The 55,567-nt window shown below is 63.6% G+C and carries 55 protein-coding genes, 1 tRNA gene and 2 pseudogenes (1 of these 58 cut by a window edge); 31 read left to right on the top strand and 27 right to left on the bottom strand.

What is annotated here, in order from left to right:
• From KBY85_RS05720 to KBY85_RS05730, 3 genes and pseudogenes are all read left to right on the top strand, one after another.
• Positions 1-522 (top strand): annotated as a pseudogene (locus tag KBY85_RS05720) (ATP-dependent Clp protease ATP-binding subunit ClpX); the annotation flags it as partial.
• Between the two features lie 14 nt (positions 523-536).
• A complete protein-coding gene (locus KBY85_RS05725; RefSeq protein WP_254960542.1) occupies positions 537-1,148 on the top strand; it encodes a lecithin retinol acyltransferase family protein in 612 nt (203 codons plus the stop codon).
• Between the two features lie 17 nt (positions 1,149-1,165).
• Positions 1,166-2,929 carry a DNA polymerase III subunit gamma/tau gene (locus tag KBY85_RS05730; protein WP_254960543.1) on the top strand — a complete coding sequence of 588 codons (1,764 nt, stop codon included), beginning with the start codon at positions 1,166-1,168 and terminating at the stop codon, positions 2,927-2,929.
• 30 nt (positions 2,930-2,959) lie between these two features.
• Here KBY85_RS05730 and KBY85_RS05735 read toward each other — a convergent pair whose 3' ends face one another.
• Positions 2,960-4,312, bottom strand: a complete 1,353-nt coding sequence (locus tag KBY85_RS05735) for a glycosyltransferase family 2 protein (RefSeq protein WP_254960544.1) — start codon at positions 4,310-4,312, stop codon at positions 2,960-2,962.
• 24 nt (positions 4,313-4,336) lie between these two features.
• Complete coding sequence (locus KBY85_RS05740; RefSeq protein ID WP_315859512.1) at positions 4,337-5,794, bottom strand: SpoIID/LytB domain-containing protein; 1,458 nt, start codon at positions 5,792-5,794, stop codon at positions 4,337-4,339.
• Between the two features lie 221 nt (positions 5,795-6,015).
• Between KBY85_RS05740 and rpmI the strand changes: the two genes are divergently transcribed.
• From rpmI to KBY85_RS05755, 3 genes are read left to right on the top strand one after another with little or no spacing between them, the layout of a single operon-like run.
• Entirely contained in the window at positions 6,016-6,213 is a 198-nt protein-coding gene (gene rpmI / locus KBY85_RS05745) for a 50S ribosomal protein L35 (RefSeq protein WP_254960546.1), read from the top strand.
• 46 nt (positions 6,214-6,259) lie between these two features.
• Complete coding sequence (gene rplT / locus KBY85_RS05750; protein ID WP_254960547.1) at positions 6,260-6,607, top strand: 50S ribosomal protein L20; 348 nt, start codon at positions 6,260-6,262, stop codon at positions 6,605-6,607.
• 19 nt (positions 6,608-6,626) lie between these two features.
• Positions 6,627-7,169, top strand: a complete 543-nt coding sequence (locus tag KBY85_RS05755) for a tetratricopeptide repeat protein (protein ID WP_254960548.1) — start codon at positions 6,627-6,629, stop codon at positions 7,167-7,169.
• Between the two features lie 19 nt (positions 7,170-7,188).
• Here KBY85_RS05755 and KBY85_RS05760 read toward each other — a convergent pair whose 3' ends face one another.
• The gene (locus tag KBY85_RS05760) at positions 7,189-7,785 is read right to left on the bottom strand and encodes a hypothetical protein (RefSeq protein ID WP_254960549.1); all 597 of its coding nucleotides are present in this window, start codon (positions 7,783-7,785) and stop codon (positions 7,189-7,191) included.
• A 57-nt stretch (positions 7,786-7,842) separates the two neighbouring features.
• Between KBY85_RS05760 and KBY85_RS05765 the strand changes: the two genes are divergently transcribed.
• The 3 genes from KBY85_RS05765 (at position 7,843) to KBY85_RS05775 (ending at position 11,102) form a co-directional block, all read left to right on the top strand.
• A complete protein-coding gene (locus KBY85_RS05765; RefSeq protein WP_254960550.1) occupies positions 7,843-8,673 on the top strand; it encodes a thiazole synthase in 831 nt (276 codons plus the stop codon).
• 81 nt (positions 8,674-8,754) lie between these two features.
• Positions 8,755-9,948, top strand: a complete 1,194-nt coding sequence (locus KBY85_RS05770; protein ID WP_254960551.1) for an NAD-dependent epimerase/dehydratase family protein — start codon at positions 8,755-8,757, stop codon at positions 9,946-9,948.
• A gap of 17 nt (positions 9,949-9,965) precedes the next feature.
• A complete protein-coding gene (locus KBY85_RS05775) occupies positions 9,966-11,102 on the top strand; it encodes a glycosyltransferase family 1 protein (protein ID WP_254960552.1) in 1,137 nt (378 codons plus the stop codon).
• Position 11,103: 1 nt separating this feature from the next.
• On the opposite strand, the gene mrdA is transcribed toward KBY85_RS05775, so the two are convergent.
• The 5 genes from mrdA to cbiD all read right to left on the bottom strand — a co-directional run bounded on the left by mrdA (position 11,104) and on the right by cbiD (position 16,802).
• Positions 11,104-12,861: a penicillin-binding protein 2 gene (mrdA, locus tag KBY85_RS05780; RefSeq protein WP_254960553.1), complete on the bottom strand. Its 1,758-nt coding sequence runs from the start codon at positions 12,859-12,861 to the stop codon at positions 11,104-11,106.
• Between the two features lie 2 nt (positions 12,862-12,863).
• Complete coding sequence (locus KBY85_RS05785; protein ID WP_254960554.1) at positions 12,864-13,247, bottom strand: hypothetical protein; 384 nt, start codon at positions 13,245-13,247, stop codon at positions 12,864-12,866.
• A gap of 52 nt (positions 13,248-13,299) precedes the next feature.
• The gene (locus KBY85_RS05790) at positions 13,300-13,881 is read right to left on the bottom strand and encodes a hypothetical protein (protein WP_254960597.1); all 582 of its coding nucleotides are present in this window, start codon (positions 13,879-13,881) and stop codon (positions 13,300-13,302) included.
• Positions 13,882-13,990: 109 nt separating this feature from the next.
• Complete coding sequence (gene guaA / locus KBY85_RS05795) at positions 13,991-15,610, bottom strand: glutamine-hydrolyzing GMP synthase (protein WP_254960555.1); 1,620 nt, start codon at positions 15,608-15,610, stop codon at positions 13,991-13,993.
• A 34-nt stretch (positions 15,611-15,644) separates the two neighbouring features.
• Entirely contained in the window at positions 15,645-16,802 is a 1,158-nt protein-coding gene (gene cbiD, locus KBY85_RS05800) for a cobalt-precorrin-5B (C(1))-methyltransferase CbiD (RefSeq protein ID WP_254960599.1), read from the bottom strand.
• 89 nt (positions 16,803-16,891) lie between these two features.
• On the opposite strand from cbiD, the gene KBY85_RS05805 reads away from it, so the two are divergent.
• The 6 genes and pseudogenes from KBY85_RS05805 to KBY85_RS05830 all read left to right on the top strand — a co-directional run bounded on the left by KBY85_RS05805 (position 16,892) and on the right by KBY85_RS05830 (position 21,576).
• Positions 16,892-18,046, top strand: coding sequence for an alanine--glyoxylate aminotransferase family protein (locus KBY85_RS05805; RefSeq protein ID WP_254960556.1), 1,155 nt, complete (start codon positions 16,892-16,894; stop codon positions 18,044-18,046).
• A gap of 70 nt (positions 18,047-18,116) precedes the next feature.
• Positions 18,117-18,188: transfer RNA gene (locus KBY85_RS05810), tRNA-Gly, on the top strand.
• A 465-nt stretch (positions 18,189-18,653) separates the two neighbouring features.
• On the top strand, positions 18,654-18,908 hold the full coding sequence (locus KBY85_RS05815; RefSeq protein WP_254992958.1) for a type II toxin-antitoxin system Phd/YefM family antitoxin: 255 nt from the start codon (positions 18,654-18,656) through the stop codon (positions 18,906-18,908).
• On the top strand, positions 18,898-19,179 hold the full coding sequence (locus KBY85_RS05820; RefSeq protein WP_254959190.1) for a type II toxin-antitoxin system RelE/ParE family toxin: 282 nt from the start codon (positions 18,898-18,900) through the stop codon (positions 19,177-19,179). Before KBY85_RS05815 ends, KBY85_RS05820 begins: the two co-directional genes overlap by 11 nt.
• Before the next feature lie 12 nt (positions 19,180-19,191).
• Positions 19,192-20,034: pseudogene (locus tag KBY85_RS05825) on the top strand (TOTE conflict system archaeo-eukaryotic primase domain-containing protein); the annotation flags it as partial.
• 396 nt (positions 20,035-20,430) lie between these two features.
• Positions 20,431-21,576, top strand: coding sequence for a DEAD/DEAH box helicase family protein (locus KBY85_RS05830; RefSeq protein WP_396121818.1), 1,146 nt, complete (start codon positions 20,431-20,433; stop codon positions 21,574-21,576).
• Positions 21,577-21,794: 218 nt separating this feature from the next.
• On the opposite strand, the gene KBY85_RS05835 is transcribed toward KBY85_RS05830, so the two are convergent.
• Entirely contained in the window at positions 21,795-21,989 is a 195-nt protein-coding gene (locus KBY85_RS05835) for a hypothetical protein (protein WP_254935286.1), read from the bottom strand.
• Between the two features lie 503 nt (positions 21,990-22,492).
• The gene (locus KBY85_RS05840; RefSeq protein ID WP_254960560.1) at positions 22,493-22,780 is read right to left on the bottom strand and encodes a hypothetical protein; all 288 of its coding nucleotides are present in this window, start codon (positions 22,778-22,780) and stop codon (positions 22,493-22,495) included.
• A gap of 150 nt (positions 22,781-22,930) precedes the next feature.
• On the opposite strand from KBY85_RS05840, the gene KBY85_RS05845 reads away from it, so the two are divergent.
• Positions 22,931-23,356, top strand: coding sequence for a DUF6554 family protein (locus KBY85_RS05845; protein ID WP_254960561.1), 426 nt, complete (start codon positions 22,931-22,933; stop codon positions 23,354-23,356).
• Between the two features lie 58 nt (positions 23,357-23,414).
• The gene (locus KBY85_RS05850) at positions 23,415-23,813 is read left to right on the top strand and encodes a hypothetical protein (protein WP_254960562.1); all 399 of its coding nucleotides are present in this window, start codon (positions 23,415-23,417) and stop codon (positions 23,811-23,813) included.
• Between the two features lie 6 nt (positions 23,814-23,819).
• On the opposite strand, the gene KBY85_RS05855 is transcribed toward KBY85_RS05850, so the two are convergent.
• Entirely contained in the window at positions 23,820-25,409 is a 1,590-nt protein-coding gene (locus KBY85_RS05855) for a DEAD/DEAH box helicase (protein ID WP_254960563.1), read from the bottom strand.
• A 74-nt stretch (positions 25,410-25,483) separates the two neighbouring features.
• On the opposite strand from KBY85_RS05855, the gene KBY85_RS05860 reads away from it, so the two are divergent.
• On the top strand, positions 25,484-25,906 hold the full coding sequence (locus KBY85_RS05860; RefSeq protein ID WP_254960564.1) for an HNH endonuclease: 423 nt from the start codon (positions 25,484-25,486) through the stop codon (positions 25,904-25,906).
• Here KBY85_RS05860 and KBY85_RS05865 read toward each other — a convergent pair.
• Entirely contained in the window at positions 25,852-26,139 is a 288-nt protein-coding gene (locus KBY85_RS05865; protein ID WP_254960565.1) for a hypothetical protein, read from the bottom strand. The two genes, KBY85_RS05860 and KBY85_RS05865, sit on opposite strands and share 55 nt — an antisense overlap.
• Before the next feature lie 33 nt (positions 26,140-26,172).
• Between KBY85_RS05865 and KBY85_RS05870 the strand changes: the two genes are divergently transcribed.
• Both KBY85_RS05870 and pdxA read left to right on the top strand, forming a co-directional pair.
• Positions 26,173-27,099: an SDR family oxidoreductase gene (locus KBY85_RS05870; RefSeq protein WP_254960566.1), complete on the top strand. Its 927-nt coding sequence runs from the start codon at positions 26,173-26,175 to the stop codon at positions 27,097-27,099.
• 108 nt (positions 27,100-27,207) lie between these two features.
• Positions 27,208-28,233, top strand: a complete 1,026-nt coding sequence (pdxA, locus tag KBY85_RS05875) for a 4-hydroxythreonine-4-phosphate dehydrogenase PdxA (protein WP_254960601.1) — start codon at positions 27,208-27,210, stop codon at positions 28,231-28,233.
• Between the two features lie 4 nt (positions 28,234-28,237).
• Here the strand turns inward: pdxA and accB are convergent, their stop codons facing one another.
• Together accB and efp are read right to left on the bottom strand one after the other, a co-directional pair.
• Positions 28,238-28,717, bottom strand: coding sequence for an acetyl-CoA carboxylase biotin carboxyl carrier protein (accB, locus tag KBY85_RS05880; RefSeq protein WP_254960567.1), 480 nt, complete (start codon positions 28,715-28,717; stop codon positions 28,238-28,240).
• Positions 28,718-28,722: 5 nt separating this feature from the next.
• Positions 28,723-29,283 carry an elongation factor P gene (gene efp, locus KBY85_RS05885; protein WP_254960568.1) on the bottom strand — a complete coding sequence of 187 codons (561 nt, stop codon included), beginning with the start codon at positions 29,281-29,283 and terminating at the stop codon, positions 28,723-28,725.
• Positions 29,284-29,469: 186 nt separating this feature from the next.
• Between efp and KBY85_RS05890 the strand changes: the two genes are divergently transcribed.
• Positions 29,470-30,501, top strand: coding sequence for a peptidylprolyl isomerase (locus KBY85_RS05890; RefSeq protein ID WP_254960569.1), 1,032 nt, complete (start codon positions 29,470-29,472; stop codon positions 30,499-30,501).
• Positions 30,502-30,565: 64 nt separating this feature from the next.
• Here the strand turns inward: KBY85_RS05890 and gap are convergent, their stop codons facing one another.
• A complete protein-coding gene (gap, locus tag KBY85_RS05895) occupies positions 30,566-31,588 on the bottom strand; it encodes a type I glyceraldehyde-3-phosphate dehydrogenase (RefSeq protein ID WP_254960570.1) in 1,023 nt (340 codons plus the stop codon).
• Positions 31,589-31,779: 191 nt separating this feature from the next.
• Between gap and murC the strand changes: the two genes are divergently transcribed.
• The 3 genes from murC to KBY85_RS05910 are packed head-to-tail and all read left to right on the top strand — an operon-like array spanning position 31,780 to position 34,534.
• On the top strand, positions 31,780-33,240 hold the full coding sequence (gene murC, locus KBY85_RS05900) for a UDP-N-acetylmuramate--L-alanine ligase (RefSeq protein WP_254960602.1): 1,461 nt from the start codon (positions 31,780-31,782) through the stop codon (positions 33,238-33,240).
• Entirely contained in the window at positions 33,237-34,157 is a 921-nt protein-coding gene (gene murB / locus KBY85_RS05905; RefSeq protein WP_396121817.1) for a UDP-N-acetylmuramate dehydrogenase, read from the top strand. The genes murC and murB overlap by 4 nt, the downstream gene beginning before the upstream one ends.
• A gap of 35 nt (positions 34,158-34,192) precedes the next feature.
• Positions 34,193-34,534: a YbaB/EbfC family nucleoid-associated protein gene (locus KBY85_RS05910; RefSeq protein ID WP_254960571.1), complete on the top strand. Its 342-nt coding sequence runs from the start codon at positions 34,193-34,195 to the stop codon at positions 34,532-34,534.
• Here KBY85_RS05910 and rsgA read toward each other — a convergent pair.
• The 4 genes from rsgA to grpE are packed head-to-tail and all read right to left on the bottom strand — an operon-like array spanning position 34,509 to position 37,642.
• Complete coding sequence (rsgA, locus tag KBY85_RS05915; protein ID WP_254960572.1) at positions 34,509-35,606, bottom strand: ribosome small subunit-dependent GTPase A; 1,098 nt, start codon at positions 35,604-35,606, stop codon at positions 34,509-34,511. The genes KBY85_RS05910 and rsgA overlap by 26 nt on opposite strands.
• Positions 35,596-35,856 (bottom strand): sulfurtransferase TusA family protein, encoded by a 261-nt coding sequence (locus KBY85_RS05920; RefSeq protein ID WP_106632510.1) that lies wholly within the window; start codon positions 35,854-35,856, stop codon positions 35,596-35,598. The genes rsgA and KBY85_RS05920 overlap by 11 nt, the downstream gene beginning before the upstream one ends.
• A complete protein-coding gene (gene dnaJ, locus KBY85_RS05925) occupies positions 35,853-36,968 on the bottom strand; it encodes a molecular chaperone DnaJ (protein ID WP_254960573.1) in 1,116 nt (371 codons plus the stop codon). Before dnaJ ends, KBY85_RS05920 begins: the two co-directional genes overlap by 4 nt.
• On the bottom strand, positions 36,968-37,642 hold the full coding sequence (grpE, locus tag KBY85_RS05930) for a nucleotide exchange factor GrpE (protein ID WP_254960575.1): 675 nt from the start codon (positions 37,640-37,642) through the stop codon (positions 36,968-36,970). Before grpE ends, dnaJ begins: the two co-directional genes overlap by 1 nt.
• Before the next feature lie 88 nt (positions 37,643-37,730).
• Here grpE and KBY85_RS05935 point away from each other — a divergent pair, with 88 nt between their 5' ends.
• Genes KBY85_RS05935 through KBY85_RS05945 form a run of 3 tightly spaced genes read left to right on the top strand, consistent with a single transcriptional unit; the run spans position 37,731 to position 41,928 of the window.
• The gene (locus KBY85_RS05935) at positions 37,731-39,557 is read left to right on the top strand and encodes a GspE/PulE family protein (protein ID WP_254960576.1); all 1,827 of its coding nucleotides are present in this window, start codon (positions 37,731-37,733) and stop codon (positions 39,555-39,557) included.
• Positions 39,558-39,564: 7 nt separating this feature from the next.
• Positions 39,565-40,644 (top strand): type IV pilus twitching motility protein PilT, encoded by a 1,080-nt coding sequence (locus KBY85_RS05940; protein WP_254960577.1) that lies wholly within the window; start codon positions 39,565-39,567, stop codon positions 40,642-40,644.
• A gap of 24 nt (positions 40,645-40,668) precedes the next feature.
• A complete protein-coding gene (locus tag KBY85_RS05945) occupies positions 40,669-41,928 on the top strand; it encodes a type II secretion system F family protein (RefSeq protein ID WP_254960578.1) in 1,260 nt (419 codons plus the stop codon).
• Here KBY85_RS05945 and KBY85_RS05950 read toward each other — a convergent pair.
• On the bottom strand, positions 41,916-43,184 hold the full coding sequence (locus KBY85_RS05950) for an NAD(P)/FAD-dependent oxidoreductase (protein WP_254960579.1): 1,269 nt from the start codon (positions 43,182-43,184) through the stop codon (positions 41,916-41,918). The two genes, KBY85_RS05945 and KBY85_RS05950, sit on opposite strands and share 13 nt — an antisense overlap.
• Between KBY85_RS05950 and dusA the strand changes: the two genes are divergently transcribed.
• Entirely contained in the window at positions 43,170-44,216 is a 1,047-nt protein-coding gene (gene dusA, locus KBY85_RS05955; protein ID WP_254960580.1) for a tRNA dihydrouridine(20/20a) synthase DusA, read from the top strand. The two genes, KBY85_RS05950 and dusA, sit on opposite strands and share 15 nt — an antisense overlap.
• On the opposite strand, the gene KBY85_RS05960 is transcribed toward dusA, so the two are convergent.
• The 7 genes from KBY85_RS05960 to KBY85_RS05990 all read right to left on the bottom strand — a co-directional run bounded on the left by KBY85_RS05960 (position 44,213) and on the right by KBY85_RS05990 (position 51,327).
• On the bottom strand, positions 44,213-44,737 hold the full coding sequence (locus KBY85_RS05960; protein WP_254960581.1) for an RNA-binding protein: 525 nt from the start codon (positions 44,735-44,737) through the stop codon (positions 44,213-44,215). The two genes, dusA and KBY85_RS05960, sit on opposite strands and share 4 nt — an antisense overlap.
• Positions 44,738-44,827: 90 nt before the next feature.
• Positions 44,828-46,222, bottom strand: coding sequence for an argininosuccinate lyase (argH, locus tag KBY85_RS05965; RefSeq protein ID WP_254941695.1), 1,395 nt, complete (start codon positions 46,220-46,222; stop codon positions 44,828-44,830).
• Between the two features lie 32 nt (positions 46,223-46,254).
• Positions 46,255-47,646, bottom strand: coding sequence for a GAF domain-containing SpoIIE family protein phosphatase (locus tag KBY85_RS05970; protein ID WP_254960582.1), 1,392 nt, complete (start codon positions 47,644-47,646; stop codon positions 46,255-46,257).
• An 84-nt stretch (positions 47,647-47,730) separates the two neighbouring features.
• The gene (gene ftsY, locus KBY85_RS05975) at positions 47,731-49,212 is read right to left on the bottom strand and encodes a signal recognition particle-docking protein FtsY (RefSeq protein WP_254960584.1); all 1,482 of its coding nucleotides are present in this window, start codon (positions 49,210-49,212) and stop codon (positions 47,731-47,733) included.
• Between the two features lie 7 nt (positions 49,213-49,219).
• The gene (gene nusB, locus KBY85_RS05980) at positions 49,220-49,858 is read right to left on the bottom strand and encodes a transcription antitermination factor NusB (RefSeq protein WP_254941698.1); all 639 of its coding nucleotides are present in this window, start codon (positions 49,856-49,858) and stop codon (positions 49,220-49,222) included.
• Positions 49,859-49,873: 15 nt separating this feature from the next.
• Positions 49,874-50,599 (bottom strand): DUF502 domain-containing protein, encoded by a 726-nt coding sequence (locus tag KBY85_RS05985; RefSeq protein WP_254960585.1) that lies wholly within the window; start codon positions 50,597-50,599, stop codon positions 49,874-49,876.
• A 56-nt stretch (positions 50,600-50,655) separates the two neighbouring features.
• On the bottom strand, positions 50,656-51,327 hold the full coding sequence (locus KBY85_RS05990) for an HpsJ family protein (protein ID WP_254960586.1): 672 nt from the start codon (positions 51,325-51,327) through the stop codon (positions 50,656-50,658).
• Between the two features lie 47 nt (positions 51,328-51,374).
• Here KBY85_RS05990 and queG point away from each other — a divergent pair, with 47 nt between their 5' ends.
• The 3 genes from queG to KBY85_RS06005 form a co-directional block, all read left to right on the top strand.
• Positions 51,375-52,322, top strand: coding sequence for a tRNA epoxyqueuosine(34) reductase QueG (queG, locus tag KBY85_RS05995; protein ID WP_254960587.1), 948 nt, complete (start codon positions 51,375-51,377; stop codon positions 52,320-52,322).
• Positions 52,323-52,346: 24 nt separating this feature from the next.
• The gene (locus KBY85_RS06000) at positions 52,347-53,255 is read left to right on the top strand and encodes a tetratricopeptide repeat protein (RefSeq protein ID WP_254960588.1); all 909 of its coding nucleotides are present in this window, start codon (positions 52,347-52,349) and stop codon (positions 53,253-53,255) included.
• Between the two features lie 65 nt (positions 53,256-53,320).
• A protein-coding gene (locus KBY85_RS06005) for a DNA topoisomerase (ATP-hydrolyzing) subunit A (protein ID WP_254960589.1) crosses the window boundary here: on the top strand, positions 53,321-55,567 show its 5' portion. It continues 282 nt past the right edge of the window; 2,247 of the gene's 2,529 nt are visible here — the first part of the coding sequence; its start codon is at positions 53,321-53,323; its stop codon lies off the right edge, out of view.

A 55,567-nucleotide genomic window follows, 5' to 3' on the forward strand; every position in this document is an offset into this window, starting at 1 on the left:
GTGCAGAAGCGGCTGGGCCGCAACTCCATAGGTTTCCTCAGTGCCGATGGCAGCAGCCGGCCCCGCAGCGGCAAGGATCGCCATGGGGCCGAGGTGCTGCGCCATCTAGAGCCCCAAGACCTAGTGCGCTACGGCCTGATCCCTGAATTCATTGGTCGGCTGCCGGTTAGTGCGGTGCTTGAGCCCCTCGATACGCCGGCCCTGCAAGCCATTCTCACCGAGCCCCGGGATGCCCTGATCAAGCAGTTCCAAACCCTGCTGAGCATGGACAACGTGCAGCTCGATTTCGAAGCCGGCGCTGTTGAAGCGATTGCCATCGAGGCCCATCGCCGCAAGACCGGCGCCCGGGCCCTGCGCGGCATCGTCGAAGAGCTGATGCTCGACCTGATGTACGACCTGCCCTCCCGCAACGACGTCAAGAGCTTCACCGTGACCCGGGAGCTGGTGGAGCAGCGCAGCAAGGGCAAGGTGGTGCCCCTCGGCAGCGCCAGCCTGGATTCGCCACAGCAGGCCAGCGCCTGATCGGGCGCGAAACGATGGCCGCAGCTGACCACCTGCAGGTGCCGCGCCAGCACGGTCTGTTCCTGCACCACGGCATCGATCTAGGCGACGGCAGCGTGGCCCACTACCTGGAAGGGCGCGAAATCCTGCGCAGCCCCCTGGCCGATTTCAGCCGCGGCGAACCTGTAGCGGTGGTTCCCTATGCCGCGGGCGACTGCTCCCCGGCCGGCGTGACCCTGCGGCGGGCCATGGGGCGCCTAGGCGAACAGAATTACAACCTGCTGTTCAACAACTGCGAACACTTCGCCCATTGGTGCAAGACCGGCCGGCATCGCAGCGCCCAGGTCGAGGATTTGCTGCACACCGGCAGCCTCGGGGCCCTGGCCATCGGTCAGTGGGTGCCAGCGGCCATGCTCAGTGCTGCCCGAATGCTTCTGCGCCAGGGCAACCTGGCCGAACTCGACAAGCTGCGCCAAGGCCTGCAGCAGAAATTGGAGCAGGAGCTAGGCCGAGCTGAAGCGCGCTGGGGCCAGGACCGCTTCGAAAGCCTGAGGCTGGCGGCCCAGAAACTGGCCGACCAACTCACGGCCGTGGAAGAACTGGAAGAGCGGCTAAGGCGCCAGCTCGAACCGGACCAGGGCCACTAATCTCAAGCCTCAGCTTCATGAGCCCAACGGCGATCTCCAGCTACCAACCCCTCCACCACAAATACCGTCCCCAGCGCTTCGACCAGCTGGTGGGGCAGGAGGCGATCGCCGCCACCCTGAGCAATGCCCTGCGCACCGGCCGGATTGCGCCGGCCTATCTGTTTTGTGGCCCGCGCGGCACGGGTAAAACCTCCAGCGCCCGCATCCTGGCCCGCTCCCTCAACTGCATCGGCAGCGATGGGCCCACCCCCGAGCCCTGTGGCGTCTGCGAGCTCTGCACCTCCATCGCCGCCGGCAATGCCCTCGATGTAATCGAGATCGACGCCGCCTCCAACACCGGTGTCGACAACATCCGCGAGCTGATCGAGCGCTCCCGCTTCGCTCCAGTGCAGGCCCGCTGGAAGGTGTATGTGGTGGACGAGTGCCACATGCTCTCGACCGCCGCCTTCAACGCCCTGCTCAAAACCTTGGAGGAGCCCCCGCCGCGGGTGGTGTTTGTGCTGGCCACCACCGACCCCCAGCGGGTACTCGCCACAATCCTGAGCCGCTGTCAACGCTTCGATTTCCGCCGCATCCCCCTGCAGGCCCTCGAGCAACACCTCAGCTGGATCGCCGAGCAGGAGCGGATCGGCATCACTCCAGAAGCCCTGCACGTGGTGGCCCAGCGAGCCCAGGGGGGCCTGCGGGATGCGGAGAGCCTGCTTGATCAGCTAAGTCTGCTGCCGGCGCCGATCGAGGCCACAGCGGTATGGGAGCTGCTGGGGGCTGTACCGGAGCAGGAACTACTGGCCCTAGCCGGTGCCCTGGCCAGTTGCGATCCCCTCGCCCTGCTGGAGGGTTGCCGCGAGCTGCTGGAGCGGGGCCGGGAGCCCGCCGCCGTGCTGCAGGGGCTCGTCAGCCTGCTGCGGGATCTAGTGCTGGCTGGCACGGCGCCCGACCGCCTAGAGCTCACCAGCGTGTCGCCCCAGTTCCGCCAAGCCCTTCCCGATCTGGCCCGCTCCCTCGGCAAAGCCCGCCTGCTTCAGTGGCAGGCCCAGCTAAGGGGCAGCGAGCAGCAGCTGCGCCACAGCGTCAACCCGCGCCTGTGGCTAGAGGTGCTGCTATTAGGCCTGCTGGCCGAGCCGGTAGCTGCCGCCCAGCCAATCGCTGCCGCAGCGCCTGCCGCAGCCTCCACAGCAGCTGCACCGGCGGTCGCGGCAGTTGCCCCCCCAGCCGCCGCCCCAATCCCAGCTCCAGCGCCGGCTCCAGCTGCAACTCCAGTCAGCGTCGAGCCCACCAGCTCCGCCAACCTGCCGGAGCTCTGGCAGCAAATCCTGGCGGGCCTGGAGCTGCCTTCTACGCGAATGTTGCTTTCCCAACAAGCCCGGCTGGTGCGCCTCGATGAGCGCCGTGCCGTGGTGCAGGTTGCCGGCAACTGGATGGCCATGGTGCAGAGCCGCCTGCCCCTGCTGGAAGCAGCGGTAGCTAAGGCCCTAGGCAGCCCGCGCCAGCTCACATTGGAAGGGGGTGGGGAGAGCTCCGCACCAACGATCACCGCCCCCAGTGCCGCCACCCCCAGACCGGCACCACCACCGCCAACGCCAACGCCAGCCCCAGCCCCAGCACCCCTACCAACACCAGCAGCCCCAGCCGCAACTGCGCCCCCCTTAGCCGCGCCCCTCGATGACAAGGCCAAAAGACTGGCGGAGTTCTTCAATGGCGAAGTAGTTGAACTTGATGGGCCGCTCGATGAATTGACTGGCGATGCATTGACTGGCGATGCAGAGGAGGCGGCTGCCTGAGCGGGGCCAGCACAATTGTGGAACGGGTAATCAGGCGGTGGCCGGATCTTCGATTTGGGACTCTTCCTCCTCGCCGAGGTGCATGGTTTTGGCCCAAACCAGGCTCTTGGGAAGCAGGGCCATGCGCAGAGTGGTCCAGGGAATCACCACAAACCAGTGGCTCAAATAGGCAATACCCAGGAGCAGGTTCCAGACGTTCATGGCCGGCAGGGCCGGGCCCTCGCTAGGGCGACGACAACCGGCCAAGATCGCCCCTCCAGAGAGCCCAAAGGCAACAAAGGAAAGGGGCCAGATGGTTGGGCGGGTGCCCGTAATCACGGCGCCGATCAAATCGGCAATCGCCACCACCGGCAAAAAGTATTGGAGCAGGAAGAAGCTGGTTAAATCAAGCTTCTGACTTGCGCTTAGACGCTCCGAAATCAGGCCGGGCCAGTAATCGAAGAAGCGCTGCAAACCGCCTTCAGCCCAACGCTGACGCTGACGCCAGAGGGCAGCCACACTCAGCACCGCCTCTTCCTGTACCGGCGGATCCCAGAGGATGCCAATCGGCTGGCCGTCGAGCAGCAGCCTGAAACTGAGGTCTAGGTCGTCGGTGACCGTGCCCTCGTTGAAACCACCGCTACTGAGCAGGGCGTCCCGGCGCAGCAGCTGGCCATTGCCGCGCAATTCGGCTACTCCTCCCACAGCTAAGCGACCCTGCTGGATCACGGCGTCGAGGGCCATCTCCATGGCTTGGGCTCGGGTCAGCCAATTGGCGGTGGCATTCACCTCAGCTTTGCGCAACTGCACGGCCGACCAGCCACCAGCTTCTGCGTAGGGAATCAGCCGCTCCAGAGTATCGATCTGAAGGTCTGCATCAGCGTCGAGCACGAACATCCAGCGGCCCTGAAGCTGCTGCAGCACCAGATTTAGAGCTCCCGATTTGCCGCCGCCGGCATCTGGCTCACGCCGCAATACCTGCAGAAAAGGATGACGCTCCTGCAGCTCAGCCAAAACCTGGGGAGTCCGATCGCTGCTGGCGTCGTCAATTACCCAGAGCCGCATCTGCCCCTGCGGGTAGCTCAACTGAGCAATGCGCTCCACCAGGCGGCCAATAACTGCCTGCTCATCGCGGGCCGCCACCACCACGTCCACTGCGGGCAGGGGTTCAGCCCCTTGAGCGGCGGAGGCTTGAGCTGATTCTAGGCTGCCTACCGAACCAAAAACCTGGCGCAACACGGTGCGCAGGCTGTAGCCCCCAAGCAGCACGGCCAGGGTGAGAGCCGGGATCAGGCGCAGCGACTCATGGAGCCAATGGGGAGCCATTCCCGCCCAGCCGCAGCCGATCAGGAACAGGGCCGACTTGCCGCGACGGTGATCGGTGGTACGGCCACCCACAACCATGGCGATCCCGAAAGTCGCCGAACTCTAGGGGGAACTGGCAGCCGAGCCGGGCTCGGACAGGGGGCTGATGCCTGGCAACGCCCTGAGGGACTGGAGCCTGGTACCCGGATAGTAGTGATCGAGGATGCGAGCCAGGCTCCAGCCACGCCGGGCTAAGTCGATAGCTCCTGCTTGAGACAGGCCGGCACCGTGGCCAAACCCTCCCCCCTCGAAAATCCAGCGACCCGGGCCGTCCGGCCGCAACACAAAGAGGGTGCTGGGCAACTGCCGCAAGGTGCGGCGAATCGCATCACGGCGCAGCACCACGCTCTGCCGCACTCCGCTGGCTGCCTGCGCCTGTATTTCCAGCGCCAATACCCGTCCACTGGGGCCCCGCTCCAGCACCGCCAGGCGTGTGGGCGGCAGGCCCAAGGGCAGGGCAGCGCGGCTCAAGGCCTGCTGAATCTGGGCCGAATCGAGCTGGCGAGACCAGCGGAAGCGGGGGTGGTCGAAGCCATAGGCGCGGGCGGTAGCCGCCAGGGCCGCTCCTAGCCGGGCCGGCTGCAACGGCAAAACCACGGCGGCTGCAACGGCCGGCGGACCATCCACCCGCGGCCTCAGGTAGGGCAGGGCGTCCCCAATCCACACCTCCTCAAACCCGGCCGCAATCCCCCCATTTGTGGCGTGATACACGCCATGAATCGGCGCACCCTGCCAGCTCAAGACTTGATATTGGGTGGCGGCAATCGCCTGGCGTACAGCTGCTCCGGCCTGGCGGGGGTCTGCGTACACCTGGCATTGGGTATCGGCGCATAGGTGGTAGCCATCCACCACGAATCTCCCCTGGTTGCGCAGGGCCCAGGTGCGGGCCAGCACCGCCTGGGCAGCCAGGGCCGCCGCGGGGGAGCCTGCACCGATCTCATGGGGAACAACCCCAAGTAGGTAGCGCTCTAAGGGCACCTCCTCCACCAATGACCAGCTGCCGTAGGCATCTCCCTGGAGCCGGAACGGACCTGCAAACACCCCCCCCTGCCAGCGCAGCCCCCCCGGGGCCTCCAAGCGCAAGGGGCCCTCGAGGCGAATCGGGCCATCCGGGCGCCGCAGCTCCAAAACCAGGCGATCGCGCTGCAGCTGCTCCACCAGCCGCGGCCTAACTCCAGCGGGCGCATGGGCATCGGGCGCGGCCCACACTTCCCACTCGGCCGGGTGGGCAATCACTGGCGTAGCACCGGCCAGTTGCCAACGGCCAGCAGCCTCCTGGGCGCTCTCGTAGCTGGCAAAGGGCCCCCACACCTGACGGCGCAGCGCTAAGGGCTCGGCCAACGGCAGCCTGCGCCAGTGCAACTGCAACCGGGGCGCCTGAAACCGCTGGCCCGTCGCACTCAGCAGGGTGAGGTTTCCAGCCGCGCTGCGTAGCTCCAAGGGAGTAGGCGGACCCAAATGGGCTGCCAGGGCCACCCAGAGCACCGGCACTGTGGCCGCCACTGCCGGCGGAGGCTGCACGGGCCAATGCAGCGCGGAACCAGGGCCGGATCCAGGTGAAATGGGAGGTGCGGCGGCCCGACATCCCCCCGCGAGCAGCAGCGTGCTGGCCCAAACGGCTAACGGCAACAACGATTGGGCCGAAGAGGACCGGACTGAAAACATTGCTTAAAAAGAGGGGTCTTGGAGGAGGGCACTGCCACGTCGTACTCTGCTTGTTTGTGCCCGCCGCAACCCGAGAAATGCCGAAGCTCAAGACCCGCAAAGCAGCCGCCAAGCGGTTCAAGGCCACCGGCACCGGCAAGTTTCTGCGGCGCCGGGCCTTCCTCAACCACCTGCTCGATCACAAGAGCCCGAAGCGCAAGCGTCATCTGGGCACAATGGCTCTTGTTGATGAGCGCGATGCGGACAACGTGAGGGCGATGCTCCCCTACGCCTGAGCGCGACCTCGGCCGATTTTCACTTCTATCTTCCTGATCTACTGCTATGTCACGCGTCAAGAGGGGCAATGTTGCCCGCAAACGCCGTAACAAGATTCTTCGCCTAGCCCGTGGCTTCCGCGGCGGCAATGGCTCCCTCTTCCGCACCGCCAACCAGCGGGTGATGAAGGCGCTTTGCAATGCCTACCGGGACCGCCGTCGTCGCAAGCGCGACTTCCGCCGTCTCTGGATCGCCCGGATCAACGCAGCAGCTCGGCTCAATGGCCTGAGCTATAGCCGCTTTATGGGTGGCCTAAAGAAAGCAGACGTGCGCATCAACCGCAAAATGCTGGCCCAGCTTGCCGTGGTCGACCCCGGCAGCTTCACCAGCGTCGTGGGTGCTGCTTCAAACTGAGTTCCACTGGTAGGTCTTTTTGGACGCCCTCCTTCCCCAGGCCTACCTAATTGGGCTGATCGTTCTGCTGGGGGTCGCTGCTGTTGTAGTGGCCCGTCAAATCTGGCGAGTGCGCTCAGATGAAGTCACCCTGGCCAAGCTTGAGCGTAGCGAGGGCCCTAAACCCTCAAACGCGGCCACGTTGTACGAGCTTGGCTCAGTGCAATTACGTAAGCGCTTGTACGGCCAAGCCGCCGAATCACTCAAGCAAGCTCTAAAGAAAGCCGAAGCCGCTAAAGAACCGGCTGAAGCCCAAGCAGTGATTCAAAACGCCCTGGGCTTTGCCTTGGCCGCTCAAAACAACTACAAAACGGCAATTCGCCATTACCGGCTGGCATTGGAAGCCAAGCCCGCCTACCCGGTAGCGCTCAATAATCTTGCCTTCGCCCTAGAAAAGCAGCTGAAGCTGGAAGAGGCCAAGCAGACCTATGAGCAGGTGATTGCCCTTGACGCCAACAACAAAACCGCCCGCAAACGTCTAAAACTTCTCGATCGCAAGGCCGGCCTGAATCGGGCGGCCTAAGCGATTATCTAGTCAACCTTCACCAAAGCCCGCGCACTGCAGCACCGCGGGTTGGTGCAACGACGCGGCTAGCACTTGCACTTGATAGGGGGCGCAGATCCAGGCGGCCGCCACGGCTGGTGAGACGGGGGGCTTGCCAGCCTGACAACTGCAGGCCCTGCAGACCCGTAAATACCCCTCCCATCTCCAGGCCCGACACCTCGCACTGGCAGAGCATCAGCAGGTCAAGCTGGTCTGATTCGGCATTGAGGTTGCCCTGCACGGGAGTGGTAACCCCACCCACCGTAAGTTCGCCGCGCAGGTCGATCATCTGGCCCATCGGATTAACCGAGGCAAGCCGCAGCTCAGCACTCACAATCTGGGAATTATCAAAGGATTGATAAGTACCACTCCATACGAGCGGCATCTCCCCGGCCAGCAGCTGGGCCCGGCCAACTGGATCAAAGGTCTCCGCACCTCCCAGACCACTGAGCGACTCACCACCAACGCTGGCAGCCGCGGGAGCAGTAAAAGGCACAAAGGCCTCACTGGCCAGGGGTGTAGCAGCCTGCGCCGGGAACAAACCCATTGGCAACAGCGCCAGAGGCAGGGCAGCACGAAGAACGGCGAAAGACACAACAACAAAACCGACTAGTGGGAGGCTAGGACCGTTGCCGAGATCTGGCCCTGCCCCGTGGTCACCACCGCTCCCACCAGCGAACCGCACACCCACCAAGATCCACTTGTGATCGGTGGGCGCAGCTTCCGCAGCCGCCTGATGACCGGCACCGGTAAATATCCGAGCCTGGCGGCCATGCAGGCCAGCCTGAGCGCCAGCGACTGCGAAATCGTGACCGTTGCCGTGCGTCGGGTGCAGAGCCAGGCTGCCGGCCATGCAGGCCTGCTGGAGGCCATCGACTGGCAGCGCATCTGGATGCTGCCCAACACGGCCGGCTGCGCCACCGCCGAGGAGGCGATCCGGGTGGCCCGCCTGGGACGGGAGCTGGCAAAGCTGGCAGGCCAGGAGGACAACTGCTTCGTGAAGCTGGAGGTGATTCCAGACACTCGTCATTTGCTGCCCGATCCATTCGGCACCCTGGCAGCTGCTGAGCAACTGGTGAAGGAGGGCTTCACGGTGCTGCCTTACATCAATGCCGATCCACTCCTGGCCAAGCGACTCGAAGAGGCTGGCTGCGCCACCGTGATGCCCCTGGGCTCGCCGATCGGCTCGGGCCAGGGCATCCGCAACGCCGCCAACATCGCCCTGATCATCGAAAACGCCAAGGTGCCCGTGGTGGTAGACGCCGGTATCGGCGTGCCCAGCGAGGCCGCCCAGGCCATGGAAATGGGCGCAGACGCCCTGCTGATCAACAGCGCCATTGCCCTGGCAGGAGACCCCCCGGCGATGGCGCGGGCCATGGCCATGGCCTGTGAGGCCGGCCGCAGCGCCTTCCACGCCGGTCGGCTGCCCATACGGGCAAACGCCAATCCCAGCTCACCCGAGGTTGGCCGGGTAGGGAGCTGAAGCTGAACGCCTGTAGTAGCTTGCGAAGCGGAGCATCCGCTCGTCCTGCAGGGGTCTGGGGTTTTCGGAATGGGCGTTGCAATGAAGGTCTTCGTTCTCGGTGGCGACGGCTTCTGCGGTTGGCCCTGCGCGGTGAACCTGGCAGATGCGGGCCATGAGGTGGTGGTCATTGACAACCTCAGCCGGCGCAAGATCGACGTCGACCTGGAGGTGGAGTCGCTGACGCCGATCGCCACCATGGGCGACCGTCTCAAGGCTTGGGAACAGGTGGGCGGCAAGCCAATGCGGTTTGTCCATCTGGACATCGCCAGGGAATACGACCGGCTTCTGGAGCTGCTACGCCACGAGCGACCCGATTCGGTGGTTCATTTCGCCGAGCAGCGCGCAGCTCCCTACTCGATGAAAAGCAGCGCCACCAAGCGCTACACCGTCGACAACAACGTCAACGGCACCCACAACCTGCTAGCCGCGATCGTGGAGAGCGGCCTCGACATCCACATCGTGCATCTAGGCACGATGGGTGTGTACGGCTACGGCTCCCACCGCGGCGCCACCATCCCCGAGGGCTACCTCAAGGTGGAAGTGCCCCAGCCCGACGGCAGCCGCTTCGAGGAGGAGATCCTGCACCCGGCCAGCCCGGGCAGCGTTTACCACATGACCAAGACGCTGGACCAGCTGCTCTTCCTCTACTACAACAAAAACGATCAGATCCGCATCACCGACCTGCACCAGGGGATCGTCTGGGGCACCAACACCGAGGCCACCGAGCGCGACCCACGCCTCACCAACCGCTTCGACTACGACGGCGACTACGGCACCGTGCTCAATCGCTTTTTGATGCAGGCAGCGATCGGCTATCCGCTCACTGTGCACGGCACCGGCGGCCAGACCCGCGCCTTCATCCACATCCGCGATTCGGTGAAGTGCGTGCAGCTGGCCCTGGAAAATCCGCCGGCCATGGGCGAGCGGGTGAAGATCTTCAACCAGATGACCGAAAGCCACCAGGTTGGTGAACTAGCCCGCAAAGTGGCGGCTCTCACGGACGCCCAGATCAATTACCTGCCCAATCCGCGCAACGAAGCCGTCGAAAACGATCTAATCGTCGACAACCGCTGCTTCATCGAGCTGGGCCTCAACCCCACCACCCTCGATGACGGCCTGCTGGCTGAAGTGGTGGATGTGGCGCGCCGGTGGGCTGATCGCTGCGACCGCAGTCGCATTCCCTGCCAATCCGCCTGGACCCAAACCCAGGCTCAGGCCATCCAGACGACCTAAGGCACAACTCCAAACCCTTGAAGATCGCCTTTTTCACCGAAACCTTTCTGCCCAAGGTGGACGGCATCGTCACCAGGCTCACCAAGACGGTGCAGCATCTGGTCGCGGCTGGCGATGAGGTCCTTATCTTCTGCCCGGAAGGCGCCCCCGAGACCTACATGGGAGCCCAAGTGGTGGGGGTGCCCGCAATGCCCCTACCCCTCTACCCCGAGCTCAAGCTGGCCCTGCCTCGGCCAGCGGTGGCAGAAGCCCTGGATCGCTTCAAGCCTGATCTTGTCCACGTTGTCAATCCCGCCGTCCTGGGGCTCGGCGGCATCTGGCTGGCCAAAACCAAGGCCTATCCCCTGGTAGCCAGCTACCACACCCATCTGCCCAAATACCTGGAGCACTACGGCATGGGCATGCTCGAGCCACTGCTGTGGGAACTGCTCAAAGCTGCCCACAACCAAGCCAGGCTCAACCTCTGCACCTCCACCGCCATGGTGCAAGAGCTAAGTGAGAAAGGAATCCAGCACACCGATTTGTGGCAGCGCGGCGTAGACACTGAGCTTTTCCAGCCGGCGCTGCGCTCCGATGCCATGCGACAGCGGCTGCTAAATGGCCAGAGCGACACCGGCAAGCTGCTGCTCTATATCGGCCGCCTATCTGCGGAAAAACAGATCGAACGGATCCGGCCCGTACTTGAAACAATGCCCGATGCCCGGCTGGCCCTAGTTGGAGATGGTCCCTACCGGCTGCAACTCGAGAAGATCTTTGCGGGCACACCTACCCACTTCTTGGGCTACCTAGCCGGGCAAGAGCTGGCGGCGGCCTACGCCAGCGGCGACGCTTTTCTATTCCCCTCCAGCACCGAAACCCTGGGCCTGGTGCTGCTGGAGGCCATGGCGGCCGGCTGCCCGGTGGTGGGCGCCAACCGCGGTGGCATCCCGGACATCGTCAGCGATGGGGTCAATGGCTGCCTTTACGAACCAGACCAGGAAGGCAGCCTGGCTGCTGCGGTGGAGCGCCTCCTTGGCGATGCCAGTCAACGGGCCGAGCTGCGCACCAACGCCCGCGAGGAAGCCGAGCGCTGGGGTTGGGCTGGAGCTACCGAACAACTGCGCGGCTACTACCAGCGCCTGTTGGCCAAGCCCGACCTGCAACTAGTGGCCTGAATCAGGACTGGGGCGCCTGCCCCGGCAGGCTGCCCCGGAACCAGGTGTTCATCAAAGCCTTCACCATCGGAGCTGCCACCGTGCCGCCATAGCCGCCGGAGTTTTCCCCGAAGGCGATGATCACCAAGGTGGGCTTATCCGCTGGGGCATAGCCGCCAAACCAGGCGTGATCAGGCCGGGGTGGATCTTCGCCAGTGCCGGTTTTGCCCGCCACCGGAGGCAGGTTGGGATCATTGAGAAGCTTGGCGGTGCCGATGGTCACCACCTGGCGCAGCCCATCCCGCAACACCCGCAGGGTGGCCGGCTTAAGGCCGATCCAGGTGCGTTTCGTGGGGCGCTCCACCAGGTGGGGTGTCACCAGCCAACCACCGTTGGCCACGGCGGCATATAGCCGCGCCATCTGGATCGGGGTCACCTGCAAGGCCCCCTGGCCAATGGCCGAGGTGATGGTGTCCACGGGTGTCCAGCCCTCACCCAGCACCTCCTGTTTCCAGGCCTGATCGCCCAGCAAGCCCGGGGTCTCCTCCTCCACCAGCTCAATGCCCGTGACCTGGCCATAGCCCATGCGCCGGGCAGCTTTGAACAGCTCATCGGGGCCCACCTTCAGCCCCACCTGGTAATAAAAGGTATTGCTGCTCACGGCCAGGGCGAAAGGAAAACCGATGGCCCCATGGGCGCCATGGTCGCCATAGCAAAGGCCCGCATAACAGAACGAATTCATCGTCATCACCTTCGAGTCGGCCGTGAAGCGGCCCGACTCCAGACCCGCCACAGAGGTGACAATCTTGAAGGTGCTGGCCGGTGGAAAGCCCTGGAAGGCGCGATTCAGCAGGGGCGCATCGGGGGAATTGAGGCTGCTCCACTGGCTGGAACTCGGCGCCGGCGAAAAAACATTGGGGTCAAAGGTTGGCCGGCTGGCCAGGGCCCGAATTGCTCCGGTTTGGGGGTCGAGCGCCACGATCGCCCCCTTGCGCACCCCGTCGAGGGCGCGCTCTGCAGCCTGCTGCAGCGCCAGGTCCAGGGTGAGCCGCAGGTCCTGACCAGCCTTAGCAGACTTCTCCCCGATGATGCGCTGCACCTCGCCGGCGGCGTTCACCTCCACCTGCTGGCCGCCCCACTCGCCGCGCAGGTGCCCCTCAAACTGCTTCTCGACCCCACTGCGGCCCACCCGATCCTGGATCCGGTAGCCCTTGGGCTGGAGCTGGGTGTATTCCTCTTCCGTGATCCCGCTGGTGTAACCGAGCACGTGGGCAGCCAGCCGGCCGTGGGGATAGCTGCGCAGGATGTCCACATCCACCTCGGCGCCCTGGAGCCCGGCAGCCTGCTCCCGGAAGCGCAGCACCTGCTCAGACTTGAGGCCACTGGCCAGAGCTATCCGAAATCCCTCCGCATTGGCACCACTGCGTCGGCGCGCCTCCAGCTGGGACGCAGGTAACCCAACCACCGTCGCCAAGCGATCTCGCAGGGCCGGCCACTGGGCGTCACCCACCTCCCGCGGCTGGATGTAGAGGTTGTAGGTGAGCCGGCTAGTGGCAAGCACCTGGCCATGACGATCCAAAAGGCGACCCCGGATCGGGTTGCGGGGCAGCAGCCGAATTCGGTTTTCATCGGCCCTGGCGCGGTTCTCAGCGCCGTGCAGCAACTGCAACCAGGCCAAGCGCGCCACCATGGCACCGCTGAACAGCAACACCACAGCCAGCAGCAGGGCCGACTGACGGCCCATGCCGGTGTGACGGGAGGCAGCTGGACCAAAGGGCATGGTCAGGCGTTGGGCTCGAGTCGCTGCTCCAGCTGCTCCAGTCGAGCAGCTATGCGGGCCAGACCCTGCTGCAGCTCCAAGGCGTCCTGGGGATCGGCTTGGTGTGCTCCCTCAGCCCCTACCTCTGTGGCCACATCGTGGACCTCCACCTTCATCACCGGGTTGCCCAGGCCGGGGCTGACCCGATCCAGGCCCTGGCGCAGCTGACTAGCGGCAGGCTCGCCCTCCTCCCGCAAACTGCCGAGGGGATCAGCCTCCTGGCCGTCAAAAGCTGCCATCACCTGGCGAGCCCCGCCCTTACGAGCCCGCTCCACCACCGCCAAACCCACGGGCAGGACGTCCTGCATCAAGGTGAGCCGGAGGGCATCAAAGGGGTCGGTGGCCATGGCGGCGTTCCTGGCTCAGGAACAACAGTCTGACCTGCCTGCAACCCGGTGCTCAGGGAGCCAACCGCTGGATCCCTGGATTAACAATCACCTGGCGGCAGTTCTGCTGACTACCCCACCACCAACCCGCCGCCACGGCGATCACCAGGAGCGAGGCCAGCGGCACCAGTGCCTGGCGGGTGACGTCAAGGGCCAGCCATTCTCCCCAGGCCCGCAGGCTGCGCTCCCGGTCAAAGCGTCGCCGGGCCTTCTCTTCCTCCTGCTGGCGCCGGCGCAGGGAGCGGGTCACCCAGCGCTCAAATGATTTCTTCTTGGTGACCGCCATCTTGCGCTCAACCTCGAGCAGATGACCGGCCGAGAGCTCAGGGTTGAAGGTGCTGATCAGCTCCAGACTCTTGAGGAACATCTCCACGGCGCCATCTTTGGCGGCCCGCTCACCCTCTTCAAGCAGCTCCCAGTCCACCTCGGGATAAAAGCGGAGCCGGTTGCTGGCGATCTGGTCTTCCATCAACTGGCCTGGCTCCCGCAGCCAGCGGTCCGTATTGGCATCGAAACGACGCCAATACAGAAAGGGATTGAGATATATGGTTTTGCCGGCCAGGACGATGCTGTCCTGCTGCAGCCGTCGCTGCATGTCGGGATCGGGGGGTGTCGAGCTGGGGGGCGCGGAGGCGGCAGTCACGACGTATGGGCTGGGAGCCGATGGTATCGAAGGTCGGCGTCTCGGGCTACTCCCGCAACACCTACTCCCACTCGATGGTGCCAGGCGGTTTGCTGGTGATGTCGAGCACCACCCGGTTCACGCCCTTGACCTCATTGACGATGCGGTTGGAGATTTTCTCGAGTAGGTCGTAGGGAAGGCGAGACCAATCGGCCGTCATGCCGTCTTCCGAGGAGACGCAGCGCAGCACGATCGGGAAGGCATAGGTGCGTTTATCGCCCATCACCCCCACGCTGCGCACCGGCAGCAGCACGGCAAAAGCCTGCCAGATCTCGTTGTATAGGCCTGCCTCCTTCACCTCCTCGCGCACAACCAGGTCGGCGTCACGAAGGATGTTGAGCTTCTCGCTGGTGACCTCACCGAGGATGCGAATCGCCAGACCAGGACCGGGGAAGGGGTGCCGGCCAACGATTTCCTGGGGCAGACCCAGGCTGCGGCCCACCTTGCGCACCTCGTCTTTAAACAAACGACGCAGGGGTTCCACCAGCTTGAACTGCAGATCCTTGGGCAGGCCACCAACGTTGTGGTGACTTTTGATCTTCACTGCCACCCGCTCACCTGTTTTGGGGTCAATACCCGTGCCGGCGCTCTCGATCACATCGGGATAGAGGGTGCCTTGGGCCAGGTAGTCGAAGGGGCCGAGGCGCTTGCTTTCCTCTTCAAACACCCGGATAAATTCCGTGCCGATCAGCTTGCGCTTCTCCTCCGGGTCGGTGATGCCATCGAGCTTGCTGATGAAGCGCTCGCGGGCATTGATGTATTCCACGTTGATGTGGAAGCGCTTGTCGAAAAACTCCACCAGAAACTCAGGCTCGCCTTTGCGCATGAAGCCTTGATCGATGAACATGCAGGTGAGCTGATCGCCAATCGCCTTGTGCAGCAAAAAGGCGAGGGTGGAGGAATCAACGCCTCCCGAGAGAGCCAGCAAAACCCGCTTATCGCCGACTTGGGCGCGCACATCAGCCACCGCTTCGTCAATGAAAGCTGCTGTGGTCCAATCGGCCTCACAACCACAAATGTGGTACACAAAATTGCGCAGCATTGCCATGCCGCCGGTGGAGTGGACCACCTCAGGATGAAACTGCACGCCGTATAAGCGCCGCTGGTGATCAGCGACGGCGGCCTCTGGGGTGTTGTCGGTGTGAGCCAGCCGCAAGAAGCCCTCGGGTAGCCGTTCCACCGAGTCGCCGTGGCTCATCCACATCGTCGAGCCGTCTTCGACGTTGGTCAGCAAATCGATCGGGTCGTCAACGTGCAGCGGAGCCTTGCCGTATTCCGCCCGACCGGCGGCCACCACCGAGCCCCCCAGCTGCTGCACCATCAGCTGCATGCCGTAGCAAACGCCAAGCACCGGAATTCCCAGCTCCCAGATAGCCGGGTCGCACACAGGAGCCCCCGGCTCATACACCGAACTGGGCCCGCCGCTGAGAATGATGCCCCGGGGGGCAATCGCCCGCAGCTCCTCGGCCGTGGTGGTGTAGCCCATCACAAGGGAGAAGACTTCGGTTTCCCTAACCCGCCTGGCGATCAGCTCCGAATACTGGGAGCCGAAATCAAGAATCACAATCGCCGGATAGCGCGTCGATTGGGAGGTGGGGTCAAGCTGGGGCACTGGGGCGGTAGGGGAAGCGGTGGAAGACATCGACAACGCTGGGCCCTGGAGCATTCGAACCAGCCTAGGTGTCGCTCCGGGCAGGGCTGCGTAAAGCCGTGAGCAACTCCAAGCCAACCGGTCCCTGGCCGCAGATCTGGCGAGAGCGATCAAACAGCACGGCCCCCACCGCCATCGACTCCTGGCCATAGCGGGCCAGATAGCGCAGGCTGCGCTGCTCCACCGCCGCAGCAATGGACTGACGCAGGCGCTCGGCTCGCGGCCCGTCCCGCTGGGCCAGTTCTCCCAGGGCCGCCTCCACGGTGGGGGCGTCGTGGAGGACTTGCAGGGCCTCCCCGCCCAGCCCGGCAAGGGCCGCCAGGGCCGTGAGCACCTCGGCGCGGCCATCGGCTAGGTGGTGGTGGGTGTGGAAGATGCCGCCCGCCAGCTTGATCAATTTGCCCTGATAACCCAGCAGCAGCAGGCGGCGCACCCCGGCCTCGGCCGCCGCCACGAGCAGCGGTCCGAGCCAGTTGCCCGCCTTGAGCAACAGATCAGGTGGCAAACCCAGCCTGGGCGCCAGATCGAGCCCGTTCTCACCGATCACCAGTACCAGATCACCGCAGAAAGCAGGCGCTGCGGCGCGTTCGCGCAGAGCCGCAAGGGCCTGGGCCAGCTGGTCGGGGCCCGCGCTGCGCTGCACCTCAGCCTGGGTGCCGATCAAGGCCAGGCCATCCACCACCCCAAAAGCCGCATTGCTGGTGCGCTCGGCCAGACGCCTGCCCTCTGGAATCACCACCTGCAGCTCCAAACGTCTTCCCGGCGGCACCAGGGGCCGCAGGTTGCACTCGAGCAGCTGTTCGGCATAGGCCGACACGCACGCCTCACCACTGGCCTGCAGCACCCCCACCCCCTCGCCGGCCCGCAACTCAAGCCACTTGCCTGGCCCCTCCAGCCAGCGCAATTGCACCCATAGCTGCAAGCCACGGGTGAGGTCGAGCACCTCCGGCCCCGGATCACAGCAAGCCATGGCCAGCACCCAGCCATCGGCCAAGGGCGCGGCCGCTAGCACCGGCACCCGGGCGGGCAGCTCGCCGGCTGCCGCAGCGTCGGAATGGAGCCACAGGGGCTGGTGACGCTGCCAGGGCTGGCCAAGCAGGATCACCAGGGCCGCCCGGGCTGCGGCCGTGAGCCACACCGGCACGGTGTATCCGGCAGTGGCATCCGCCGAGGCAGGGTCGATTTGGTTCAGCTCAAGCAACGGGCGAAAGAACACTGTTTTTTATGGTGGTTGATTGTGCGGTCCGTCGCCGCCCGCCGTATCCCCTAACCATGCAGGACAAACTCAGCCTGATGATCCCCGGCCCCACCCCGGTGCCGGAACGCGTCCTGCTTGCCATGGGCCGCCATCCGATCGGCCACCGCAGCGCTGACTTTCAGAAAATCGTTAAGCGCACCACCCAACAGCTGCAGTGGCTGCATCAGACAAAGGGCGACGTGCTGGTGATCACGGGCAGCGGCACCGCTGCCATGGAGGCTGGAATTATCAACGTGCTGAGCACAGGCGACACGGTGCTCTGCGGCGACAACGGCAAGTTTGGCGAGCGCTGGGTGAAGCTCGCTAAGGCCTACGGCCTGAACGTGCAGGTGATCCAGGCCGAATGGGGCCAGCCCCTGGACCCCGAGGCCTTCCGCGCCGCCCTAGAAGCCGACACTGCCAAAGCGATCAAGGCCGTGATCATCACCCACTCGGAAACCTCCACTGGGGTAATCAACGATCTGCAGACCATCGCCTCGCACGTCAAGGCCCACGGCACCGCCCTCTGCATCGCCGACTGCGTCACCAGCCTGGGTGCCTGCAATGTGCCCATGGAGGACTGGGGCATCGACGTGATCGGCTCCGGCTCCCAGAAGGGCTACATGATGCCGCCGGGGTTAGCTTTCGTGGCCATGAGCGACCGGGCCTGGGAAGCCTGCAAGCACTCCGATCTGCCGAAGTTTTATCTGGATCTGGCCAAATACCGCAAATCGGCCCATGCCGACAGCAACCCCTTCACCCCGGCCATCAACCTCTACTTCGCCCTCGAAGCAGCCCTGGAAATGATGCAGGCAGAGGGTCTTGAAAAGATCTTCGCCCGCCATGCCCGTCACCGGGCCGCGGCCCAAGCAGGTATGAAGGCGATTGGTCTGCCCCTCTATGCCGCGGAGGGTTGTGGCAGCCCGGCCATCACCGCCGTGGCGCCAGAAGGCATCGACGCCGAAGCGATGCGCAAAGCCGTGAAAGAAAAGTTCGACATCCTGCTGGCTGGCGGCCAGGATCACCTCAAGGGCAAGGTGTTCCGCATCGGCCACCTGGGCTTTGTTTGTGATCGCGACGTGCTCACAGCCGTAGCTGCCATCGAAGCAACCCTGCAGGATCTGGGCTTACACAAAGGCAGCGCCGGTGCTGGCGTAGCCGCCTGTGCGGCCGCCCTAGCCAAGGGCTGAGCAAGCGTCCGGGGAGAGCAGGCTTTGCACCGTTCTCCCCAAGACTCTGCTAATTTGATTTATACACCTTGCGGGTGTAATTCAGTGGTAGAATGTCAGCTTCCCAAGCTGAACGTCGCCGGTTCGAGTCCGGTCACCCGCTTTCAGTCCAGGATTGAGAATCGCTGAAAGTCAAGCGTACGGCCGCTCTCGCATCGACTTGCAGAGGGCCAGTAGTAACGAGGTGATAGCAGGCAATGCCAGGGAGCGATAGCGACCTTCTCACAGAGCTCCTCTCACGACTGCGCCATTGATTAGTCAGGCATTCACCTGCGCGGGGTGAACTCATGGGCCGTCGAGCCCTGGACGGTCCGGAATCACGGCTGGGCGGAGATTGCCTACTTAATTCGGCCCAACATCATGTCCGGAGGTAATCAGGGCAAGCCGCTTCAGCATCAACGACCGCTCGCCTGACACTGCAATAACAGGGAAACAATTCCCCAGCACGGTCTCCAAAATTGCTGGAGACCAGCCGGGCACCACCCAGTCGATCCAGACTCGCCCGGCGACCTTTCAAGAGACCTGGCTGGAGACCTAGATTGTGGTGTATTGCCTTCTTGTCCCGCTGATGGCCCACCGCGTACTCTCCGAGACAGCCGTGAGCATCTCGGAACATAAGAAAAACCCCATGGCCACCGTGGCGGCAGGAGATGGGATGGCCGTCGCGGTGCTCAACCGCAACGAGCCGGCCTTCTACTGCGTGCCGGCCAGGGCCTACGAAGAACTGATGGATCTGGTGGACGACCTTGAGCTGGGCCGCATCGCCGATGCCCGCCTGACGGACGGCCAGGAGCCGGTGCGGGTCAGCCTCGATGCCCTTTGAGCTGGCATTTCACCCGGAAGCCCTTCGGGAGTGGCGGAAGCTAACGCCAGGAACCCGAGAGCAGTTCAAGAACAAGTTGGCCGAGCGGCTGACTGAGCCCAGGATCCCCGCGAGCAAATTGCGTGGATCCTCCAACCGCTACAAGATCAAGTTGCGGGCCGCCGGGTACCGTCTGGTCTACGAGGTGCGTGACCATGAGCTCCTCGTACTTGTCGTGGCAGTGGGCAAGCGGGAGCGCAATGTTGTCTACCAACATGCCGATCAGCGCTGAAGCGCATGCCCCATGGCCGACGCCAAGCCCCCTTATCTAGATCGGCTGCGCCGGGAGAACGCCCGCTTGATTGGGCTTCTGGAGGCCCACGGCATCGCATGGAGATCCGGCGAACCTGCCCCAACGGAACCCGCGCCGATTTCGAAGGCAGCACCTGCCAACGGCCCCAGTTCCACGCAGGAGAAGGTGGCGCTGTTCCGGCGCCTGTTCCGCGGTCGCGATGACATGCATGCCCTGCGCTGGCAGAGCAGCAGCAGTGGCCGTTCGGGCTATGCGCCGGCCTGCGCCAATGAGTGGCGGTCAGGCATCTGCGAGAAGCCACGGATCTCCTGCCGCGACTGCAACCACCGGGAGCTGCTGCCCCTCAGCGATGCAGCGATCTACGCCCATCTGGCCGGAGACCACACCATCGGCCTCTACCCCCTGCTGGGCAACGACCATTGCCACCTGCTGGCCGTCGACTTTGACGAGCAGGACTGGCGCGATGACGCCCGGGCCTTTCTACGCTCGTGTCGGGAGCTAGCGGTGCCGGCCGCACTCGAGATCTCCCGTTCCGGAGAGGGCGCCCATGTGTGGATGTTCTTCGATGAGGCGATACCGGCCCGAGAGGCCCGCCAGCTCGGGGCAGCCCTGATCAGTCACACCTGATAGGCATCGCGCCAGCTGCAGCTGAGCTCCTACGACCGGCTCTTCCCGAATCAGGACACCATGCCCAAGGGGGGCTTCGGCAACCTGATCGCCCTGCCGCTGCAGAAGGAAGCCCGGCAGCGGGGTTGCAGCGTGTTCGTGGATGACGACCTGCAGCCCTATCCCGATCAGTGGGCCTATCTGGCAACCCTGCAGCGGCTGTCGATGGCGGGGCTGCAGAGCGTGCTTCAGACCGCCACCGGCGGTGCCCATCCGCTCGATCTCAGCTTCATCGACGAGGAGGACCTGGCGACCCCGTGGAAGGCACCTCCTGCAATTGCGAAGCTCAGCGGACCGCTGCCAACCTCCCTCACGCTCACCCTGGCCGATCGCCTCTATGTGGAGCGCTCGGCCCTGCCGCAGCCACTGCTCAATCGCCTGATCCGCCTCACCGCCTTCGCCAACCCGGCCTTCTACAAGGCTCAGGCGATGCGCCTGTCGGTATGGGACAAACCGCGGGTGATCAGCTGCGCCGAGAACTTTCCCCAGCACATTGCCCTGCCGCGGGGCTGCCTGGAACCCGTGCAGACCCTGCTGAAGGAGCAAGGGGTCAGCTGGGAGCTGATGGATGAACGCCAGAACGGCTTACCGCTGGAGCTGGTGTTCACGGGCCAACTTCGCAATGACCAGGAGACCGCCGTGGCAGCAATGCTGCGCCATGACATCGGCGTGCTGCAGGCGCCAACGGCGTTCGGGAAAACAGTGGTGGCAGCAGCGATCCTGGCGCGCCGCAGGGTCAACACCCTGGTGCTGGTGCATCGGGCGGAGTTGCTGCGCCAATGGCAAGAGCGGCTCCACGCCTTTCTGGATGTCGCTCCTGAGGCGATCGGATGCATCGGTGGTGGCAAAGCCAAGCCCACCGGCCAACTCGACATCGCCGTGATGCAGTCGCTGGTTCGGAAGGGGGAGGTGAACCCCGTGGTGCAGAGCTACGGGCAGGTGATCGTCGACGAATGCCACCACATCGCCGCCGCCTCCTTTGAAACGATCCTCAGGCATGTGAAGGCCCGCCACGTGCTGGGGTTGTCGGCCACCCTGGTGCGCCGGGACGGTCTGCAGCCGATCCTGTTCATGCAGTGCGGCCCCATTCGCCACTCCGCCCAGCGACCTGCCGGGGCGCCTAAGACCCTGGAGCTGGTGAGCCGCACCCATCAGCTCCCTGCACTACCGGCCGATCTGCCGATCCAGGAGCTGATGCGTCGCTTGGCGGAGGACCCACGCCGCACCGAGCGGATCGTGGTCGAGGCTCTCGCCTGCTGGGGTGATGGCCGCAAGCTGCTGCTGCTCAGTGAGCGCACCGATCACATCACCGCGATTGCCGGTGCGCTGGCCGAGCAGGTAGCAAACCTGTTTCTGCTGCATGGACGCCTAAGCGCACGCCAACGCAGCGCCACCCTGGCCGCGCTGGAAGCGTTACCTCCTGATGCACCCCGCATCGTGCTGGCCACCGGGCGACTGGTGGGGGAAGGCTTCGACCATCCACCGCTCGACACCCTGCTGCTGGCGATGCCCGTGTCGTGGAAGGGCACACTGCAGCAATACGCCGGCCGCCTGCATAGACAACAGAGCGGCAAGACAAGCGTGCGCATCATCGATTGGCTTGATCTCGGCCATCCGATCACGCAACGGATGTGGGAGCGACGGCTGCGGGGCTATCGAGCCATGGGCTATGCGCTGCTTGCAGATCAGCTATCGATGGCAAGCGCCTGATCGAAAGCTTCTCACAGACCTTCTCACATCCAAGCCAGAAGCCTTACGAGACTCACAGCGGCACAGGCAGTTCGGCCAATCAATCGAGAAGCTTCCCAAGCTGAACGTCGCCGGTTCGAGTCCGGTCACCCGCTTTATTCTCAAATCATCAGATTGGGCAAGAGACGAATTGGCCTAGCAGACGAATTAGCGAATTAGGCCAGCGGGATTAGCCTGATTCAGCCCCGAGGCTTGATCAGCTGCAAAACCTGAGGGCCGGTGGCCGCCATCCGGCGCTCGCCATCCAAAGCCGCAATGATGAAGCGTGCGGCTTGGGGCAAATCTCCTTGCTCAGCAGCAAGGCGCGCCCGAGCCTCATCGGCCCGAATCGAAACAAGGAATTGTTCGCGCGCGTCAGCCGAGGGTGCGGCCAACGAAGAAGTACGCGCAGGACTAGTAAAAATGGCAGTCATCTCAACGGTATCTGAACGGGAATGGCCCATGCAAAATCGGCTTTAGCCATCCTGGAAAGGGTTGATATATCCATTGCAAGATCAAAGCATTCCTTTTGATCATACGCCAGGCTGAACATACCCAGTGAAAACATCACCTAGCTCACCCAGGCCCCCCGCGCTTCATGTTCCTGGCTCTTCCCGATTGCCACCCAACGCGGCAATTTGATCACGCAAAGACTGGGATCTCTGTTCATCACCCCGGGTGAGGGCCACTGCCAGTGCAAACTCCAGCTTCTCCAACTGATGCTCCCCCTCTCCAGAGGTAGGTGGGTAGCCGCTGCGGCCAGAAGGAGCCTGGTTGGTAACTGAAGGGGCTAATCCCGAGGCTTGCGAGCAGCGATTGGTGGAACCATTTTGGGAGGGAGTGGGGTATGCCATAACTACTTTCTTCCCATTCTGACACCGCTGACCAGCCCCCGGGATCAAGCCGCTGCCGCCATCTCATCGTTTTGGTCGGTGAGCTCATCTTGGTCGGTGAGCTCGTTGTTGTCGGTGAGCTCGAGCAAGGCGCGACAGTCGACCAACAGTCGTTCAACGTTGTCGAGACTGGTGATCTCCTGGGGATCATGCTCTCCCTGGCGATCAAGTTGCAGCTCCGTGGCTTCCAAACGCTGCTCCAGCCTCACCAGCCGCTGGGAGAGGGCGTGCACGGTTTGGGCCAAATCTTCAGCATTACGGCTGATGCGGAAGGAAACCGACTCGTAAGCCATGGCAATCGGGGCATGGGAGCCGATCACAACACACAAACCAGCACCAGCCAAGGCCAGAGCTCTTCCCTGCCCCAGACTCGACTTAGGCCAAAGTGATCGATACGTTGGGCTCCGGTATCCCCGTTGACGCCCCAGGCCATGGCACTAAAGATGACTTTGAGGCAGATTCCCGGGCTACGCCGAGCCCTGCTGGTCCTGGTTGGCAGCGCTGCTGGATTCGGCCTCGTCCTACCCGGCCAGGCCCAGACAGCTGAGGCCAATGCCGCCGCCGCCAACGCCGGCTCAGGGGGCAAGGGGGCTCAGATCTATTGCTTTATGCGCAGCAGCGGCAACAGCCACCAGGTGAGCTGGGATGCCGCCTACGCGGTGATCAAACGCCAAAACGACAAACTGTTCAAGACCTCCCCGGAACACGCCGCGGTGATGATCACAGAAGCTGTGGTGCAGAACCCCAGCGTGTTTCCCGACTGCGGCCGCTACCTAGGTGACCTGTTCGCAAAACCCGAAGCCAAGCCAGAAGCCAGCACCAGCCCAGCGCCTAGTGGCACCTCCCGCAGTGAGCGGCTGGGTCAATAGGGCTCGCCAATATTTGTGCCGAAACGGATGCCGAGCCGGATGCCGAGCGGGGGGCAGCTTGGCAGCCCTGGCAGGGCTGCTGCTGCTTGCCGGTGGCTGCGCTGAAGAGCCCTTGCCCCAGCGCCAGGTACGCAGCGACGACTGCCTGCAAACCGTGCAGCTCGACCAGCTAACGGAACAGATCGGCCGCTGCGACGCCGTAGTGGCGGCATTTCCAACCAACCCAAGCCCTCTCAACGATCGCTACCTGCTACACAGCCTGGCGGGCAACGAGGCAGCAGCCTGCGCTGATATCAACCGGGCTGCAGCCCTTGCCCGCTCTAAACCACCAGCCAGCCTGGATCCCCAACTGCGCACCGATCTGAACCTGCGTCAACAGCTCTGCAGGGAAAGCGGTGGCAAAGCCATGGGCAGTGGCAAAGGCATGGGCGCAAACCAAGACCGCCCCCAACCCTGAGCAGCCTCACCAGCGACCCATCAGGTCTCTCATCATGGCCGGCAAACTACGGCGCTCCAGCAGCTGGGAGCGCCGCTGCAACAACACGGCGATGCGCTCGGCCTTACTGGCCAGTAAGCCGTCCACCAACTGGTCAGCAACGCCCAGCTGCAGCCAATGGCTGGTCAGGCAGGCCCCCATACCGATGCGGTGACAGCGATCTTCTGCCTGTTCCGCATCCCCTGGGGTCCAGGGGCGCTCAATTAGCACCACATGCCGCGCCCGATGCAGGGTGAAGCCCAAGCCCCCGGTGCCATAGGTAGCGATCAGCAGGGAATGCTCACCGCGCTGAAACGCATCAACCTGGGCCTGGCGCTGGGCCGGCGGCAGGGCGCCGGTGAGGACACAACTGTCTTCAAAACTGCGGTGCAACATCTCAGCCGTAGCCACGAAAGCCGTAAACACCACCACCGCCTCGCCCTTGGCCAGCAACGGAGCCACCAAGGCCCGGGTGGCTGGGAGTTTGTAATCGGAGCCGATCTGGCGCAGGGCCGTGAGCACGGCCAGCAGCTCGGCATCGCGGCGCACCTCACCGAGGGCAGCCCGACGGCGATAGTCGTCGACCTTGAGCTGCAGGCGGTGCTGAAAGCCGCGGGCCGAAGGCTCATCCAGCTCAACTGGCCACAGCTGGCGCAGCTTGGGGGGCAGGTCGAGGCAATCCTGCTTACGGCGATGCAGCACCAGGGGCCGCACCAGCCGCTGCAGGTCTTCCAGATGGCTGGCCCCATTCGCCTGCCAGAGGCGCCGTCCGCCCTGCTCGCGCCAATGGCCCTGGCAGAAGAGTTCCTCAAAGGCCCGTTGGTCGCGGGCAAGGGGGTGACCGATCGCCGCCAGCAGGGGAAATAACTGGGCTGGGCGGCCATTTTTCATCGGCGTGCCGGTCAGTAGCCAGATGGCTCGCAGCCGGGGGTGGCGGGCCAGGCGCAGCAGCCCCTGGCTGCGGCGGGTATGGCCGTTTTGGGCGAAGTGGGCCTCATCGGCGATCAGCACGGTGCCGGCGGGCGGCAAGGCGTCGGGCAACCGGGCCCAGCTGTGCAGCTCCAGATGCAGGCCAAGGCTGGCCGCCTCACCCTGCCAATGGTCGTGCAGACCAACCGGGGCAATCACCAAGATGCGGCAATCGGCTTGGCGCACCATGGCCCGAGCCGCCATCAGGGCTGTGAGCGTCTTACCCAACCCCATGGCATCCGCGAGCACGGCGCCGCGGCGGGCCAGTAGCCAGCGCACCGCGGCCCGCTGATGGGCAAACAGGAGGCGGCCATCCAGCAGGGGCTGCTCCAAATCTGCCGACGCCACCAACTGCCGATGGGGGGGCAGGGGGGGCAGGGGCTGCTCCAGCCAGGCGAGCCACTGGGCCAGCTCGGGCTGCACAGGAAACCGGCCTGCCAGGGCTTGCTGCAAGGCGGCGGCAGCTTCTAGGGGAAATGACCAGCAACGCTGCCGACCCGACCAACTCCCCCGGGGGCGGATCGCCCGCAACTGGGCTTGGGTGACCGCGTCGTAGGGGCTAACTACCTCAATCAAACCCGTCGCCCCCAGCCGCAGCAGACACCGCATCCGCGGAAGTGCAATCGTCGACACATTGACACCCCAGGTGATGGGGGCAAACTTTGCTCAACCGAGTCGCGCTGATGCAGGCCAGGGATGGGGTGTTCCTTGAGGATCTCTGTCCCAAATTGCGCGTCAGACGCTGGCGCCAATCCCTTCATCTAATCACCGACCAACACTGCATTTATTGCGGTGAGCGCTCGGAATCAATCGACCACGTACACCCCCAGAGCCGGGGCGGGCTAAGTGTCACCGAGAACTGCGTGCCCGCCTGTCTGGCCTGTAATGGCGCCAAGGGAGATGCGGATGCCTTTGCCTGGTACCGGCGACAGCCCTTTTACGACCCTCGCCGCTCGATGGCGATTCGTGCCTGGACCGATGGAGACCTGCGTCTAGCAATGCGGCTGCTCCAGTGGGTGCATCCCGGCCAATTGGAAGAACTGGTGGAACCTCACCAGACCCGGCAGGCCTCGGCGCCGTTGTGGCGCTGGCAGATGGCCTCCTGAACCTGGGGTCGCTCGGGGGCAACCACCAAAGCCAGCAGCAGCAGCACCCCCGCCAACACCGCCGGCACGGTGATCTCACGACCACTGGAGCGGGACCGCTGCCTTGAAGAGACCGGCGTATTAGAGATTGGTGCCGGGAACTCAAGAGCAACCCGCAAGCCTGGCGCAATGGAGCTTGAAACACGGGAACCAGTAACAGGAAAGGCTGAGACCGTGAAAACTGAGACCGTCATGGCGATCACTTCAGGGATAATACAGGTGTACTCATGATCCAGGCACTTGTCAAGCCCGCCCGCCAGCTGCTGGTGATCGGCGGCGGCTTCACGGGCCTGCGGCTCGCCCAGGCCGCCCAGCGCAGCGGCATGGCGGTTCGCCTCACCAGCCGCCAACCACGCTCCAGCGGCGAGGGCCTGGAATGGCTCCCCTTCAACAGCTCTCCAGACGGCGCCTCCCTGCCAGCCCCTGGCGCCCTGGCTGGCATCACGGATGTGGTGGTGTGCGTGCCCCCGGATCCAAGCCAGGACGATCCGGCGCTGCGCTTACTAGGACCAAGCCTGCGAGAGCTGCCCCTGCAATGGCTGGGCTACCTCTCCACCACCGGCGTCTATGGCGACACCGCTGGGGCCTGGGTTGACGAAACCGCCCCAACCCCAGCCCGAGCCGGCCGCAGCCAGGCCCGGGTTGCGGCGGAGCAGGCGTGGCTAGCCACAGAACTACCCGTGCAGATTTTCCGGCTGCCAGCCATCTACGGACCCAACCGCTCGCCATTTGCGGCCCTGCAAGCGGGGCAAAGCCGTCTCATCCACAAGCCTGGCCAAATGTTTTGCCGAGTACACGTCGACGACATCGTCGGTTGCCTGCTGCACTGCCTGGCCCGGCCGCAGCAGGAGCGCCCGACAGTGGTCAATGTGACCGACAACTGCCCCTGCCCCTCCAGCGAGACCCTGGGCTATGCGGCCCACCTACTGGGGCACAAACTGCCACCAATGGAGCACTACGCCGAGGTCGCCGGCAGCATGAGCCCCATGGCCCGCAGCTTCTGGAGCGAAAACCGGCGGGTCAGCAACCAGCTGCTGACCCAACAGCTGGGCTACAAGCTGCGCTATCCAAACTACCGGGAGGGCTACCGGGCCTGCTTAGCGGAGGAGCTAGGTGGCGGGCAGTCCCGCAGATCCCCGGGATCAACCACGTAGGGCAGGCCCAAATCAGCCAGCAAGCGCCCCCAACGCAACTCGATCCAGCCCTTGCTGAGCCCCGTGCCCAGACCCAGCAAAAGACCCCCCAGCAACAACCAGCGCAGCATGGGCTCCACCACAAGCGGCCAAGCCCCATCCAACCCCACCCCAGCCCGGCTTGCCATTGCCCTAGGGGATCCTGCCGGCATAGGCGCTGAGGTAACTCTCAAGGCCCTGGCCAGGGCGGAATGGCGCTCACAGCAGCCCCTGCTGGTGGGTTGCCGCCGCTGGCTGGAAACCAGCTACCAACTGCTCAAGCCCAGCAGCAGCGAAACGCTGCGGGATCCGGCAGAGATGGAGATTTTCGATCTGCCCTTAGTGGAGAGCTGCCAGCCAGGACGCAGCACCCCGGCCTGCGGAGCAGCAAGCTTCAACTGGCTCACCGCCGCCGTCGAGCTGGTGCAAAGCGGCCGCTGCCGGGCCCTGGTGACAGCGCCAATCGCCAAGGCCAGCTGGCACGCTGCCGGCCACCCCTACCCAGGCCAAACCGAGCGGCTGGCGGAACTCAGCGGCAGCCCCGAAGCCTCGATGCTGTTTACCGCGCTAGCACCCGCGGGCCACTGGCGTCTCAACACCCTGCTGGCCACCACCCACATTCCCCTGGCCGCCGTACCCCAACATCTAAATGGAGCCTTGGTGCAACGCAAGCTGGATAAGCTCCTGGCCTTCTGCCAGCGCTTCAACCCAGCCCCCCACCTAGTGGTGGCAGGACTCAATCCCCATGCCGGCGAGGCGGGGCGCCTGGGGCAAGAGGAGAGCACCTGGTTGGAAGCAGCCCTGGAGGCCTGGCGCCGGCAGCATCCAGAGGTGCAGCTCGAAGGCCCATTGCCGCCGGACACCTGCTGGCTAAGCGCGGCCGCCGCCTGGCCGGGCCCCAGACCAGGCCCCGATGGCTACCTGGCGCTGTATCACGACCAGGGACTAATCCCGGTGAAATTGCTGGCCTTTGATGCCGCAGTCAACACCACCTTGGGGTTGCCGTTTATGCGCACCTCACCAGATCACGGCACAGGCTTCGCGATAGCTGGCCAAAGCCTAGCCAGGGCCGACAGCATGGCGGCTGCCCTGATTACGGCAAGGGATCTGGGCTAGCCGCTCAGGCCGGCCGCACCCGCATCAACACCTGACCGAATTCCACGGGAGTGCCGTTTTCCACCAGGATTTCAACCACCTCACCGCCCACCTCAGACTCCAGCTCATTCATCAGCTTCATCGCCTCAAGAATGCAGACGGTCTGGCCGACTTTGATGCGGGCACCCACTTCCACAAAGGGGGCTTCGCCGGGAGCTGCAGCTCGATAGAAGGTGGCGACCATCGGTGCTGTGACCTCAAGCAGGTCGCCGCGGCTGGCAGCAGCCGGTGGCGGTGGAGCCGAGGGGGCAACGGGCAGGGGGGACGCTGCCTGCAGCACCTGGGCCGGAGCGGCACTGGCCTGGAAAACAGTTGTAGGCGCTGCACTGGGAAGGTTGCGACGCACCTCCAAGCGGAAGTCGTCTCCTTCGAGCTTCAACTCCTGGATGTCGCTCTCGCCAAGCAGGGCGAGAAGGTGCTGAAGCTGGTCGTGGTTGAGCTGCATGGCGATCAGTTCTCCCTGCCCAAATAGCTGTCGGTACGAGTATCGATCTTGATTTTCTCGCCGATCGACAGGAACAGGGGCACCATCACCTGGGCTCCCGTTTCAACGATCGCAGGCTTGGTGCCGCCCGTGGCCGTATCGCCCTTGACGCCCGGATCGGTCTGGGTGATAGCCAGCACCACCGAGTTGGGTAGTTCCACCTCCAAGGGTTTGCCGTTCCAGGCCACCACGTTGACCTCCATGCCCTCCTTGAGGTACTTGCGGCTGTCACCAATCTGTTTGGCCGTCAGCCGGGTTTCCTCGTAGCTGCCCATATCCATGAACACGAAGTCGTCACCCTCCATGTAGGTGTGCTGGAGGGTGCTCTTTTCGAGAATGGCTTGGGGCAGCATCTCACCTGCCCGAAAGGTCTTCTCCACGACGTTGCCGCTCTGCACCGCCTTGAGCTTGGTGCGCACGAACGCCGATCCCTTGCCGGGCTTGACGTGCAAAAACTCAACGACCCTCCAGACCTGGCCATCCAGCTCGATTGAGGTACCGGTTCGAAAGTCGTTGCTGGAGATCATTCCGGCGGTTCAGATCTGGGGGATTGTAAGGCTGGCTACCGGAACGGGCCTCTGCGGGGCCATTCCGGAGGCCCTGAAGTTGTGCCAAAGTCCGCTCAACGACAGGGTGTTGCCATGGCACGGGGCCAATCCAGCTGGGCGAATCGCTCAACGTGGGCGCGCTGGTTTGCTGGCGTAGCCAGCTTGATGCTGGTTGTACTGCTCGCTGCCCCCACCGCCTGGGCTGCCCTGCCCCAGGGCAACGCCGTGACCGACCCTGCAGCGCTGCTGCGCAATGCCTTGCCAATCAAGGCCCCCGACCTGCAGGAGCTTCAGCATCGCCTCGAGGCCACCAGCGACGACCTGCGCGCTAAGCGCTGGCCAGCCCTAGCCAGCTCCGTGCGGCGTTGCATTTCCTTACTGGGCAGCCGCAAGGCAGCCATGCTCGAAGGCTTCGATGCCCCAGCAAAAACTGAGGCCGCAGCTCTGCTGGACCAGGTGGGAGAGCAACTGCAAGTGCTCGCCGCCGCCGCCGAAGGCCAGGAGCGCGACCCCTTGCTAGCAGCCCGCCGTGAGGCCCTCAACAGCATCGGCAAAGCCGAAGACCTGCTGGTGGGGCCGTTCCCCTATCAAATTCCTGCTGAATTTGCCGATTTGCCCAGGCTGCTGGGCCGGGCAACCGTGCAGCTCACCACCACTAAAGGCGACCTAACTGCGGTTGTAGACGGTTACAACGCGCCACTCACCGCCGGCGCCTTTGTTGATCTGGTGCAACGCGGCTTCTACGACGGACTGCCCTTCATTCGAGCCGAAGATTTTTACGTGCTGCAAACCGGCGATCCGGAAGGCCCAAATGATGGATATATCGACCCGAAAACCAAAACGGAGCGCAAGGTGCCGCTAGAGATCAAGGTGCCAGGCCAGAGCGAGCCCTTCTACAACCAAACCTTCGAAGACCTCGGCATGTTCAAGGCCGCACCAGAACTACCCTTCTCCACCAAGGGCACCCTGGGCTGGGCCCACTCAGATGAAGTGCTAGACGACGGCTCCTCCCAGTTCTTCCTCTTCCTGTTCGAACCTGAACTGACCCCTGCGGGCCTAAACCTGATCGACGGCCGCTATGCCGCTTTCGGTTATGTGGTGGATGGCTTTGATGTTCTCGAAGAACTCACCGCGGACGACGGCATCGTCAAAGCACGAGTGCTATCAGGATTCGAAAATCTCCAACCCCACAGCTGAATTTCTAAAGTAAGCATTAAAAAGCCGCCCTTGGGGGCGGCTGAAAGCTGGCGATTAGCTCAGCTCACTTCCACTGTTTGGCAACAATTTCGGCCAGATCAACAACGCGCTGACTATAACCCCACTCATTGTCATACCAAGCAATTACCTTCAACATGTTGCCACCCATAACCGTAGTGAGCTCCGAATCAATGATCGCCGATTCATCGGTGCCGGCATGATCGCTGGACACCAATGGCAGGTCGCAATACTTGATGATGCCCCTCATGCCATTTTCCGATGAGGCCTTGAGCAAGGCATTCACCTCTTCCTTGGTGGTGTCGCGACTGATATCAAGCACCATGTCAACCACCGAGACATTCGGTGTGGGCACTCGCATAGCGATGCCGCTGAGCTTGCCCTTCATCGGCGGATAGACCAACGCCACAGCCTGGGCAGCGCCGGTGCTAGTGGGAACAATGTTTACCGCAGCGGCCCTGGCACGGCGCAGGTCGCGGTGGGCCGCATCCAAGATGCGCTGGTCACCGGTGTAGCTGTGGGTGGTCGTCATCGTGCCCTTGACGATGCCGAATGCTTGATCCAGCACCTTCACCACAGGAGCCATGCAATTGGTGGTGCAGCTGGCGTTGCTGAGAATGTCCCAATCTTCGTGGCGGTACTGATCGGCGTTAACGCCCACCACAAACGTGCCAACCTTTGCGCCCTTGCCAGGTGCCGTGAGAATTACCTTTTTGGCACCAGCTTCAAAGTGCTTGCTGGCACCCACATCATCGTTGAATACTCCGGTGGATTCGATCACCAGATCTACGCCCCATTCCTTCCAGGGAAGGTTGGCGGGATTGCGGTCGTAGAAGGTTTTGATCGTCTTGCCGTTGAGGACGATCGTGTCCTCGGTGGTGGTGACGTCCACGCCCCGCAGGGGGCCGAGCATGGAGTCGTACTTGAGCAGGTGGGCCATGGTGTTGGTGTCACCGGAGCCATTGATGCCCACTAGTTCGATGCCAGTGTTGGCCCCACGGCTCAGCCAGCAGCGGGTGAAGTTGCGACCAATCCGGCCAAATCCATTGATCGCAACGCGCAAAGTCATGGCCGATTGCGGCAAAAGCCGCTAACGAAGGTGGTTTTGGCTGCCAATCATACAGAAATTGTTCCGGTCTCCCCTCTTGCAGGAAGGGCGCACGCCGAGGACCATGCGCAAACGCGCAGCAACTCGTAAAGGTTTTCGGGCTGTTATCAGCTTAATTTTGTGCTCATCTGAACCCTGATTTGGAGTTGCGTTTGGCACCCCTGCTCGATCGTCACCAGCCACTCCACTTCATTGGGGTTGGCGGCATCGGCATGTCTGCCCTGGCAGGGATCCTGGCGGAACGGGGCTACGCGGTAAGTGGCTCCGACCCCCGGGACAACGCCGTGCTCGACCGCTTGCGGCGGCTGGGGGTGCGGGTGTTTTTGGAGCAGAATGCCGCCACGGTTGCTGCTATCCGCAGCGGCACCTCGGTCTCACCTCAAGTAGTGATCAGCTCCGCGGTGCCAGAGACCAACCCGGAGCTACTGGAGGCCCGTCGCATGGGTCTGGCGATCTGCCACCGCTCCGACGTGCTGGCCGCCTTGATCAATAGCCAGGACTCCATCGCCGTAGCCGGGAGCCATGGCAAAACCACTACCAGCACCCTGATCGCCACCCTGCTGGCTGCTACCCAAAACGACCCCACCGCAGTGATTGGCGGCATCGTGCCCGCCTTTGGCAGCAACGGTCGCCATGGCGAAGGCAGGCTGCTGGTGGCGGAGGCGGATGAATCGGACGGCTCCTTGGTGAAGTTCCGCTCATCCCTCGGCGTGCTCACCAACGTCGAACTCGACCACACGGACCACTACCCCGACCTCGAAGCCCTGATCACCACCCTGCAAAGGTTCGCCGGCAACACATCAAGGCTCCTGGCAAACCACGACGACCCGGTGCTGCGCGAGCGGTTCAAAGCCAGTCATTGGTGGTCGATCGAAAGCGCCGCAGGCGTCTCCTTTGCAGCGATTGCCCAAGAGCAAAGGGGTGACGGCACCATTGCCGACTTCTATGAAGACGGTGAGCTGGTGGGCCGCTTTGAACTGCCCTTGCCCGGTCGTCACAACCTCAGCAACGCGGTTGCGGCCATGGCCGCCTGCCGGCTGGAGGGGGTTTCATTTGCCGAGCTGGGCGAGGCGGTAGCCGCCCTCCAGGCCCCAGGACGGCGCTTTGATTTCCGCGGTTTATGGCAGGGCCGGCTGGTGGTCGACGACTACGCCCACCACCCCAGCGAGGTGGCCGCAACCCTGGCCATGGCCAAGCTGATGGTGGACAGCGGCCGCAGCGCCCTGCCCGTGGCGCCACGGCGTTTAGTTGCAGTGTTTCAGCCCCATCGCTACAGCCGCACAGCCCAGTTTCTGGACGGCTTTGCAGCGGCCCTATCGGAAGCCGATTCGGTACTGATCGCGCCCCTCTACGCCGCTGGTGAAGCGCCGATTCCAGGCATCTCCAGCGCCGCCATGGCCGAGGCGGTGCGGCAGCTGGCACCCAACCTGCCGGTGGCGGTGGCCAACACTCTCGACGAGCTCGCCGCCCAGGTGGCCGCCAAAAGTCAAGAGGGTGATCTGGTGATCACCATGGGTGCTGGGGACGTCAACAGCCTCTGGGAACGCCTCGAACAGCGCCAGCAGGCAGTTGACAGCGCCATCGCTGCCTCTGCAACCCCCCTGGCGGCATGAGCCCGATGATTGCGGCCCCCAGCTGCCACCCTGCCCTACGCCAAGGGGTAGGGCTTCAGCCCTTCACCACCTGGAAGGTGGGAGGTCCAGCGGAGTGGTTTGCCGAGCCTGGAGAGCGCGAAGAGCTGGTTTCTCTGGCGGCCTGGGCCCAAGCCCAGGTCCTGTCCTTGCGCTGCATCGGCGCAGGCTCCAACCTGCTGATCGCCGATAGCGGCCTGCCCGGCCTCACCATCTGCAACAGGCGGCTGCAGGGGAGCCGGCTCGACGCCGCCAGCGGCCTGGTGGAAGCGGAAGCCGGAGAACCGATCCCCACCCTGGCCCGCAAAGCAGCCCGGCTTGGCCTGAGCGGGCTGGAGTGGGCCGTGGGCATCCCAGGCACCGTAGGGGGCGCGGTGGTGATGAATGCGGGCGCTCAGGGCGGCTGCGCGGCCGAATGGTTGCACTCGGTGCGGGTGCTGGACCCGGCCAATCCCGCAACGCCCTTCGAGCTGGAAGCCCGGGAACTGGACTTCGCCTATCGCCACAGCCGCCTCCAGGCAGAGAGCTGGATCGTGCTGGCAGCCACCTTCCAGCTGGAGGCCGGCCACGACCCCGCAGCCATTACCTCGCGCACCAGTGCCAATCTGCACTGCCGCACCAGCACCCAGCCCTACCAACAACCCAGCTGCGGCAGCGTTTTTCGCAACCCAGAACCACAGAAAGCAGGGCAGCTGATCGAAGCGCTGGGCCTGAAGGGATTGCAGATCGGTGATGCCCAAGTCTCGCCAATCCACGCGAATTTCATCGTCAACATTGGCCAGGCCAGCGCCAGCGACATCGATGCCCTAATCGCAGAAGTGCAACGCCGGGTGCTGGCCAGCCACGGCCTGACCCTCCACCCTGAGGTAAAGCGGCTGGGCTTCGGTCCTGAGCACTAGCTGCCCCTTAGCCTGAGCCGAGCAACTTCTAGGGCATGGCTGGCTTCGGACTCCCCAACTTCGGTCAGCTCACCGAGGCCTTCAAGAAGGCCCAGGAGCTGCAGCAAAACGCCCAAAAGCTCCAGGAAGAACTTGATGCAATGGAACTGGAGGGCCGCAGCGCCGACGGCCGGGCCAGCATCTGGCTCACGGGCAACCAGCAACCGCTGCGAGTGCAACTGGCCCCCGAACTGATCGCCGAAGGGGCTGCCGCCAGCGAGGCCGCCGTGCTGGAAGCGTTGCAAGCCGCCTACGAACTGTCCACCGGCACGATGAAAGGCCGCATGGAAGAACTCACCGGTGGCCTAAATCTCAATCTGCCAGGTCTGGGCGGCTGAAATCCGTCACTTTTCCAGTGCCAGCCTGGCCATCCTCTTCCCCATCCAGCAGCTGCTGACGCTGGCGACGGCGGGAGAGCTGCCGCAATCCGGGCGCCAGGCGGGGCTCTAGACCCTGACCGCGGCGCCGCAGCCCCGACCCGTCAGGGGAGTCCGCAACCCGGCCCGTTCGCTCGCCATCCAGCAGCAGATCGCTCAGACACTGGGCATAAAGGGGGTAACGCTCCCAGTCGGAGCCAACGGCACAGCCGGGATCGCCCTGGTGCAGGCAATTGCTGAAGCGGCAGCAGCCCAAGCCCAGTCGTTGCCGAATCTCCGGAAACAGGGGGCCTAAGGCAACGGGATCGGCGGGCAGCCGCGGCCTGTTGAATCCAGGCGTGTCGGCCAGCAGGGCTCCGGGCGCCAAGGGGAAAAGCTCCACATGGCGGGTGGTGTGGCGGCCCCGCTGCAGCCGCCCTGACACCGCCGCCACCCGCAGGCCGAGCTCGGGGCAAAGACGGTTGAGCACGCTGCTCTTCCCCACCCCAGAAGGTCCACAAAGCACGGCGATACCTGGCTGGGCCAGCCGCTGCAGCAAAGGCTCCATGCCCTCGCCACTACTGGTAGATACCGCCAGGGCGTCGTAACCCCAGGCAGCAGCTCGCTGGCACCAACTAGCCACCTCGTCAGGCGAAACCAGATCCGCCTTGGAGAACACCAACTGCACCGGCCGCCCCGTCGCCTCAGCCGTCAACAAAAAGCGTGTGAGCTGGAGCAGATCCAGCTCTGGCTCCGCCAGCGCCACCACCACCACCACGAGGGCCACATTGGCAACGGCGGGCCGCTCAAGCAGGCTCTGACGCGGCTCCAGGGCCGCCACAGCCGCCCGGCCAGCAGGCCAGTCGATGCCATCCACCCAAACGCGATCCCCAACGGCGATGGTTTGGCCGCTTTTGCCAAGGCGGGTGCGCCGGGTGCACAAAAGTCGACTCAGGCCAGTGGGCCCTAGCTGATCCAGTTCCACCCAGCAGTAATTGGCCAACAGGGCCACCACCTGCCCAATTAGGCGCAATGGCCCAGGCTCAACCCCCATGACAACGAACCTGCAGCCGCACGGCCCCTTGTTGCTCCGGGTGATCGCAGCAGGTAACCCCATGACCTGCGCTCTCCAGCCCCTGGGTCACCTGCTGCTGGGGCTCTCCCCGATCTAGGTCCACCTGCAGGATCTGGCCAGGAACCAAACGCTCCAGGGCCAGCTTGGTGCGAATGAAGTTGAGCGGACAAGCGATGCCACGCAGATCGAGCTGGGCATCTGGGTTGCCGTCTGCCCAACTGGCGCTCAACCGAAGAGGCCCCCAAACAAGCCGCTTTTATGGGGATGCTTGTGGCCCTTGTTGGTGTGGTGGCCGGCCAGCTGCTCCAGCAACTCCCGCTCCTCAGCATTGAGCTTGGTGGGCAGCTGCACCTTGATGCTAACCAGGTGGTTGCCTCGAGCCACCGGATTGCCCAGCTTGGGCACCCCCTTGCTCTGCAGGGTGAGCACCGCTCCGGGCTGGGTACCGGCTGGAATCTCCAACGACTCCTGGCCGTCCACCGTGTCTACCTCGATCGTGTCGCCCAAAATGGCCTGGAGGTAATTGAGCGTTACCTCCGAGTGGATGTTGATGCCATCGCGGCGCAAGCCAGCAGCCGATTGAACGCTCAGGAACACATAGAGATCGCCGGCGGGACCACCCCGCTGGCCGGCATTGCCCTCATTTGCCACCCGCAGCCGGGTACCGGAATCAACCCCAGCTGGGATGTTGATCCGCAGCTTTTTACGCACCTGCTGCAAACCTTGGCCACCGCAGGCGCCGCAGGGGTCGGCAATCACCTGGCCGCTGCCCTCACAGGTAGGACAAGCCGCCACCTGGGTAAAACTGCCGAATGGGGTGCGGGTGGCCCGACGCACCTGGCCGGCGCCGCCACAGGTGCCGCAGCTTGTGGGTCCACTGCCCGCCTTGGCCCCGGACCCCTGGCAGGTACTGCAGGTTTCGAGATGGCGAACCTGCACCTCCTTCTCGATACCAAACACCGCCTCTTGGAAGTTGATGGTGAGGTCGAGGCGCAGGTCATCGCCTTGACGGGGACCACGCCGCCGTGGACCCGCTCCAGCACCCGCCCCCCCAAAGCCACTGAAGAAGGTCTCAAACAGGTCGGCAAAGCCGCCCATGTCGCCCATATCAGGCGCGCCGCCGCCGCCTAGGCCCGCCTCACCAAACTGGTCGTAACGGGCGCGAGTCTGGGGATCGCTGAGCACCTCGTAGGCCCGGCCGATCTCCTTGAATTTGTCTTCAGCCCCAGGATCTTTGTTGACATCCGGGTGGTACTGACGGGCCATCCGCCGGTAGGCCCGCTTCAAAGTGTCTGGATCGGCGTCGCGGGCAGTGCCGAGCAGGTCGTAATAGTCGGCCATCAGCCGTCCTGCTCCTCAGCCTGGCCATTCTCAGCTGCTTGGGGGCCAGCGGGGACGGCGCCGGAACCAGGCCCCATCGACACCTTGACCAGGGCGTGGCGCAGCACCCGACCGTTTAGGTGGTAGCCGCGCTGCAACTCCTCGATCACCACATCTTCGGCATGAGCCTCGCTGGGTTCACGCAAGACCGCCTCATGCAAGCTGGGATCGAAGGGTTCACCCTCTACCCGCATCGGTGAAACCCCAAGCTGCTTGAACACATCCACTAGCTGCTTGTACAGGCCCTGATAGCTGCGATGCAGCGCCTGGGCTTCCTCATGCTGGGGATTCAGCTGCTGCCTTGCCCGGTCGAAGTTATCGACCACCGGCAAAATCTCACCCAAGGTGGAGCAGGTGATCTGTAGGCGCAGGTCTTCGCTGTCGCGGCTCTGGCGCTTGCGGAAGTTGTCGAAGTCGGCAGCCAGACGCATGTATTGGCCGTTAAGGGCCTCATGCTCTGCCTTGAGTGCCGCCAGCTGGCCAGCCAGATCGGAACCCTGATCAGAAATCTGGTGAGAGCCGGCCTCCTTTCCAGCCTCCATCTCCGAAGTAGCCGGAATCTCGCTGGGATCAGCGGCCTGGGGGGCCCCAGCTCCCAGGTTGCTATCACCGCTCATCGAGGTGTCACCGCTCATGGCTGACAAGGTCGGACTTTGGTTCTAGACATGTTGAAGCGCCGGGCCTACCTCCCACAAGCGGCGGAAGCCCGCACCTTCTGGCTCCATGACCCTCACCCCTTCCCGCCCCGTCCCTGAAGCCAGCAGCGAAGAGCAGCAACGTCTGGAGGTGGAGCTGCTGGTTGGTGAGCCGGTGCTGCAAGCAACCGAGTTGCAGGCCCTTGGTCAAGACTTACTTTTTACGGGCAAAGGGCTGCCAGAGGCCCGCTGGCGCGAACTGGGCGCCTTGCCCCTTCAAGAAGCCAAAGGGAGATTGGTAGTTGCCGTACCTAGCAACTGGGGGGCCCAGCAGCGCCAGAATTTAAGTGAGGAATTGCAACGTGCCGGCTTCAACGCGGAGCTGAAGTTGGCGTTGGCGACAAATCTCGCAACTGCGCTCACGGCAAAAGCACCAACTCCCTCTCCCGCAGCCTCCAAGCCGGCCCAACCGCGACCACCTGCAAGCTTTAACCCCCCCCGCTCCCTAACCAAAGACCTAGGAATCCCTGGCACCTCCGAAGGGCAGCTGCAGGAGGTTGCCGATGTCGAAGATCTGGAGGGCACTGCTGCTGGCAGCAGCAGTGCCAATGCGTCACCAATCATCAGCCTGGTGGACAGAATCCTGATCGAGGCGCTCACCTTGGGGGCCAGTGATATTCACGTGGAACCCCAGGAAAACACCCTGGGAATTCGCTTTCGCCTCGACGGTGTGCTGCAGAAGCACTTCGAGGACCTCCCAAAGAGCCTGACGCCAGCCGTCACATCACGCATCAAAATCATGGCGGATCTGGATATCGCCGAGCGACGATTGCCTCAAGACGGCCGCATAAGGCGCATGTTCCGCGGCCGCAAAATGGATTTTCGGGTAAGCACTTTGCCCAGCCGAAATGGTGAAAAAGTATGCCTGCGCCTACTTGACAGCGGCGCTACTCAGCTCGGCCTAGAAACCCTAATCACCGATGCGGATGCAAGAAAAACCCTGCGAGAGCTGGGATCTAAACCCTACGGAATGATTCTGGTGACAGGCCCGACCGGCTCGGGCAAGTCAACCACCCTCTACGCCCTACTGGCTGAGCGCAACGATCCAGGCATCAACATTTCCACGGTTGAAGACCCGATTGAATACACCCTGCATGGCATCACCCAAACCCAAGTAAATCGAGAGAAGGGGCTCGATTTCAGTATGGCGCTACGTACCTTTATGCGACAGGACCCTGACGTTTTGCTGGTGGGGGAAACCCGCGACTTGGAGACGGCCAAAACGGCGATCGAGGCCGCACTTACTGGCCACCTAGTGATGACCACCCTGCACTGCAACGACGCGGCCAGCGCCATCGCCCGCCTCGATGAAATGGGTGTGGAGCCCTTCATGGTGAGCGCATCACTGCTGGGCATCGTGTCCCAGCGGCTGCTGCGTCGGGTGTGTTCGGCTTGCAGAATTAGTTACACCCCCAATCCGGAAGAACTGGCCCGTTTTGGTCTGTTGAGTAGCCACGAAACCACGGTGACCTTCTTCAAGGCCAACACCCAGAACCGCAACCAGGAAGGCTGCTGCCCTGCTTGCAACGGTGCCGGCTACAAAGGAAGAATCGGTGTCTACGAAATCCTACGGATGACGGATACCTTGGCAGCAGCTGTCGCCAAGAGGGAACCCACAGATGTGCTGCGGCGAATGGCGCTTGAAAACGGCATGAAAACCCTTTTGGGCTACGGGCTGCACTTAGTGCGCGAAGGTCACACAACCCTGGCCGAGGTCGAACGGATGCTGCTCACTGATTCAGGCCTGGAAGCTGAACGCCGCTCTAAGTCACTAAGCACCCTCACCTGCAGCAACTGCGGCGCCGGGCTCCATGACGACTGGCTTGAATGTCCCTACTGTCTAACTAGCCGCTGAGGGTCCCATGGCCGTAATGATTGAAGACTTGATGACCCAGCTTGTAAAGGATGGCGGCAGTGATCTCCATATCAGCGCCGGCCAACCTCCCTATGGAAGGTTCAGCGGTCAACTAAGGCCCATACACGATGTTTCCCTAGACGAAGAAAGCTGCAATAAACTAATCTTCTCCATGCTAAATAATGCCCAGCGCAAGCAGCTAGAGCAAACCTGGGAATTAGATTGCGCCTATGGCCTTAAAGGGATCGCCCGCTTCAGGGTCAATGTTTATCGCCAGAAGGGTACCTACGCCGCCTGCCTGCGAGCCCTTTCCAACACCGTACCTACCCTGGAAAGCCTAGGGCTACCACCGATTGTGGAGGAAATGAGCCACATGCCCAAAGGGCTGATTCTCGTAACAGGCCCCACCGGCTCTGGCAAAACCACAACCCTGGCGGCAATGATCGAGCATATAAATCAAACCCGGGCAGAACATATATTGACCATTGAAGACCCGATTGAATTCACATACAGACCAGTAAAAAGTGTCATCCACCAGCGCCAGCTCAACGAAGACACCCGCAGCTTTGCCAATGCCCTAAAGGCAGCCCTTCGGGAAGATCCCGACGTAATCCTGGTGGGCGAGCTTCGAGACCTCGACACCATCCAGTTAGCAATTACGGCAGCAGAGACCGGTCACCTGGTATTGGGCACCCTGCACACCAGTTCGGCCGCCCAAACCGTGGACCGCATGGTGGATGTTTTTCCCCCCAGCCAACAGAATCAGATTCGGGTGCAGCTAAGCAGCAGCCTTGTGGCCGTTTTTGCCCAAACCCTGTGCAAGCGCCACAATCCAAGCCCCGGCCAATCTGGTCGAGTCATGGCTCAGGAGATCATGATCAATACACCAGCCACCGCAAACCTGATCCGGGAAGGTAAAACCGCCCAGCTTTACTCTGCAATTCAGACAGGTGGTCAACTATCAATGCAAACGCTGGAAAAAGCCCTTGGGGATCTAGTGCTCAGCAACCAAGTCATGATGGATGAAGCCCTTTTGAAAACCTCAAAGCCTGACGAGCTCATACGTTTAGTCAAGCAACTGAGCTGATTCACCACTAGGAACTCCTAAGCCATGCCTGCCTTCGTTGCCACCTGCATCAATCCTCGAGGCAAGTCATTCCTTGTAGATATCGAGGCAACCGATCCGGCCCACGCTAAGCGCAGCTTGAGGCTGCGAGGCATCCGAGCCACCGAAATCAAGGCCAAGCCGAAAACCACGGCGACGGGATCAAGTGCCGCAGCCCAACTAAGTGAAAAACTCAAATTCTCCAAACTCAATGAACTGCTAGAGGCAAAACCTGGCATCAAGGATAAAGCTGTATTTGCCAGCAAGATGTCGGCCCTTGTCAATGCTGGCGTGCCAATTGTGCGCAGCATCGACCTAATGGCATCTCAACAAAAGATGCCCCTGTTCAAACGGGCCCTGCAATCGATCAGCCTGGAGGTAAACCAGGGGATCTCCCTGGGCGAAGCCCTACGGCGCTGGCCCAAAGTATTTGACAAGCTCAGCATCGCCATGGTGGAGGCGGGGGAAGCCGGCGGTGTGCTGGATGAATCCCTAAAGAGACTGGCAAAACTGCTTGAGGACAACGCCAAGCTGCAAAACCAGATCAAAGGGGCCATGGGCTATCCGGTGGCTGTGTTGTTCATCGCCATCTCAGTCTTTCTGGGAATGACAATCTTCATCATTCCCACCTTTGCCGGTATTTTTGATGGCCTAGGCGCCGAACTCCCCTGGTTCACTCAGATGATGGTGGACCTCAGCAGCTTACTGCGCTCAACCTTTTCTCTATATCTGGTATTAGGACTTATTGCCGGGGTATTTCTGTTTGGCAAGTTTTATGCCACACCGATAGGCCGGCGGCGAGTAGATGCCCTTGTGCTCAAGCTCCCCCTGTTTGGCGAATTGATTCAAAAAACAGCAACGGCCCAGTTCTGCCGAACCTTTAGCTCCCTAACGCGCGCGGGGGTGCCCATTTTGATGTCACTTGACATAGTTAGGGAAATCACAAATAATTCCATTATCTCAGATGCAATTAGCAATAGCCGCCAAGACGTGTTGCAGGGAATTCCGTTAAGTGTGGCGCTTGGACGCATGAACGTATTTCCTAATATGTCTATCAGCATGCTCTCCATCGGCGAGGAAACAGGCGAAATGGACGCCATGCTCTCCAAGGTGGCTGACTTTTATGAAGACGAAGTGGAAGCCACCGTCAAGGCACTTACCTCCATGCTGGAGCCCGCCATGATCGTGCTTGTCGGCGGCATTGTGGCCTCAATCCTGCTGGCTATGTATCTACCGATGTTCTCGGTGTTTGATCAGATCAAATAACTCTCAGCCAAAGCCTGGCCGGCCAGCCAGCCGCTGCTCCAGCAGTGCTGGAAGTTGAACCCCCCCGTCACCCCGTCCACATCCAAAAGTTCACCCACCAAATAAAGACCAGGCTGCTGGCGACTCTCCATCGTCGCCAGGTTCACCTCACCTAGAGGAATGCCCCCTGCCGTCACGAATTCTTCGCCGAAGGGGCCCCGCCCGGTAATGGCCAGCCGGGTATCACGCAACGCCGATACCAACAGCTGCTGGTGCCGCTTAGCAAGGTCAGCCCAGCGCTGCTGAGGGTCTAGGCCATGGCGCTGCAACAGGGCCAGCCATAGGCGCCGGCTGAGGGCGGGCCAGGGGCGCCAGTTGGCTAGTTGCCGCTTGGCCTGGTCTCGCTTGGCCTCGGCAAACAAGCCCTCAAGATCCTGCTGGGACAAGCCACCACTCCAATCAAGGCGCAGCTCACCCCGATAGCCACTGGCCTTGAGGGCGCGGGCAGCAAAAGCCGTGAGCCGCAGGGTGGCTGGACCGGACAGACCCCAATGGGTGATCAGCACCGGGCCCCGCTGGCGAAAAGGCTGGGCAGCCCGAGCGGCCTGGGGCTCCTGCGGCAGGTGCAAAGCCAGCTCCACCGGATCCATCACCACTCCGGCCAGCTCCAGCAGGGGATCGCCAGCCAGGGCCAAAGTGAATAGGGAGGGCACAGGCGCCACCAGCCCATGGCCTAGGGCCGCCGCCAGCTGGCGGCCGCTGGGATGGCTGCCGGTGGCAAGCACCAACCGATCGGCTCTGATCGCCCCGCCGCCCCGCACCAGCAGGTCAAAACCACCGGCAGCAGCTGCCGCGGCCCGCTGCAAGCTCACCCCCGTGTGCAGCTCCACCCCAGCCTGGAGGGCCGCTCGGCGCAAAGTGGCTGCCACCGATTCGGCACGATTTGAGCGGGGAAACAGGCGGCCGTCCGGCTCCTCCACCAGCTCGAGGCCATGGTCAGCAAACCAAGCGACGGCATCGCCGGGAGCAAAGCGCGAAAAGGGACCCCGCAGGGCTTGGCCGCCCCGGGGATAGTGCCCCACCAACGCCCGAGGATCCCAGCAGGCATGGGTGACATTGCAGCGCCCACCGCCACTGATCAACACCTTGTTCAACGGCTCGTTGGTGGCTTCCAGCAGGGCGATATCGCCAAGGCCGGCCTCAGCAGCACAGATGGCGGCCATGAACCCGGCGGCACCGCCACCGGCCACGACAACTGCAGCATGAATTGGCAGCATGGGGAGATGGGCCAGATCGATCCAGCCAGTTATCGCTTCAGTGTGGCCCCGATGATGGACTACACGGATCGGCACTTCCGGGTGCTGATGCGGCAGATCAGCAGGCGCAGCCTGCTTTACACCGAAATGGTGGTAGCCCAGGCCCTGCACCACGCCAGGCAAGCACCTGATGCCAGCGCACCGGGGGGGCGGCTGGAGCGCCTACTGGGCTTCGATCCGATCGAAAAACCCCTAGCCCTGCAAGTGGGCGGCGACGATCCTGGCTTGCTGGCTGAGGCCGCTGCCCTGGCGGCTGAATGGGGCTACGACGAAATCAACCTGAATGTGGGCTGCCCCAGCGAGAAGGTGCAAAAAGGCCGCTTTGGGGCCTGTCTGATGGCCGATCCTGACCAGGTGGCCCGCTGCGTTGCCGCCATGGCCGCCGCCTGCCCCTTGCCGGTAACGGTGAAACACCGCATCGGCATTGATGAGCGCGACTCATACGCCGAGTTGCTGGCCTTCGTGGATGCGGTGGCGGCAGCGGGGGCCCAGCGCTTTTCAGTACACGCGCGCAAAGCCTGGCTGGAGGGGCTCGATCCCAAACAGAACCGAACGATCCCGCCCTTGCGCTACGACGTGGTGCACGCCCTCAAGCGCGATCGACCGCAACTGAGCATCGAGTTAAACGGCGGTCTGGAAAGCCTGGACGACTGCGTGCAGCAGCTCGAATTGGTGGACGGGGCCATGGTGGGTCGAGCTGCTTATGCCCATCCCCTCCAGTGGAGGCAGGTGGACCAGCAGATCTACGCCGACGACAGCCAGCCGCTGGCCACAGCCTCCAGCGTGGTGGGGGGTTTGGTTGCCTACGCCGAGCAATGGCGCAGTCGGGGCGGGCGGCTGTGGCCCATCGCCCGCCACCTAGTACATGTGGTGGAGGGGGTAGGCGGCGCCAAACGCTGGCGCCAGCAACTCACCGAAAAAGCAGGGGCAAGGGACGCAGATGCTGGCGTTCTGGCAGCCGCGGCCCTATCCCTGGCAGAGCGGGGCTACTAGCCCTCGGCACCACCGTAGAAGTCGCCACCACCGCTATCGCCACCGCCACTGCGGCGGCGGCGGGTGCGCCCAGCGTCGAAGCTGTCGCCACCAGCAGGATTGCCAGCGCCATAGCTCCGATCTTCCCAGCCGCGGGCACCAGATCCCCGATCGCCGCCACCCTCATAACCGCCGCCACCGCCTGCTCCACCACCACCACCGCCTCCTCCGTAACCGCCGCCACCGCCGCCATAACCACCCCGGCGCGGGCCACCACCACCAGCTCCGCCGCCGCCGCCGGTGCGAGGCTCGGCTTTGTTGATGCGCAGGGGACGACCCATCAGCTCAGCACCCTGCAATGCCTCAACGGCCTTTGCCTCTGCTGCTTCATCGCCCATCTCAACAAAGGCGAAACCGCGCTTGCGCCCGGTATCCCGTTCAAGGGGTAGGGAACAGCTAGACACCTCACCGAAGGGTGCAAACAATTCCGCCACGTCTTCCTGCTCAGCGCGGAAGGGAAGGTTGCCGACAAAAATACTCACGAACTGAAGATCGGCCGCGGGACCGATGCATGTGGGCCAATGGGCCACTAACCGATCCACCCTAAGACGACTGACGAAAGCTGGCTGCTCTCAGCAGGCAAGTCGCATCCGAATTTGCTGCAACTGCTGCTCAACCTGGTCAAAGCCCGTGCCCCCCTCGCTGCGCCTGGCCGCCACCACCTGCTGGGGAGTAATGGCCTCATAAATGTCGGCTTCAAAGGCAGGGTGCAGCTGCTGCCAGCGCCCTAGGGGCAGGTCGCGCAGCAGGATTCCCTCAGCCAGGCAGCCCTTCACCAGGCCGCCCACCAACTGGTAAGCCTCGCGGAAGGGCACCCCCTTAGCCACCAGGTAGTCGGCCACATCAGTGGCGTTGGAGAAATCCGCCGCCACTGCCGCCTCCAGGCGCTGGGGCCGAAACTCGAGCCCCTCTTCAAACAGAATCGCCATCGCCTCCAGGCAATCGAGGCAGGTACGCACCCCGTCAAACAGGGCCTCCTTGTCTTCCTGGAAGTCCTTGTTGTAGGCGAGGGGCAGGCCCTTGATCATGGTCAGCAAACCCATCAGGTGGCCAAACACCCGGCCGCTCTTACCCCGCACCAGCTCGGGCACATCAGGGTTCTTTTTCTGGGGCATCAAGCTGCTGCCAGTCGCACAGCGGTCGGTGAGGCCGATAAAGCCAAACTCTTCGCTGGCCCAGAGAATCACCTCCTCACTGAGCCGGCTTAGGTGCACCAGCACCAAGCTGGCGGCAGCCATGAACTCGACCGCAAAGTCCCGATCACTAACCGCATCGAGACTATTGGCGTAGATGGTGTCAAAGCCCAACTCGGCGGCGGTCTGGCGCCGATCGATGGGCACCGGCGTGCCCGCCAGGGCCGCGGCCCCCAGGGGACAGATATTCACCCGGCCGCGCACGTCTGCCAAACGGGCCCGGTCCCGCTCGGCCATCTCGATGTAAGCCAGTAGGTGGTGGGCCAGACACACCGGCTGGGCCCTCTGCAGGTGGGTGTATCCGGGGATTAAGACCGTGCTATGCAACTCGGCCTGAGCCAGCAGGGCCCGCTCAAAGCGCAACAAGCCCCCGTCAATGGCATCAATTTGGCCGCGTAGCCACAGACGCAGGTCGGTGCCCACCTGGTCGTTGCGACTGCGGCCGGTGTGCAGTTTCTTACCCAGGGGGCCGAGTAACTCAATCAGACGCCGCTCAACGGCGAAGTGCACATCTTCAGCCTCCAGGCCGGGGTTGAACTCGCCCCTGGCTGCCTCAGCTCTCACATTCTCCAGGCCCTCGATCAACTGGGCCGCCTCGCTCTCGCTGATCACAGCGCAACTACCCAACATGCGGGCATGGGCGATGGAGCCGTCCAGGTCTTGCTGCAGCAGGGTGATGTCAAAACCGATCGAAGCGTTGAAGCGCTCGATCGCCGGATGCAGGCCCTGCTCGAAACGCTGGCTCCAGGTAGACGCAGTGGAATCAACAGCCATTCGGGGCTCGGCGGGCGGCGCTAGGCAGGTAATCAGCTTGGCAGGGAGGGCAGCATCAGCTCCTCCTTCACCTTGAGCACCACCATCGAAGCGTCATCGTCGAGCTGCCGGTCTGCCCCCACGAAGCGATCGAGCCGGGCAAACAGCTGGTCGAGAATCCCCTGAGCGCCGATGCCGGAGCGGCAGGCCACCTGCAGCTGAAGCACCAACCGCTCCTCGTCGAAGCGCTCGCCGCTGAAGCCAGTGGCCTCAGTCACCCCATCTGTGTAATAGAGCAGCACATCGCCTGGATCCAGCACGATCTGCTCAAGACCGTAATCGGCTTCGCTCTGCAAACCAATCAGCAGACCTGGGGCATCAAGGCGCTCCACCTGGTTGCGCTGGCGCCGCCAGATCAACGGCGGATTGTGGGCCGCATTGGCGTAGCGCAGCAGGTGGGTGCGGGGGTCGTAATCGGAATAAAAGAGGGTCACAAACCGGTGCGACTGGGCCAGGTCTTCCTGGGCCAGCTGGTTGAGGTCGTGAAGGATGCGCTCGGGGGAGTGGCCGCTCAGCACCTCGGCCCGCAACATGCCGCGCAGCATGGTCATCAGCAGGCTTGCCGGCACGCCTTTGCCCATCACATCGCCCATCACCAGCGCCCAGCGGGCCTGTTCGCGGCGGCGGCCCAGCAGCTGGGGGCGGGTGGGGATGAAGTCGTAATAGTCACCACCCACCTGGAAGGCGGGGCGGCAGCGGGCGGCCAGCTCAACGCCATCGATCACCGGACAGCGGTCCGGCAGCAGCTGGGCCTGGATTTCAGCACCGATGCTGAGCTGGCGATCGAGCCGCTCGTGGCGCCGCATGGTCTGGAGCAGGGCCTCGTTTTCCAGAGCCACGGCGGCAAGGTCGGCCACCAGCTGCAGGTGGCGGCGATGCACCTCGCTCCAGGCAAAGCCCTGCCGATTGCTGAAGATGTAGAGGCGGCCTCGCTGGAGGCTGCGGGAAACCACCGATGTGGCAACCACCTGGGCTTCGCCCAGCAACCGGCCCACCCGCTGATCAAGCAAGGCCGCCACAGCCGCATCACCGCTGAGAGCTGCCAAATCCCCATCCGCCAACGCCGCCAGCTGGCGCACCAGCTCGGCGCAGGGCTCGGCAGGCGTGGCCTGCAGATACTCGCGCCAGAGGCGGCCATCCTCGTGGAATACCACCAGCACTGCCCCCTCGGCTTCCACCAGCCGGGCCGCCACCAGCGGCACCAGCTCCAGAAAGCGACCCAGATTGGTGAAACTGCGCAGGGCAAAAGCCAAGGAAGCCAGCAGCTCCTGGTTGCGCCGCTGCTCGCGGCTGAGGCTATCGAGCAGTTGCCGCAGCGAGGCTGCAGCCGACAACAGGGCCGGACCCTGGGGAGAAACCGGATGGGGGGGCGGCTTGTTGCTCACCGATTGGGCACGGTGCGGCCGCAGCGGTTTCGCAAGATAGCGGCGAAGCGGGCAAGTGCCCTACCGGCCAAGGCAAGCAGGACCTCAGCGAGCCAGCAAGGCCTCAACAAACTCAAAGCTGTTGAAGGGGCGCAAGTCGCGAATACCCTCACCAGCGCCAATGAAACGGATTGGCAGCCTGGCTTCAGAGGCGACGGCCAGGGCCACACCACCACGGGCGCTGCCATCGAGCTTGGTGAGCACCACGCCGGTTAGTCCGGCGGCCTTGGCAAAAGCCATGGCCTGACGCAGGCCATTCTGACCCTGGCTGGCATCCAGCACCAAAAGCGACTCCACCACCGCCTCCGGCGCCAGCTTGTCGACAATCCTGCGCACCTTGCTGAGCTCCTCCATCAAGTTGTGCTTGGTCTGCAGGCGGCCAGCCGTGTCCACCAACACCAGCTCAGTGCCCTTGGCCTGGGCAGCACCGATGGCGTCGTAGACGACGGCCGCTGGATCCGCATTGGCGCTGGGATTGGAGATCACCGGCACCTTGCTGCGCTCACCCCACACCTGCACCTGCTGCACCGCCGCGGCCCGGAAAGTATCAGCAGCAGCGATCAAGCAGCTGTAGCCGCTGCGCACCGCCAAGTTGGCCAGCTTGCCGAGCGTGGTCGTCTTGCCCACGCCGTTTACCCCCACCAACAGCCATACGTTGAGTTGCTCGCGGCGGGGGGCTAGCAGGGGCTGGCCACTGGCCTCGATCGGTTGGTCGAGAATGGCGCGCAGCTGCTCCTTAAGGAAGCGCAGGCCTTCGGCGGGATCCACCACCTCCTGGTTGAGCCGCTGGCGCAGGGCACCAAGGGCCCGGTCGGTGGCCTCCACCCCAACGTCTGCCCGCAGCAGGGTGGTTTCCAGACCATCAACCACCTCTGGCGTAAGCGGGTCATCACCCAGGTTGTCGAGCAGCTGGGTGACCAAGCCCTGGCGGGTTTTCTCGAGGCCCTGGCGCAAACGAGTGAGCCAGTCGATCTCCTCAAGCGAAACCTGATCAACCCGCTTGCCCTGGGCCGCGAGTACCTCAGCCGACCAGGTGAAGGTGGCGTCGAAAGCGCCCAAGCTGGGCTCAGCTAGTTCGGGCGCTGCAGGGGCTTCAAGGGCGGGAGCTCCTGGAGCCGTGATCGCCTGTTGACGTTCGGCCCGCTGGGCCGCTGCCTGCTCCAGCAGGGAAAGGGGCGCGGCCACTGGAGTGGCCGGTTGGGCAACCTGCTGAGGATCCTGCTCAAGACCCTGTTCGGGCTGCTGGGTATTGATCAGTACAGGCTGTACAGAATCTGGAAGAGGGGGCTCAGTGGCAGATTCGGGCTCAAGCTGCCGCCGCTTTTGCTCCTCCTGCTGAGCCTTGAGGCGGGCGTAGGCCTGGCGGGCCCATTCGAGCGCCTCAGCGTTGGGATCGGAGGAAACCTCAACAGGCTGTTCTTGAGCCTGTTCTGGACCCTGACCCGAAACCTGTTCAGAAGCTGGCGGCGGGGTTGCTGATGGGTCAGCTGGGGATGGGCCGGTGCGATTAAACCAGTCGTAAACCATGGCTTGCTCAGGCCTCCGCCGCGGAACGAGCTGCCGTAAAGCGCCGCAGCACCCCGTTGATCATGCGGCGGCCCTGCTCATCGCTATAGCGATTGGCTAACTCCACGGCTTCGTTACAGGCCACAGCAGGGGGGGTGCGGAAGCTCTCGAGGTCTACGGCTGCCAGCCGCAGGATGTCCCGATCGATGCGGGGCAGGCGAGTAAGACGCCATCCCTCCATCACACGATCCAGTCGCTCATCAATCGCCTGACGGTCGCGCAGCACGGCCTCGACCCGGGCAATGGCGCCTAGGCGAACCTCATCTTGGTCGGCCAGCATCAGCAGCCGGGGCAACTCCAGGCTTGCAGAAAGGCGGTTAAGGGCCTGTTCAGCCGCGACCAGGCCGGCGTTGAGGTGCTGGCGCACCCGGGGCAACTGCTGCTCACCCTGCTCCTGCAACTCGCTATCAAGCAGTTGCTGCTGGGCGGCCTGCAAGTCTTCGGCGGAGCGATCCAGGGACTCACGCACGTCCTGGCTGAGGGTGGCGAGCACCTGCTGCAACAGGCCCTCCATGCCAGTTGGCAAGGCCGGGGCAGACGAGCCGCGATCACTGGTCTGACCAAGCATCAGCAGGGCCAGTTCACGGGAGAGGGTGCGGCTCTGCATCAGGTGGGTTCTGCCTCAGGAAAGTTGGGGGGTGCGCAGCTGGGCCAGCAGGCTGGAGAAGCTGCGATTGGGGGTGGAGCGCTCGTCGGGGTTGACGATGCCGGCGGAAATGATCGTGCGGAAAGCATCCTCCACCGAGATCTCGATATCCTTAACAGAACCCTCTGGCACAACGGTGTACCAGCCGGTGGTTGGATTCGGCGCAGTGGGAATGAACACACTCAGCATGGGCTCAGTGAAGCCTGCCTGCAGGGCAGAGCCGATCGCGCCAGTCACAAAGCCCAGGGCGTAGAGACCCTCGCGGGGATACTCCACCAGCACGACCCGACGAAACTTGCTGGAGTTGCCCTGGAGGAAAGTTTCCAGCAGCTGCTTGAGGGTTTTGTAAACCGAGCCAGCTAGGGGGATGCGCAGCAGAGTCCCTTCGCCAAACTCAAGCAGCCAGCGACCAACAATGTTGCGGGCCATCAGGCCGATCAACAGGATGCCGAGCAGGGGCACCAGTAGACCAACGCCCAGGTTGATCAGCTCCTGCAACACCGGATTGAGGGTATTGAAGGGATTGAACTGCTTAGGGATAGAAGTGAGAAACGCCAGCACGAAACGGCTAACCGTGGTGCCCAACCAGATCGTGGTTGCCAGTGGAATCACCACCAGCAAACCAGCGATCAAATCGTTCTTAAGATCGGATTGAAGCCGATCCCCTAGGGGCTGATCCGATCTGGGGCTGGATTGAACCAAGTGACAATCCGGAGATCCGGCCTGCAGCAATCTGCTTTCAACTTAGCCAGCCGTCCTCACAGCAGGGCCACTAAGGCCAAAAGCACGAAGCCGATAGCCAGCACCACCGCTGTGCCGGTGCCCACGAAGCGACGCTGCTGAATGGCCAGATCACGACCCAAACGGGCCTGGCCAAGTTGCTGCTCAGCACGCTGAAGCTGGGGTTTGATCTGAGTGTCGATGACCCTGCGAGCCTTCTGCTTTTTAATCTCCGAACTATCGGTGGCAGGGAGCTGGCCGCTCTGCTCGCCCTGGGCAACCAACTGATCGATGAAGGCGGGATCTTGAAGCTGCTGCTTCTGGCGCTCTAGCTCGCTGGTCTGCTGGGCGAGGGCGGCATCGGCCTGCATGGCCTGCTGCTCAAGGTTCTGGGTGGAAGTGATCGACAGAGGAACAGCAACCACCATCGCCAACGCCAGCAAGCCGGAGAGCACCACCACGCTCCAGCGGAGCGGGGTACGCCCGGCGGCGGGATGGTCGAGGCGACTACCGAGCAACATCAGGAGCAGGCCCACCAGGGCGATCGGCGCCTCGCCAACTAGGCGATCGGCGAACATGGCTCGGAACGGCTCCAGAGCCCAGTTCCAGCTGGCCAACATGGCTAAAAGGTGCAACCCGAAGATCACGACCAGGGTGAGACCGAGCCAGCGCAACAGGTGGCCCAGGCGGCCGAAGGAAGCAGTGCTCACAGAAGGGTCTCGCGGCAGATTTAGACAACGGCGCAACTGTACGGGCGATGACGCTGCACGCCCACCACGACCTTGCACTCCGTCTAAAACAGCAAGCCCAGCAGCTTGGGTTTGACCCGGTGGGCCTCGCCGCCGTACCAGCCGGAGAGCGCCTAGAGCTGCGCACGGCGGCCCTGGAGCGCTGGCTTGCAGCGGGATATCAAGCCGACATGGCTTGGATGGCCGACCCGCGCCGGCGCGCGGTGGAGCAGCTACTGCCCGGGGTGCGCAGCCTGCTGGCGGTGGGCCTCAACTACTACGTGGAGGCCGATCGGGCACCGGGGGCGCTCAAGGTGGCCCGCTACGGCTGGGGGCGGGACTACCACCGGGTGATCGATGGCCGCCTGCGCCAGCTGGGTCGCTGGTTGGAGCAGCAGGTGCCTGGGGTGGGCTGGCGGGCCTGCGTCGACAGTGCACCGCTGATGGATAAGGCCTGGGCCGAGCAGGCCGGCCTGGGCTGGATTGGCAAAAACGGCAACCTGATCAATCGCGAGCGTGGCTCCTGGCTACTGCTGGGCCACCTGCTCACCACCTTGGAGCTGCCTGCCGATGCTGCCGCCACACCCCTTTGCGGCAGCTGCAGCCGCTGCCTGCCTGCCTGTCCCACCGGCGCCATCACCGAGCCCTTCGTGGTGGACAGCCGCCGCTGCCTGGCCTTTCACACCATCGAAAACCGCGATCCCGAACTGCCGCAAGCGATCACCAGCAAATTGGAGGGCTGGGTCGCCGGCTGCGACATCTGCCAGGACGTGTGTCCCTGGAATCAACAGCCGCTGCGAAGCAGTGAAGATCCGGATCTACAGCCCCGGCCCTGGCTGCTGAACCTGCAGGCCGAGGAAGCCCTGGGGTGGAGCGACGCCGACTGGGATACCAAGCTGCGAGCCTCGGCCCTGCGCCGACTCAAACCCTGGATGTGGCGGCGCAACCTGCGGGCCAGCCGGAGCGGCACTGCCTAGGCTGGCCAAACCCGTCTCCCCGTAATGGCTCCGCGCTGGTCGCGCCCTGATTTCAGAACTGCCCTGCTGCCCGCTGCCCTCGGGCTGCTGCTGACAGCGGGGCTGCCCGCCCGGGCGTTGGTGCCCTACGTGTACGTGCCCCAACGGCAGGAACTCGAAGCTGCCGGTCTGGGCATCGCCCAGGCGGCGGCCCGGCTGCTGCGACTTGGTCAAGCCAAGGACGCCGCCAGGCTGGCTGCCCTGACTGTGCAGCTGCTACCAGAAGATCCCCGCGGCTGGGTGTTGCTGGCTGAGGCCCAGCTGCGCAGCAACCAGCTTGAACAGGCCGGCACCTCATTGGCCAAGGCCAAGAAACTCGATTCAAGCAACCCTGGAATCTGGTTTGCCGAGGGTTCCCTAGCCCTACGGGCCGGCAAACCCAGTGAGGCCATCGGCCTGTTGGAGCAAGGCCTGAAACTGGATAAGCGCAACGCCGGCGCCTATTTCGACCTGGGCAACGCCCGCATCCTGCTAGGCCAGAGCGGCCAAGCCTTGGCTGCCTTTGAGCGGGCCTCTTCCCTGCGCAAAGGCTTCTGGGAAGCCCTCAACAACCAGGGGCTGGTGTTGTTCGAGCAGGGCAATAAAAAGGCGGCTATCAGCCGCTGGCGCGAGGTGTTGAAGATCAAGCCAGATGCGGCTGAACCAACCCTGGCCCTGGCTGCCAGTCTGTTTGCCATCGGTCCGGAAAATCGCAGCGAAGCTGTCGAATTGGTTGGCAAGGCCCTCGACACCGAACCCAACTACGTGCTCGACAGCCACCAGAAGGACCAGCTCTGGGGACCGAAGCTACGCAGCAGCACCGCCGAACTCTTCAAGCTGGCCGAACTCAAACCCGTGGTGGATCGGGCCCTTGCCAATGCCAGCCCGGAGGGCGAAAGCAGCGACGAGGAGTAGATGGGGAGGCCTGGACATCATCTGTAGGCTGAGCCCCAGCTTGCTGCCCCAGACCCCAACACCGGATGGCCGAGGAGCGATCAGGCGAATCCATCGGACCGGGCAACGACGCCCGCATCGAACCGATTGCGCTGCACCTGGAGATGCAGCGGTCCTACCTCGAATACGCCATGAGCGTGATCGTTGGCAGGGCCCTGCCGGACGCACGCGACGGCCTCAAGCCAGTGCAGCGCCGCATCCTGTTTGCGATGCACGAGCTGGGGCTCACCCCGGATCGCCCCTACCGGAAATGCGCCCGGGTCGTCGGCGACGTACTCGGCAAGTACCACCCCCATGGTGATCAGGCCGTCTACGACGCCCTGGTGCGCCAGGTGCAAACCTTCGCCAGCCGCCATCCCCTGCTGGATGGCCACGGCAACTTCGGCTCCGTCGACGACGACCCCCCGGCGGCGATGCGCTACACCGAAACCCGCCTGGCTCCGATCGCCAACGAAGCGCTGCTGGATGAAATCGGCGCCGACACCGTTGACTTCGCGGCCAACTTCGATGGCTCCCAGCAAGAGCCGACGGTGCTGCCAGCCCAGCTGCCCTTCCTGCTGCTAAATGGCTGCACCGGTATCGCCGTGGGCATGGCCACCAACATCCCGCCCCACAACCTGGGCGAGGTGGTGGATGCCCTGATCGCCTTAGTTCGCAAACCGGAGCTAAGCGATGAAAAGCTGCTGGAGCTAGTGCCCGGCCCGGACTTTCCCACCGGCGGCGAAGTGCTGGTGGGGCAAGGAGTCCGCGATACCTACCTCGTGGGCCGCGGCAGCATCCCGATGCGGGGAGTCGCCCACATCGAGGAGGTACAGCCCGGAAAGGGACGCCATCGCCGCGGCGCCGTGGTGATCACCGAGCTGCCATACCAGCTCAGTAAAGCCGGCTGGATCGAGAAACTGGCTGAGCAGGTAAACGACGGCAAGATCGGCGGCATCGCCGATATCCGCGACGAAAGCGACCGTGAAGGCATGCGGGTGGTAATTGAACTCCGCCGCGACGCCAACGCCGAAACCGTGCTGGCCGACCTGCAGCGCCGTACCGCCCTGCAAAGTAACTTCGGCGCCATCATGCTGGCCCTGGTAAACGGCCAGCCGGTGCAGCTGAACCTGCGGCGCCTGCTGCAGGAATTCCTGGACTACCGGGAACTGACCCTGATCCGCCGCACCCGTCACGCCCTCAAGCGCTGCGAAGACCGCCTAGAGGTGGTGGAGGGCCTACTAAAGGCGCTCCATGCCCTGCAGCAGGTGATCGCCCTGATCACCGCGGCGCCCGATGCCGCCAGTGCCCGGGCGGCCCTACAGGTGCAACTCGACCTGAGCGAGCGTCAGGCCGATGCGGTGTTGTCGATGCCCCTGCGGCGCCTCACGGGCCTTGAACAGGAAAGCCTGCGCAAGGAAGCTGCCGAACTGGCCGTGGAGCGGGAGCGACTGCGCCACCTGCTCGACGACCGCACCGTGATGCTCGACACCCTGGTGGCCGAACTCAAAGCCCTGCGCAAGCGCTTTGCCACGCCCCGGCGCACCCGGCTGGTGGAGGGCGGCGATGCCCTAGTGGCCCAGCGAGCCGCAGCCATCCGCCCCAACGCCGAACTGCAGCGCCAGCAAGCCTTTGGTGCCCTAGCCCCCGAAAGCCGGCTGCTGATCCAGGCCGATGGAGCCGTGAAAATCATTAGCTCCCAGATGCTGGGGCGCCTGCACCTTGATGAGGCAATAGAACTAGGGGAGCACCCCTCGCCAGCACGCTTAATCCTGCCGATCGCCGAGCAACCGCTGCTGCTGGCCTTCACGGGTAGTGGCCGGGTGGCCTTACTGCGCTGGGAATTCGCCGGTCAGCAACCGGGGAAGCTGGAGCGCTTCCTCCCCGACAGCATTGAAGGCGAAGCGGTGGTGCAGGTGCTTCCCCTACCCAGCCAAGGCAGCCTGGGACTGCTAAGCAGCGACGGGCGCTTCAAACGGCTGCCGATTGAGGAGTTTCAGGAACTGTCTGGCCGGGCCACCACCGTGCTCAAGCTCAAGGAGGGCGTGACCCTGCAGCGGGTGGTGGCCGGCCAGGAAGGAGACACCCTGGTGGTGGCGAGCAGCACGGGCCGCGTGCTGCGGCTAAGCCTCGATGAAACCCAGCTGCCCCTGATGGGGCGCGCTGCCCAAGGCCCCCTATTAATGCGCCTGTTGCCGGGTGAGCAGCTGGTGGGTGCCGCCTGCCTACCTGCAAAGGAAGCGGAAACCAACGACGCAAACCAAAGCACAGTGGTGCTGGCCACCGCCAGTGGG

The sequence above is a fragment of the Cyanobium sp. BA5m-10 genome, assembly GCF_024346255.1.
GTDB lineage: Bacteria > Cyanobacteriota > Cyanobacteriia > PCC-6307 > Cyanobiaceae > Cyanobium_A > Cyanobium_A usitatum.

Bases quoted from the DNA above. Each gene is read 5' to 3' on its own strand.
- KBY85_RS05910 (WP_254960571.1), top strand. From the start codon at position 34,193: ATGGCTGGCTTCGGACTCCCCAACTTCGGTCAGCTCACCGAGGCCTTC.
- accB (WP_254960567.1), bottom strand. From the start codon at position 28,717: ATGCAGCTCAACCACGACCAGCTTCAGCACCTTCTCGCCCTGCTTGGC.
- KBY85_RS05815 (WP_254992958.1), top strand. From the start codon at position 18,654: ATGGCCCACCGCGTACTCTCCGAGACAGCCGTGAGCATCTCGGAACAT.
- KBY85_RS05845 (WP_254960561.1), top strand. From the start codon at position 22,931: ATGACTTTGAGGCAGATTCCCGGGCTACGCCGAGCCCTGCTGGTCCTG.
- KBY85_RS05855 (WP_254960563.1), bottom strand. From the start codon at position 25,409: ATGCGGTGTCTGCTGCGGCTGGGGGCGACGGGTTTGATTGAGGTAGTT.
- KBY85_RS05860 (WP_254960564.1), top strand. From the start codon at position 25,484: ATGCAGGCCAGGGATGGGGTGTTCCTTGAGGATCTCTGTCCCAAATTG.
- KBY85_RS05735 (WP_254960544.1), bottom strand. From the start codon at position 4,312: ATGGTTGTGGGTGGCCGTACCACCGATCACCGTCGCGGCAAGTCGGCC.
- KBY85_RS05820 (WP_254959190.1), top strand. From the start codon at position 18,898: ATGCCCTTTGAGCTGGCATTTCACCCGGAAGCCCTTCGGGAGTGGCGG.
- KBY85_RS05805 (WP_254960556.1), top strand. From the start codon at position 16,892: ATGCAGGACAAACTCAGCCTGATGATCCCCGGCCCCACCCCGGTGCCG.
- rplT (WP_254960547.1), top strand. From the start codon at position 6,260: ATGTCACGCGTCAAGAGGGGCAATGTTGCCCGCAAACGCCGTAACAAG.
- efp (WP_254960568.1), bottom strand. From the start codon at position 29,283: ATGATCTCCAGCAACGACTTTCGAACCGGTACCTCAATCGAGCTGGAT.
- KBY85_RS05870 (WP_254960566.1), top strand. From the start codon at position 26,173: ATGATCCAGGCACTTGTCAAGCCCGCCCGCCAGCTGCTGGTGATCGGC.
- mrdA (WP_254960553.1), bottom strand. From the start codon at position 12,861: ATGCCCTTTGGTCCAGCTGCCTCCCGTCACACCGGCATGGGCCGTCAG.
- rpmI (WP_254960546.1), top strand. From the start codon at position 6,016: ATGCCGAAGCTCAAGACCCGCAAAGCAGCCGCCAAGCGGTTCAAGGCC.
- dusA (WP_254960580.1), top strand. From the start codon at position 43,170: ATGAATTGGCAGCATGGGGAGATGGGCCAGATCGATCCAGCCAGTTAT.
- KBY85_RS05865 (WP_254960565.1), bottom strand. From the start codon at position 26,139: ATGACGGTCTCAGTTTTCACGGTCTCAGCCTTTCCTGTTACTGGTTCC.
- KBY85_RS05785 (WP_254960554.1), bottom strand. From the start codon at position 13,247: ATGGCCACCGACCCCTTTGATGCCCTCCGGCTCACCTTGATGCAGGAC.
- gap (WP_254960570.1), bottom strand. From the start codon at position 31,588: ATGACTTTGCGCGTTGCGATCAATGGATTTGGCCGGATTGGTCGCAAC.
- KBY85_RS05890 (WP_254960569.1), top strand. From the start codon at position 29,470: ATGCTGGTTGTACTGCTCGCTGCCCCCACCGCCTGGGCTGCCCTGCCC.
- dnaJ (WP_254960573.1), bottom strand. From the start codon at position 36,968: ATGGCCGACTATTACGACCTGCTCGGCACTGCCCGCGACGCCGATCCA.
- grpE (WP_254960575.1), bottom strand. From the start codon at position 37,642: ATGAGCGGTGACACCTCGATGAGCGGTGATAGCAACCTGGGAGCTGGG.
- KBY85_RS06000 (WP_254960588.1), top strand. From the start codon at position 52,347: ATGGCTCCGCGCTGGTCGCGCCCTGATTTCAGAACTGCCCTGCTGCCC.
- rsgA (WP_254960572.1), bottom strand. From the start codon at position 35,606: ATGGGGGTTGAGCCTGGGCCATTGCGCCTAATTGGGCAGGTGGTGGCC.
- KBY85_RS05770 (WP_254960551.1), top strand. From the start codon at position 8,755: ATGAAGGTCTTCGTTCTCGGTGGCGACGGCTTCTGCGGTTGGCCCTGC.
- queG (WP_254960587.1), top strand. From the start codon at position 51,375: ATGACGCTGCACGCCCACCACGACCTTGCACTCCGTCTAAAACAGCAA.
- KBY85_RS05790 (WP_254960597.1), bottom strand. From the start codon at position 13,881: ATGCAGCGACGGCTGCAGCAGGACAGCATCGTCCTGGCCGGCAAAACC.
- KBY85_RS05840 (WP_254960560.1), bottom strand. From the start codon at position 22,780: ATGGCTTACGAGTCGGTTTCCTTCCGCATCAGCCGTAATGCTGAAGAT.
- pdxA (WP_254960601.1), top strand. From the start codon at position 27,208: ATGGGCTCCACCACAAGCGGCCAAGCCCCATCCAACCCCACCCCAGCC.
- argH (WP_254941695.1), bottom strand. From the start codon at position 46,222: ATGGCTGTTGATTCCACTGCGTCTACCTGGAGCCAGCGTTTCGAGCAG.
- nusB (WP_254941698.1), bottom strand. From the start codon at position 49,858: ATGCAGAGCCGCACCCTCTCCCGTGAACTGGCCCTGCTGATGCTTGGT.
- KBY85_RS05935 (WP_254960576.1), top strand. From the start codon at position 37,731: ATGACCCTCACCCCTTCCCGCCCCGTCCCTGAAGCCAGCAGCGAAGAG.
- KBY85_RS05725 (WP_254960542.1), top strand. From the start codon at position 537: ATGGCCGCAGCTGACCACCTGCAGGTGCCGCGCCAGCACGGTCTGTTC.
- ftsY (WP_254960584.1), bottom strand. From the start codon at position 49,212: ATGGTTTACGACTGGTTTAATCGCACCGGCCCATCCCCAGCTGACCCA.
- KBY85_RS05830 (WP_396121818.1), top strand. From the start codon at position 20,431: ATGGATGAACGCCAGAACGGCTTACCGCTGGAGCTGGTGTTCACGGGC.
- KBY85_RS05945 (WP_254960578.1), top strand. From the start codon at position 40,669: ATGCCTGCCTTCGTTGCCACCTGCATCAATCCTCGAGGCAAGTCATTC.
- guaA (WP_254960555.1), bottom strand. From the start codon at position 15,610: ATGTCTTCCACCGCTTCCCCTACCGCCCCAGTGCCCCAGCTTGACCCC.
- KBY85_RS05940 (WP_254960577.1), top strand. From the start codon at position 39,565: ATGGCCGTAATGATTGAAGACTTGATGACCCAGCTTGTAAAGGATGGC.
- murB (WP_396121817.1), top strand. From the start codon at position 33,237: ATGAGCCCGATGATTGCGGCCCCCAGCTGCCACCCTGCCCTACGCCAA.
- KBY85_RS05950 (WP_254960579.1), bottom strand. From the start codon at position 43,184: ATGCTGCCAATTCATGCTGCAGTTGTCGTGGCCGGTGGCGGTGCCGCC.
- KBY85_RS05730 (WP_254960543.1), top strand. From the start codon at position 1,166: ATGAGCCCAACGGCGATCTCCAGCTACCAACCCCTCCACCACAAATAC.